The following is a 57671-nucleotide window of genomic DNA, read 5'->3' as shown; positions in this document are numbered from 1 at the left end:
TCAGTCGGCAGCGTCAGCGCCGGCAAGTGGCCCAACTGCACCGCGCGAGTAGCAAAGCGCCGCTGCAGATAATCCGCGATGACATAGGCCAGGGTGTCGGTGGAGTCGACATGCCGATCGACCTTGCCGTCGCGATAACGCAAACCATCGCGGAACACCTCGATCCTGCCGCTCAGGGTGGTCTTGAATTGTGCAGGCAGCACCAGATGAAAATCGCCCGCCAGCTTGTTCGGTGGCACAGGTTGCAGGTTCAGGTGCAGGGTGTAGCCATGGCTCAGCCGACGCGCCTCGGGCAGTTCCTGCTCCGGCAGCAACCAGCTCACTTCGATTTCCGGCAGCGGGCCCTGGTCGCCTGGCAACACATCGAGGCGCAAGGCACCAGTCACGGGCTGCGGCAGGCGGATGACCAGTTCGCGACGAGCAAAAAAATCCTGGCCTTCGCGCAGGCTGAGTACGCTGCCGAGCAACTCGCCCTGCTGCGGCACAAAAGGCTGGCCATGCAACTCGCCGTGCAACTCGATGGCCAATTCCGCCGGGGCCTGCACGTCTGGCTTGAGCCACTGCATACTCAACAACGCATGCAGACGCTGCGAATCCTGGCTGGCTAGCAGGGTCAAGCCGACGATCAGCGGGATAAACCCCAGGGCGCTGAGGCCCAGCGCCTGACGCGCACTGCGCCAGTGACGCAGCACATACAGCAGCGTAAACGGCGGCAGCAGACTCGCCCAGCCCCAGAGCAGCCCCGTGCCGAAGGCGCGCATCACCAGCCAGACCAGGCCGGCCAGAATCAGCAGCAAGCCACCGAGGATCAGCAACGCGTCCATTCAAGTTCCTTAACTAGAGATACCGAGCAGGTCCGTTAGGCGTGGCGGACTCAAGGCTCGTCGACCTTGAAGTGCGCCCGTGCCGTGGCAATAGGCTCGGTTTGATTGGTTTGCCAGGCCGTAATTGCCACGTTGGCGACGCGACGACCTTGTCGCCACACCTGGCACTGGGCATAGGTGTCACGATAATGACCGGCGCGCAGGTAATCTATCGAGAAGTCGATGATTTTCGGCAAATGTGGAATACCCATGAACATCAGCAGATGGAGCATGGCGGCATGTTCCATGAAGCCGGCGATCACCCCGCCGTGCAACGCCGGCAGGAGCGGGTTGCCGATGTTGTCCTGGTTGGCCGGCAAGCGGAAAACCATGTCTTCGCCCAGCCGCAGGCATTGCATGCCGAGCAATTTGGCATAAGGCATCAGGCTGATCAGCGCGTCGTAATCGCCGTTTTCATGGGCCTGGGATACCCGCTGATTGAGTTTCAAGTCACTCATGCGCCAGCCCCTTGAATGTCACGCTTGAGTTGTTTGTCGCCCGTCACGCCTTTGCCCATGCGCATGAAAGTCCCGACTACGTGGGCAATCGGCTGCGCCGGGTCGTCCTGATAGGCATAACCGCGGGTGAAGATGATATTCGGCGTAACCCGGTAGCATTCGGCAAAACCGAACACGTCCTTGTTCGGCTCGGCCGGGTGCATGTAGTCGATGCGCAGGTCGAGGGTTGGGCAAACCTCGAACTCAGCCAGCGCGCAGACGGTTGAAATACCACAGGTGGTATCCATCAGGGTGGTTATCGCACCACCGTGAATCACCCCGGACTCCGGATCACCCACTATCTGCCTGCTATAGGGCAAACGCAGGGTCAATCCCAGGGGGCTGGCGTCATGCACCTGGAGTCCGAGCACCTGGCAATGACGCAGCGCCGCCAAGAAGCGCTGCGTCTGCTCGAGAATGAGGGTATTGCTCATCGATTCAGTCCCACCACAACGGCACAAAGGGCGCGAATGATAGCGCCTCACCGGGCCACGGCACATTGTCATGATGCTGGAGGAGAACACTGATCAAACAATTGACGGGGAACTTAGTCGAACGGGCTATGCTCGAATGGGCTATGCCTGGGGCAACTCAGCCATCTGCCATCCTAAATGTCCACAAGGAGTACTGACCGTGCAAAAGCCATTTACCTATACCCTGCTTCTCGCTGCTGTCCTGGCGCTGGCCGCTTGCGAAAAAACGCCGGAAGACAAGATGGAGTCGGCCAAGGAGTCCGTCTCGGAAGCGGCTGAATCCGTGGGTGACGCGGCCGAAGATACCGGTGAAGCGGTCAAGCAGAAAACAGAAGAAGTGATGGAAGACTAAGCCGATCACCGGCAAAAATCGCAGATGATCGCGGATCACGCCATCTGAGATGCCGGTGACCCACTCAAACGCCAAGGCCCGCGTTATGCGGGCCTTGGCGTTTCTGCTGTTATTACAGGGCGGGAGTCAGCATCAGCAATAGACTGCACAGCAAGCCTACCCCCCACACCAGGCTGCGCTGCCAGTGCATATCCGCCCAATAGAACAGCAGATACAGCACCCGCGCGACCACGAACGTCAGTGCCAGCACATCCACCAGCAGCCCATGGGTCTGGGTGACATGGGCCATCAGCACGCCCACGGCAAACAACGGGAAGGCCTCGAAACTGTTCAGGTGGGCCGCCAACGCCCGCGCGCCGAAACCAGTCAGCCGGGCTTGCTGGCTGCGCGGGTGATGATTGTCATACACCCCGCTCTCCTGCTGCATGGCCCTGGCCACTGGCGCCTTGGCCAGAAAGATCAGCAGCGCGCTGATAAAAATGCACCAAAATGACAAACTCATTCGCCCTTCTCCTTGGCCGGTTCAACCATTGCAGTCTGGGTATAGACCATCACTTCAAGCACATCGGAATGGAACTCGCGGCGGTAGAGTACCAACACCACGCCAGTGGTCACCGCAATGAAGAACCAGGGATTGATAAACCAGGACAACGTCGCCATGCCAAAGTAATAGGCACGCAAACCGTAGTTGAACTGGTTGGCCGCCATCGAGATCACCCGCGCGGTGCGCTCGGAAAACGACTTGCGCTCCTGCTCGGTAACATGCCGCTCGCCCAGCATCGGCGCCGAACCGACCAACACGGCAGCGAAATTGTACTGGCGCATGCACCAGCTGAAGGTAAAGAAGGCATACACGAATACCACCCCCAGACACAGCAACTTGACCTCCGACATCTCGCGACTGGCCGCCTGCACGAAGGGCAGGTCGGCCAGCAACGACACCGCGCGATCGGAGGCACCCAGCACGGTGAGGATACCGGCAAGAATGATCAGGGTGCTGGAGGCGAAGAACGAGGCATTGCGCTCCAGGTTGCCGATCACGTTGGCATCGGCGATGCGGTTTTCGCGCAACAGCATGCGGCGCATCCAGTCCTCGCGGTAGAGATGCAGGACACTGGCCAGGCAAGGCGTGGTGCGACCCTTGAACAGCGCATAGCGGCTGTAGCCGCCCCAGCACAGCAGAAACCAGGCAATAGCCACTAGCTGCTGCCAGAGATTGTTTTCGAGAATGTTCATGAGTCCCCCCAGTCTAGGGCGCGATTATAGCGAGCCGAACGCGGCTGTACCGCTACCTTGTTCGCGCGCCGCAGCACTGGTTGCCACGCGCCGCAGGACCGACTTGCATGCGCCAAAAAATAAACCGCGGCGGGCAGTTGCGAAGTGCCAGCACCTGAACAACACTGCAACAGCAAACGCACCATGACGGTGCCAAACTCAACCCGTGTTCGAGTCCAGTCATTGCGCTAGAAACCTGCATGCTTTGATGAGACAGGAAGTCCCACAATACCGCCAAGGAGAGCCGGCATGTCCGTGCAGCGCCTTTTTTCCCTGATTTTCGCCGCCATCATCTTCTGCACCGTCCTGGTTTCAGCCTTGGTCATGCTGATGCTCGCCAACCAGGACCACCTGAGCGTGAGCCAGGAAAATCGTTATCGCTCCTACCTGCTGGCGGACGAACTGAGGCAAAGCTCCGACGACCTCACACGCCTGGCACGTACCTTCGCCGTCACCGGCGACTCGCACTATGAAGAGCAATATTGGCAGGTGCTCGATATCCGCAACGGCAAACGCGCCCGACCACAGCAGTATGAGCGCTTGTATTGGGATTTCCTGGCCGCCGGCCTACCCGCCCCCAGAGCCAACGGGGAATCCGCGCCGCTGCTCGAGCTGATGCAGCGCCAGGGTTTCAGCCAGGCGGAACTGAACAAGCTGGCCGAGGCCCAGGCCAATTCCAATGCCTTGGTACAGATCGAGACCGAGGCGATGAACCTGGCCAAAGGCCTGCTAGCCGATGGCCAGGGCGGCTTCACCAGACAAGGAACGCCCGACCGGATACTGGCCAGCCAACTGATGCACAGCCCGGAATACCATCGGGAAAAAGCCAAGATCATGCAGCCAGTGGATGACTTCTATGCCTTGCTCGACCGACGGACCGCAGAAGACGTTACCCACTACGCCCGGATAGGCGAGCGCTACATGGTCGCCGTGACGCTGATGGTCGTGATCCTGATCCTGATTGCGGCCGTCGGCATATTCACGATTCGTCGCAAGGTTTCCGGCGCATTGCTGCGTTTGAGCGACGAAGCACGCCGGGTCGCCGAAGGCGAGCTGGGCACACACCTCGCCGCGCAAAGCGGTGGTGAGTTTGGCGTGCTATCGCACTCATTCGGCCAGATGGTGAGCAAACTGCGCGAAATCGTCAGCAACGTGATGCACTCAAGCAGCCAGCTGAGCGTTTCCGCGTCGCAGCTGACCAGCACCACCACATCGACCCAGCACAACCTCAAGCAGCAGGAACTGCACACTACGGAAGTGGCGGCAGCCATGACCGAGATGGCGGCCACGGTGCAAGAAGTCGCGCGTCATTCCACGCAAACAGCCGAAGCGGCGCAGCGCGCCGACCAGGCCGCCAACGCCGGCCACCTGCTGGTCGGACAGATGGTCGAATCGATCGACGCCCTGGCCCATGAAATCGGCAATGCCGCGACTGTGGTGCAGACCCTGGCACAGGACACGGCCGATATCGGTAGCATCCTCAATGTGATTCGCAGCATCGCCGACCAGACCAACCTGCTGGCTCTTAACGCGGCCATCGAAGCAGCCCGCGCCGGTGAACAGGGCCGCGGCTTTGCCGTGGTCGCCGATGAAGTACGTTCGCTGGCCAAGCGCACTCAGGACTCCACCCGGGAAATCCAGGAGATGATCGAGCGCCTGCAAGCCGGCGCCAACAAAGCAGCTGGGGTGATGGGCCAAAGCCGTACACAGGCGGAATCGGGCGCCAGCCAGGCGATTGAGGCCAGGCAGGCGTTGGAAGTCATCACTGGCGCCAACCGAGAGATCAGTGACATGGCCGTCCAGATCGCCAGCGCGGCCGAGCAGCAGGCCGCGGTGGCCCAGGACATCAGCCAGCGGATCGAGATGATCCGCGACTTGGCCAGCGGCAATGCCGAAGGCTCCAATGAGGTCACCGAAGCCAGCCACGACCTCGCCGAACTGGCCGAGCGGTTGCACGCCCAGGTCCGGCATTTCAACCTCGGCGGCAATTCCGCCTGAACAACCTGGGGATTGCCATCACGGACTCAAACAGCCAGGGCCATGGACGTCCGACACCGTGATCCTGGCTGCCTGCACACGCCCTTAAGCGAAGCATCAGGCCAATGCTCCCTGCGTCTTTCCCCGCAGACGGTCGAGCAGCGATGCCAACAACAAGGTGACCAGCACCGGCAGCAACCAGCCGAGGCTCTCGCCAGCCAGTGGCAACTCGCTGAACAATGACGGCAGCAACTGACTGAAGCCCGCGGCGGCGAAGCCATCGATCAGGCCGAAGACCAGTGTCACCGACATCACCGGGACGAATACCCGACGGGACGACAGCCACAGGTTATCCAGCAGGCTCAATGCAACCAGCACGATAGCCAGCGGATAGAGCCCCACCAGCACCGGTACCGAAATGCTGATCAACTGGGTCAAGCCCTGATTGGCCACCAGCAGACTGAACAAACCGAACACCACCACTACCACCCGGTAGGACACCGGCAGCAGGCTGCTGAAAAACTCGCCGCAGGCCGTCAGCAAACCCACTGCCGTGGTCAGACAAGCCAGGGTGATCACCACTGCCAGCAGCAGGCTGCCAGCGGTACCGAAGGTGTACTGGACATAGGCGGTGAGGATTTGCACGCCATTCTGCGCTTCACCGGCAATACCCTGGCTGGTCGCCCCCAGGTAGAACAATGCCAGGTACACCAAGGACAACCCAACGGCCGCAATCAGTCCGGCAATCACCGAATAGCGCGTGATCAACGCGCCATCGGTCACCCCCCGGTCGCGGATGGCCGTGGCAATCACGATGCCGAACACCAGCGCGCCAAGGGTATCCATGGTCAGGTAGCCCTGCAGGAAGCCCTGGACGAAGGGCGCCGCCTGATAGTCCGCGGCAACCTGGCCAATCTCGCCGGCAGGCATCAGCAATGCAGCGCCCCCCAGAACCAGGAGCGCCGCCAAGAGCACCGGCGCAATGAATTTACCGATGCGATCGACCAGTTGCCCCGGGTTGAGCGACAGGAACAGCACCGCCGCGAAATACGCCAGGCTGTAGATCAGCAGTGGTGTAGCCGAATTGCCGGTGAACGGCGCCACCGCCATCTCGAAAGACACCACCGCAGTACGCGGCGTGGCGAACAGCGGGCCGATGGCCAGGTACACCGCCACCGCAAACAGCATCCCGGCGCGCTTGCCCAGCGGTGCGGTGAGCAGTGCCATACCGCCGCCGACCCGGGCCAGGGCGACAATGGTGAGCAGCGGCAAGCCGACACCGGTGAGCAGGAAACCCAGGGCCGCCAGGCCAATATTCTCGCCCGCCGCCATACCGGCACTGGGCGGGAAGATGATGTTGCCGGCGCCGAGAAACAGGGCAAAAGTCATGAAGCCGAGGGCCAGGAGATCCGAGCCTTGCAAACGAGTCATAGAGGGCAATACCACAGGCAGAAAAATATGAATTCCGAGGGTTTCCCGAAGGATCGGGGGAAACGTCGCCCTGCCGGTTGGGCTGAGCCGCTGCTGCACCGCTACCCGCTTGTGGCGGCCAAGGCGCGAATAGTTGCCAGCCTAACGAATTTGCCATTTGCGCGGCACTGACACAGGTCAGACTGTCGAACCAAGATAAAAAGCTGTCGCATCGACAACAGTTCGCCCGGCCGAGCCCAGACACTCATCACACGGCAGGAGCCAGGGGGACGCCTGGTCTTCGCTGGGGATTCGTTGCGGCCTGCGCTCAAGCCCAGCGCCGTCAAATCGGCATCTTGCTGGGCTAACGCCCGCCCTTAGGCTATCTCAACAGGCCATTGAGACATGGCTAACAAAAAAGGCCACCCGAAGGTGGCCTCTTTACAGTCAGCAACGCTTAGGCGTTTTTGACTTCCCAACCGGTCAGCTCGGCCAGGGCCTTGCCGATGTCAGCCAGGGAACGCACGGTTTTCACACCAGCGTCTTGCAGCGCAGCGAACTTCTCGTCCGCAGTGCCCTTGCCGCCGGAGATGATGGCGCCAGCATGGCCCATGCGCTTGCCCGCAGGGGCAGTCACACCAGCGATGTAGGACACCACCGGCTTGGTCACGTGGGCCTTGATGTAGGCAGCCGCTTCTTCTTCAGCCGAACCGCCGATCTCGCCGATCATCACGATCGCTTCGGTCTTCGGGTCTTCCTGGAACAATTTCAGGATGTCGATGAAGTTGGAGCCCGGGATCGGGTCACCGCCGATGCCCACGCAAGTGGACTGGCCGAAGCCGGCGTCGGTGGTCTGCTTCACGGCTTCGTAAGTCAGGGTGCCGGAACGCGACACGATGCCTACTTTGCCTGGCAGGTGGATGTGGCCCGGCATGATGCCGATCTTGCACTCGCCCGGTGTGATCACGCCTGGGCAGTTCGGGCCGATCAGGACCACGCCCAGTTCGTCGCACTTGACCTTGGCTTCGAGCATGTCGATGGTCGCGATGCCTTCGGTGATGCAGACGATCAGCTTGATGCCGCCGAAGGCCGCTTCCAGGATCGAGTCCTTGCAGAAAGGAGCCGGCACGTAGATCACGCTGGCAGTAGCGCCAGTGGCGGCTACGGCTTCTTTCACGGTGTTGAACACCGGCAGGTTCAGGTGCGTGCTGCCGCCTTTACCCGGGGTCACGCCGCCAACCATCTTGGTGCCGTAGGCGATGGCTTGTTCGGAGTGGAAAGTGCCTTGCGAGCCGGTGAAGCCCTGGCAGATTACTTTGGTGTCTTTATTGATCAGGACGCTCATTACTTGCCCTCCGCAGCTTTGACGACTTGCTGAGCAGCGTCGGTCAGGCTGGTTGCCGCGATGATGTTCAAGCCACTTTCAGCCAGTACTTTTGCGCCCAGGTCGGCGTTGTTGCCTTCCAGACGAACCACGACCGGAATCTTCACGCCGACTTCCTTGACTGCGCCGATGATGCCTTCGGCAATCATGTCGCAACGCACGATGCCGCCGAAGATGTTCACCAGAACAGCTTTGACGTTGTCGTCGGAGAGGATGATCTTGAACGCTTCGGTCACGCGCTCTTTGGTCGCGCCGCCACCCACGTCGAGGAAGTTGGCTGGCTGACCGCCGTGCAGGTTGACGATGTCCATGGTACCCATGGCCAGGCCGGCACCGTTGACCATGCAACCGATGTTGCCTTCAAGGGCCACATAGTTCAGTTCGAACTTGGCCGCATGAGCTTCGCGCGGATCGTCCTGGGACGGATCGTGCATGGCCCGCAGCTTCGGCTGACGGTACATGGCGTTGCTGTCGATGTTGATCTTGGCGTCGAGGCAATGCAGGTTGCCATCGGCCTTGATTACCAGCGGGTTCACTTCCAGCAGAGCCAGGTCGTAGTCCTGGAACAGCTTGGCCAGGCCCACGAAGATGTGGGTGAACTGCTTGACCTGATCGCCTTCCAGACCCAGCTGGAAAGCCAGTTCGCGGCCCTGGAACGGCTGTGCGCCGACCAGCGGATCGATAGTGGCTTTGAGAATTTTCTCAGGAGTATCGTGAGCAATCTTCTCGATGTCCACGCCACCTTCGGTGGATGCCATGAACACGATGCGGCGGCTGGAGCGATCGACTACCGCACCCAGATACAGCTCTTTGGCGATGTCGGTGCAGGACTCAACCAGAATCTGGTTGACCGGCTGACCGGTGGCGTCGGTCTGGTAGGTCACCAGACGCTTGCCCAGCCAGTTGGCGGCGAAGGCCTTGGCGTCTTCCTTGCTCTTGACCAGCTTCACGCCGCCCGCTTTACCGCGGCCACCGGCATGCACCTGAGCCTTGACGACCCATTCGGTGCCGCCAATTTTTTCGCAGGCTGCTGCGGCTTCTTCCGGAGTGCTTACGGCGAAACCCTTGGATACGGGCAGGCCGTATTCAGCGAACAGCTGCTTACCCTGATACTCGTGGAGATTCATGCTTGTCTACCGTCTTCGTTAGGTATTGCGCATTCGGTGCTGCACTTGGGATGCCGCACCACCTGTGACTGCTTCTGCGAGCAGTCCGGCGGCGTTCCGCGCTTGAGCCAGGCTCAAGCGCGGGCAGACCGCCGTGGTTCTTCTTGTAACCTCGCCAGCACCGGTGAGCTGCAAGCAGCAGCCGGTGCAGCGGCTTACAAACGACTACTTAGCGCTTCTTGCGGTTAACGACGTGGATGGCATGGCCATTCACGGCCAGGGCCGCTTCATGCAGCGCTTCGGACAACGTCGGGTGGGAGAAGACCATCATTCCCAGGTCCTCGGCGCTGGTGCCGAACTCCATACCGATTGCGCCCTGCTGGACCAGCTCGGCGGCGCTCGGGCCGATCACGTGAACACCCAATACGCGATCGGTGTTGGCGTCGGCAATCACCTTGACCATGCCGCCGGTATCATTGGCAGCCATGGCGCGGCCACTGGCGGCGAACGGGAAGGTGCCGACGTTGACGGCAACGCCCTCGCCCTTCAACTGCTGCTCGGTCTTGCCAACCCAGGCGATTTCCGGATGGGTATAGATGACCGAAGGGATCAGGTCGTAGTTCATCTGGGCTTTGTGCCCGGCGATGCGCTCGGCAACCATCACGCCCTCTTCCGAGGCCTTGTGCGCCAGCATGGCGCCGCGGACCACGTCACCCACGGCGTAAACGCCCGGTACGCTGGTGGCGCACTGGTCGTCGACGTAGATGAAGCCACGCTCGTCCAGATCGACGCCGCTATCGGTGGCCAGCAGATCGGTGGTCACCGGACGACGGCCGACCGCTACGATCAGCTTGTCGAAGGTCAGCTGCTGCTCGCCTTCGGCATCGGTGAAGCTCACGGTGACCTGCTTCTTCTTCACTTCGGAAGCGGTCAGACGCGCGCCCAGGCGAATCTTCAAGCCTTGCTTGGTAAAGGTTTTCAGGGCTTCCTTGGCGATCTGCTCATCGGCAGCCGGAAGGAATTTGTCCTGCGCTTCGATCACGGTGACGTCGGCACCCAGGCGCGCCCATACCGAACCCAGTTCCAGACCGATCACGCCAGCACCGATGACGCCCAGAGTCTTGGGCACGCTCTGGAATTCCAGGGCGCCGGTAGAGTCGACGATGGTGTCGTGGTTGACCGGGGCCGGCGGAATGTCGATCGGCTTGGAGCCGGAAGCGATAATCACGTTCTCGGCCTGAACCACCTGAGTGGTGCCGTCCAGCGCAGTGACTTCCACCTGCTTGCCGGCCAGCAACTTGCCGTGACCTTCGAGCAGGGTCACGCCGTTGGCCTTGAACAGGGTGCTGACACCACCGGTGAGGTTCTTGACGATGTTGCTCTTGCGCGCAACCATCGCCGGCACGTCGATGCTGACGCCCTTGGCCTCGATACCGTGGATGGCAAAGCCTACTTTGGCTTCGTGATATTTCCAGGAGCTGTCCAGCAGCGCCTTGGACGGAATGCAACCGACGTTCAGGCAGGTACCACCGAGCGCGATCTTGCCCTCATTGTCCTGGTACTTTTCGATGCATGCGGTCTTCAGACCGAGCTGAGCAGCCTTGATCGCGGCTACATAGCCGCCAGGGCCGGCACCGATGACTACCACGTCAAATTTCTGGGTCATACATGATTCCTTCTCGAATAAACCGGACGGCCCCTTGTGGGGGCCACCTTGGGAGAGACTGGCTTAGATATCCAGCAGCAGACGAGCCGGATCTTCCAGCAGGTTCTTGATGGTCACCAGGAAGCTCACCGCTTCCTTGCCGTCGATCAGGCGGTGATCGTAAGACAGCGCCAGGTACATCATCGGCCGGATAACAACCTGACCGTTGATGGCCATCGGGCGCTGCAGGATGTTGTGCATCCCCAGGATGGCGGCTTGCGGCGGGTTGACGATCGGCGTCGACATCATCGAACCGAAGGTACCACCGTTGGTGATGGTGAACGTGCCACCGGTCATGTCGTCGATCGACAGCTTGCCTTCTTTGGCCTTCTTGCCGAAGGTCGCGATGCCACCTTCGATTTCGGCCAGGCTCATCAGCTCGGCATTGCGCAATACCGGCACCACCAGGCCGCGGTCGCTCGATACGGCAACACCGATGTCGGAGTAGCCGTGGTAGACGATATCGGTGCCGTCGATCGAGGCGTTAACCGCCGGGAAACGCTTCAGCGCTTCGGTGGTGGCCTTGACGAAGAACGACATGAAGCCCAGGCGCACGCCGTTGTGGGACTTCTCGAACAGGTCCTTGTACTTCGAACGCAGGGCCATGACTTCGGTCATGTCGACTTCGTTGAAGGTGGTCAGCATGGCCATGGTGGACTGGGCTTCGACCAGGCGCTCGGCCACCTTGGCACGCAGGCGGGTCATAGGTACGCGCTTCTCGACCCGATCACCGACGGCCAATACCGGCGCGGCAGCTGCCGGGGCAGCAGGCTTGGCAACTGGCGCAGGGGCCGGGGCGTTTTTCTTGGCGGAGGCGGCAGCGACCACGTCTTCCTTGGTCACCCGACCACCCTTGCCGGTGCCGGCAATGCTGTTCGGGTCGATGCCATTCTCTTCAGCCAGCTTGCGTGCGGCCGGCGAGAGGATTTGATCATCAGCCGCAATACCGGGAGCCGCGGCAGCAACAGGCGCAGCAGCCTGGGCGGCGGCGGGTGCAGGAGCAGCAGCACCACCTTCGCTCAAGGTACCCAGCAGTTCATTGCTGAGCACGGTGTCGCCTTCGTTCTTGACGATTTCAGCGAGGACACCGTCGGCCTCGGCCAGCACTTCGATCACTACTTTATCGGTTTCGATGTCGACGATCAGTTCGTCGCGCTTGACCGCATCGCCCGGCTTCTTGTGCCACGTGGCCACGGTGCCGTCGGCAACCGATTCCGGGAAAGTAGGGGCTTTGATCTCGATAGCCATTCTGTGTGGTTCCTTAAATTCGGTTTGTTCGACGAGGCGGCCTCATCAGGCCGCCTCTTGCGCAAAGGCGTTAAACGGTGAAGGCGTCTTGCAGCAGTTTTTCCTGCTGTTCGGCGTGCATCGAAGCGTAACCACAGGCCGGTGCAGCAGAGCCTTCGCGGCCGGCGTACTCGAGGAACAGTGTCTTCTTGTACGCGGTGGCAACGCGACGCATGTGATGCTGACTGCAATACCAGGCACCCTGGTTCATCGGCTCTTCCTGACACCAGACGATGTGCTTGAGGTGCTTGTACGCCGCGAGAACTTCGGCCAGGTCTTCTTCCGGGAACGGATAGAGCTGCTCGATACGCACGATGGCGATATCTTCGCGAGCCTCGGCACGGCGCTTCTCCAGCAGGTCGTAGTAAACCTTGCCGCTGCACAGGATCATGCGCTCGACCTTCTTCGGATCGATGGCATCGATCTCTGCAATCACGGTCTGGAACGAGCCATCGGCCAGATCTTCCAGAGTCGAGATGGCCAACTTGTGGCGCAGCAGCGACTTCGGCGTCAGGGCGATAAGCGGCTTGCGCAGTGGACGGATCACCTGGCGCCGCAACATGTGGTAGACCTGCGCCGGCGTAGTCGGCACACACACCTGGATGTTGTGCTCGGCGCTCAGTTGCAGGAAACGCTCGAGGCGCGCGGAGGAGTGCTCCGGGCCCTGCCCTTCATAACCGTGTGGCAACAGCATGGTCAGACCACACAGGCGGCCCCACTTGTGCTCGCCGCTGGTGATGAACTGATCGATCACCACCTGGGCACCGTTGGCGAAGTCGCCGAACTGGGCTTCCCAAATGACCAATGCATCCGGCTTGGTGGTGGCGTAACCATATTCGAATGCCAGCGCAGCCTCTTCCGACAGCAGCGAGTCGTACAGGTCGAAACGCGGCTGGCCGCTGTACAGGTGCTTGAGCGGTACGTGGGTACCCGGCTCCTTCTGGTTGTGCAGCACCGCATGACGGTGCGAGAAGGTGCCACGGCCAATGTCCTGGCCGGTCATGCGGATCGGGTGACCTTCGAACAACAGGGTGGCGTAGGCCATGGTTTCGGCGTAGCCCCAGTTGATCGGCAGCGCACCGGCGCCCATCTTCTGACGGTCTTCGAGAATCTTCGCGACCTGGCGCTGAACCACGAAACCTTCCGGGATTTCCAGCAGCTTGGCGGACAGATCCTGCAGGGTCTTGAGTTCGAAACGGGTGTCGTGACGGGCGGTCCAGGTATGGTCCAGGTACGGACGCCAGTCGACGAACAACTCCTTGTTCGGTTCCTTGACCAGGCTCTTGACCACATGCTGGCCATTGTCCAGTGCGGTGCGGTAATCGTCGATCTTGCTCTGCACATCATCGGCAGAGTGGCGCACGGCCGCAGTCAGCACCTCGGCATACAGCTCACGGGTGGTGCGCTGCTTGCTGATCTGCTGGTACATCATCGGCTGGGTGCCGCTTGGTTCATCGGCCTCGTTGTGACCGCGGCGGCGGTAACAAACCAGATCGATCACCACATCGCGCTTGAACTGCATGCGATAGTCGACGGCCAGCTGGGTGACGAACAGCACCGCTTCCGGGTCATCGCCATTCACGTGCAGGATCGGCGCCTGGATCATCTTCGCCACGTCGGTACAGTACTCGGTGGAGCGCGAGTCTTCCGGGTTGCTGATGGTGAAACCGACCTGGTTGTTGATCACGACGTGGATGGTGCCACCCGTCTTGAAACCACGGGTCTGCGACATCTGGAAGGTCTCCATCACCACACCCTGACCGGCGAACGCCGCGTCACCGTGCAGCGAAACCGGGAGCACCTTGTCGCCGGTACTGTCGTTGCGGCGATCCTGACGAGCGCGCACCGACCCCTCGACCACCGGCGAAACGATCTCCAGGTGCGAAGGGTTGAAGGCCATGGCCAGGTGGACTTCGCCACCGGCAGTCATGACGTTGGAGGAGAACCCCTGGTGATACTTGACGTCGCCGGAACCGAGGGCGGCCTGCTTCTTGCCCTCGAACTCGTCGAACAGATCACGCGGGTTCTTGCCGAAGGTATTGACCAGCACGTTGAGGCGGCCACGGTGGGCCATGCCGATGACGATTTCCTTGGTGCCGTAGGAGCCGGCGCGCTGGATCATTTCATCGAGCAGCGGAATCAGGCTCTCGCCGCCTTCCAGACCGAAACGCTTGGTACCCGGGTATTTGGTGCCCAGGTATTTTTCCAGACCCTCGGCGGCAGTCAGACGCTCGAGCAGGTGGCTCTGCACTTCGGTGGAAATGCTCGGACGCCCACGCACGCTTTCCAGACGCTGGGCAAACCAGTTGCGCTGCTCGGAATCGACGATATGGGTGAACTCGGCACCGATGGTGCGGCAATATGTCTGCTGCAACGCATCGTGAATTTCACGCAGAGTAGCCTCTTCCTTGCCAATGAACAGACCACCGGTACGGAAGGTGGTGTCCAGGTCGGAATTGGTCAGGCCATAGTGATTGATCGACAGATCAGCCGGTGCATGCCGTTGCCACAGACCCAGCGGATCGAGCTGGGCAGCCTGATGGCCACGCATGCGGAATGCCTGGATCATGCGCAGGACTTCGACCTGCTTCTTTTCGTGCTCACTGCTCACGCTGCCGGCGGATACCGGCTGGGCGCGGCGCTGGTTTTTCGCCAGCAACACGAAGTGATCGCGAACCGTGGAATGCGATACATCAGTAGCAGCGTTGCCATCTGTCGGCAACTTCTGAAAGTAGGTGCGCCACTCTTCGGGCACAGCGTTGGGATCGTGCAGGTAAAGCTCATAGAGCTCTTCCACATAGGCAGCGTTACCACCGGATAGGTGGGCACTGTTCCACATGCGCTGCATCACGCTTTCTTGCATGCTTGGTCACCCTCGGTAAGGGGACACCACCGGCGAAGAAACCGTTCAGGCTTCCGAAGTCTTGAAGCAGCGACTTCGGTAAAGCCACCACGGATCCCGCAGATAGTCCGGGCACCAGCCCGGATGCCCCTGCTGGTCGTCATATTTTTCAAAGTTAGAGCCACTGCTTTGTGAGCTGCAGCCCTGGCTAGACTGCGACGCTGGCTTCAAGCCAGGCGTCGCAGGTGTCACAGGTAAAGCTTTGAATCAGATACCGCTCTGCAACAGCATGTTGCGTACGTGGCCGATCGCCTTGGTCGGATTGAGACCTTTAGGGCAAACATTCACGCAGTTCATGATGCCGCGGCAACGGAACACGCTGAACGGGTCGTCCAATGCAGCCAGACGCTCTTCGGTCTTGGTGTCGCGGCTGTCGGCCAGGAAACGATAGGCCTGCAGCAACGCAGCGGGACCGAGGAACTTGTCCGGATTCCACCAGAACGATGGGCAACTGGTCGAACAGCAAGCACACAGGATGCACTCGTAGAGGCCATCCAGCTTCTCGCGCTCTTCCGGCGTTTGCAGACGTTCGATGGCCGGAGCCGGCGTATCGTTCTGCAGGTACGGCTGCACCTTTTCGTATTGCTTGTAGAAGATGCTCATATCGACGACCAGGTCACGAATGACCGGCAATCCCGGCAAAGGACGAATCACCAGCTTGCCGCCCTTCACCACCGCCGACAGCGGGGTGATGCAGGCCAGGCCATTCTTGCCGTTGATATTCATGCCGTCGGAACCACACACGCCTTCACGGCAGGAGCGACGGTAGGAGAAGCCCTCATCCTGTTCCTTGATCAAGGCCAGCACGTCGAGGACCATGATGTCCTTGCCGCCGGTATCGACCTGGAAGTCCTGCATGAACGGCGCAGCATCCTGCTCCGGGTTGTAGCGATAAACACTGACTTGCAACATATCAGCCATCCTTAATAAGTCCGAACCATGGGTTCAAACGTCGGAACTGTCTTCGGCGAGAAGTTGACTGCACGTTTGGTCACACGCTTTTCACCCGGGAAGTACAGGGAATGGCACAACCAGTTCTCGTCATCGCGATCCTCGAAGTCTTCGCGGGCATGGGCACCACGGGATTCTTTACGAACCTCGGCGGCGATAGCGGTGGCTTCCGCCACTTCGAGAAGGTTTTGCAGTTCCAGCGCTTCGATACGCGCCGTGTTGAACGCCTGGCTCTTGTCGGCGATCTTGACGGTCGCGATCCGCTCACGCAGGCCGGCCAGTTGCTCGATGCCCTTCTGCATGTATTCGCCGGTACGGAACACGCCGAAGTAGTTCTGCATGCAGGTTTGCAGCTCTTTACGCAGCGGCGCTACGTCTTCGCCGGTGGTGCGTTCGTTGACCCCGGACAGCCGCTTGAGCGACTGCTCGATATCGGTTTCGCTGGCACCACGGACTTCCACGCCTTCTTTCAGCGCTTTTTCCAGGTGGATGCCGGCCGCACGGCCGAACACCACCAGGTCGAGCAGCGAGTTGCCGCCCAGACGGTTGGCACCGTGCACCGACACGCAGGCCACTTCACCGACGGCAAACAGCCCATCGATGATCTTGTCGTTGCCGTTGGCGTCCTGGGTGATGGCCTGGCCATGGATGTTGGTCGGCACGCCGCCCATCATGTAGTGGCAGGTCGGTACGACCGGAACCGGCGCAACCACCGGATCGACATGCGCGAAGGTCTTGGACAGCTCACAGATGCCCGGCAGACGGCTGTGCAGCACGTCTTCGCCAAGGTGGTCGAGCTTGAGCATGACGTGATCGCCATCCGGACCACAGCCGTTGCCGGCGATGATTTCCTTGACCATGGAGCGCGCAACCACGTCGCGGCCAGCCAGGTCTTTGGCGTTCGGCGCATAGCGTTCCATGAAACGTTCGCCATGCTTGTTGATCAGATAGCCACCTTCACCACGGCAACCCTCGGTCACCAGTACACCGGCTCCGGCGATGCCGGTTGGGTGGAACTGCCACATTTCGATGTCTTGCACCGGTACGCCGGCACGCAGGGCCATGCCGATGCCGTCACCGGTGTTGATCAGCGCGTTGGTGGTGGAGGCGTAGATGCGACCGGCACCGCCAGTAGCCAGAACCACGGCCTTGGAACGGATATACACGGTCTCGCCGTTTTCCAGACAGATCGCGATCACGCCGACGATGGCGCCATCCTGGTTCTTCACCAGATCGACCGCGTACCACTCGTTGAGAAACGAGGTGCCAGCCTTGAGGTTGGCCTGATACAGGGTGTGCAGCAGGGCGTGACCGGTACGGTCGGCGGCGGCACAGGTACGAGCGGCCTGGCCACCCTTACCGAAGTCCTTGGACTGACCGCCGAACGGACGCTGATAGATGCGGCCTTGCTCGGTACGGGAAAATGGCAGCCCCATGTGTTCCAGCTCGAACACAGCTTCCGGACCTACGGAACACATGTACTCGATAGCGTCCTGGTCACCGATATAGTCGGAACCCTTGACGGTGTCGTACATGTGCCAGCGCCAATCGTCGTTTGGATCGGCCGAAGCGATGGCGCAAGTAATGCCACCCTGGGCGGAAACAGTGTGCGAACGGGTCGGAAACACCTTGGTGACTACAGCGGTCTTGTGGCCGCCTTGAGCCAACTGCAGCGCAGCACGCATACCCGCGCCGCCGCCACCAACGATGATGGCGTCATAAGAAAGAGTACGAATAGTCATGAATCAGTTACCCCAAAAAATCTGCACGCCCCAGACGAAGAACGTGAACATGGCAATGCCACACGCGGCCTGGAACAGGAAACGCACGCCAGTCGCCCACTTACCCAGCGCCATCGGCGTCAGGTAGTCGGTGGAAATCGTCCACATACCGACCCAGGCGTGAGCGCTGAGCGCCACCAGAGTCAGCAGGCTGAAAATGCGCATTGCGTTATTGGAGAACAGAGCATGCCATTCGGCATAACCCATGCCGGGATTAGCAACTATATAACCCAGCAAAAACACTACATAAGCCGCGAGAACGACTGCCGACACACGCTGTGCCATCCAGTCATAAAGACCTGAACGCGAGAAGTTCGTGACGTTGGTTACCATATCCACACCCCCACCAATACGATCACGACCGCCGAAACGACGAGAACGATTTGCGAGCCCAGCTTGCCGCCTTCCAGCGTCTCACCGATGCCCATGTCCATGATCAAGTGGCGTACTCCGGCCACCAAGTGGTAAAGCAGAGCGGACAGCAATCCCCAGATCACGAATTTGGCCAGCGGGCTGGTCAGGCATTCTTTCACCTCGGCGAAGCCTTCCTCTGATGCCAGCGACTTGTCGAGCCCATAAAGCAGCACGGCAATGCCGACGAAGAGAATGACACCGGAGATACGGTGAAGAATGGACGTGTAAGCGGTGACTGGGAGTTTGATAGTCCTAAGGTCGAGGTTTACAGGTCGTTGGCTATTCACGGCTTTTTTATCACACTGAGAGCCCTAACTATCAGGGCAAAGTTGTCGGGAAGTGCACTGGTCAGGTACCCATCACCCAAGGAGTGACAACCACCAGAATGAGGGCTCAGAGCCCTTGGTGGCCGGGCGCAGAGTATAGACAGTTAGGTCGCTAATGACAACGAAATAGGTCGCTATTGACAACGCAAAGGCCTGCACCTAAAGGCTCATTGCACACCTAATACAAATGGCGTAAACAGCGCCATTTTTTGCAAAAAACAGCCCGCAAACCCTTCTGCCGCCTGGGTTTTCCCAAATTGACTTTCAAATTTATCTCACTATAGTGATGCGGGCCCTGCGTGGGGGGCCGTCAGATGATTTCAAGCATAACTAGGAGGCCACACATGGCTGACAAAAAAGCGCAGTTGATCATCGAGGGCGCAGCCCCCGTCGAGCTGCCCATTTTAACCGGCACCGTTGGTCCCGATGTAATTGACGTGCGGGGCTTAACCGCCACGGGCCGTTTCACTTTTGATCCTGGCTTTATGTCCACGGCTTCGTGCGAGTCGAAGATCACCTATATTGATGGTGACCAGGGCATTCTGCTGCACCGTGGCTACCCCATCGAGCAGCTGGCAGAGCAATCGGATTACCTGGAAACCTGCTACCTGCTGCTCAACGGCGAATTGCCTAATGCAGAAGAAAAGGCCAAGTTCGTCAGCACCATCAAGAACCACACCATGGTTCATGAGCAACTGAAGACCTTTTTCAACGGCTTCCGCCGCGATGCCCACCCGATGGCCATCATGTGCGGCGTGGTTGGCGCTCTTTCCGCCTTCTATCACGACTCCCTGGACATCAAGAACCCGCATCACCGCGAAGTATCGGCCATGCGCCTGGTCGCCAAGATGCCGACCATCGCCGCCATGACCTACAAGTACTCCATGGGTCAGCCGATGATGTACCCGCGTAACGACCTGAACTACGCGGAAAACTTCCTGCACATGATGTTCAACACCCCGTGCGAGATCAAACCGATCAGCCCGGTGCTGGCCAAGGCGATGGACAAGATCTTCATCCTCCACGCCGACCACGAGCAGAACGCCTCGACATCGACCGTCCGTCTGGCCGGTTCCTCGGGCGCCAACCCGTTCGCCTGCATCGCCGCCGGTATCGCCGCACTCTGGGGCCCGGCCCACGGTGGCGCCAACGAAGCAGTACTGGCGATGCTGGATGAGATCGGCGACGTGTCGAACATCGACGTCTTTATCGCCAAGGCGAAGGACAAGGACGACCCGTTCAAGCTGATGGGCTTTGGTCACCGCGTCTATAAAAACCGCGATCCGCGCGCCACCGTAATGAAGCAGACCTGCGATGAAGTCCTGAAAGAACTGGGCATCACCGATGATCCGCAGCTGGAACTGGCCATGCGCCTGGAAGAGATTGCCCTGACCGATCCGTACTTCATCGAGCGCTCGCTGTACCCGAACGTCGATTTCTATTCGGGCATCATCCTCAAGGCGATCGGCATTCCGACCAGCATGTTCACCGTGATCTTCGCCCTGGCGCGGACCGTCGGCTGGATCTCGCACTGGAAAGAAATGCTCTCCAGCCCGTACAAGATTGGCCGCCCGCGCCAGCTGTACACCGGCTACACGCAGCGTGACCTGAAGAAATAAGCTTCGGGCTTCATCGATGCACTAAAAAAGGCTGCCACTGGCAGCCTTTTTTACATCCGAGTCATTCACCGGGTGAATGACTCGCCGCCGCAGCGCTTCGAGCGTGTTGTAAGGCGCATCCACTACAAAACTACCGGCCAGCCAGGACGGCACACTGCCTCCCGGCTCGCTATGCATCTGGTAAATCACCTCGACCTCACCCGCCGCTTTCGGGATAAACGCCCAATAACCTTCGACCTTGCTCACCCGCACCCAGCCCTTCTGCTCCGGGAGGTAAGCGGCGACCCCGCTGAGGATACGGGTGACACTGCCATCGGCACCTTGCCGGGTGGTCACCCGCAATACTGCATCGCGCGGCCTGACCGGCCACGGCATAGTGAAGCGGCTATAGATCCAGCTCTGCGCACCCTCGTGCTTGAGCAGCTTTTGCTCTTGGCACGCATAGATCCAGGCGCAGGACCCGCCGACATCCTCCTGCAACGCCAACAAGGTCGGCATATCCGTCTGCAGCCTGACGACGCCGCGATACGCCTGGTACTTTGAACCCGGCACCTTGCTCAGGAACACCTGGATCCCCGCCTGGTCCTTGACCAGGCGCCAGTCCTCGGCCTGCAAGGGACCGACCGCCGCCAGCAACGCGCCGGCGCATAAAAGCATGCCCGTCAACGACTTCACCATTGCCAGCCTCTCGCCTCGACCGCTCACTCAGCTCGCCAGAGAGGTCTGCTGCTCCAGCCAGCCTAGCAGCTGGATCGCCTCTTCATTGCTAGCACCGCAGACATCCGGCTCCGGCATAAACGCCGAGCACACCGCCGGTCGCTCCGGCTTACCGAACAGGCCACAATAATTATCCGCGGACAGCTGCATGCAGCGCTCGCCCGCCGCCTTGCCGTGCGGCATACCGGGGATAGGAGAGCTGATCGAAGGAGCAATACAACAGGCACCACATCCAGCACGGCATTGCATGACGGCACAACCTCGAAATAATCGGAACAGCGGGACGCTCCAGCGATTTTACCCGGACCGGCGCCCGCCGGGCATCCCAGCCCAACACTCGACATCACCAGGCTGGACATGGCCAAGTACGTCGGCGTCTTGCAGGTCGAAGCTGGTCAAGGCTTGCTCGGCACCTTCAGACGGGCAATCAGGCTGGACGTATCCCAGCGCGCGCCGCCCATGGCCTGGACATCGGCATAGAACTGATCGACCAGCGCCGTGACCGGCAGTTGCGCGCCGTTGTGCCGCGCCTCTTCGAGCAGGATCGACAGATCCTTGCGCATCCAGTCGACGGCAAAACCGAAATCGAACTCACCGGCCAACATGGCCTGGTGGCGGTTTTCCAATTGCCAGGATTGCGCGGCGCCCTTGCTGATCACCTCCATCGCCCCTTGCGCGTCCAGGCCCGCGCACTGAGCGAAATGCAGTGCCTCGGACAACCCCTGGACCAGGCCGGCGATGCAGATCTGGTTGACCATCTTGGTCAGTTGCCCGCTGCCGGCCGCCCCCATCAAGCGCACCATGCGGGCGTAAGCCTGGATCACCGGTTCGGCACGCGCATACACATCCGCTGCGCCGCCCACCATCACCGTCAGCGCACCATTTTGCGCGCCGGCCTGACCGCCGGATACCGGCGCATCGAGGAAACCCAGTTGCAACTCGTCGGCCCTGGCCGCCAACTCACGGGCGACATCGGCCGAGGCGGTGGTGTGATCGACCAGTACAGCACCCGGCGCCATGCCGGCAAACGCGCCATCTTCGCCCAGCACCACGCCGCGCAAGTCATTGTCATTACCCACGCAGACCATCACCAGCTCGGCACCCTGGGCCGCCTCACGCGGGGTAGGCGCGCTGCTGCCGGCAAACTCGGCCAACCACTGCGCCGCCTTGGCCGGTGTACGGTTATAGACACACACCTGATGTCCGCTGCGAGCCAGGTGTCCCGCCATCGGATAACCCATTACGCCCAGCCCGATAAAGGCTACCTTCGCCATACACACCTCCGAATTCAGGGATACTCAGCCTAACATGCGCTCTAGGAGACTGTCCGAGAATGGCCATCGACTGCAAAGTGTAGGCTGGGCCGGGCCGCGTAGACTGAGGAATGCAGCCCGACCTTGTATCCCGGCCAGGCCGCTAGCGAGCCAGAAAAGCTTCACACACCGATCTATCGAGACAACGGAGGACTTATGGGACATTGGTTGGTAGTCGACCTGGAAGCCACCACCGAAGAAGGTGGATGGCCACTGGAAGAAATGGAAATCATCGAGATCGGCGCCAGCCTGGTCAGCGCCGCCGGTCATGAGGTGGATCACTTCCAGCGCTTCGTGCGTCCAGCACGGCGACCTCACTTGACCAGTTTCTGCCGCGAACTCACCCATATCAGCCAGGCCGATGTCGATGCCGCGGCGCCGCTGACCAGCGTCTGGCCGCAGTTCGAGCACTGGCTGCTGAATCATCAGCCGCAGCTGGTCGGCTGGGCCAGCTGGGGCGAGTACGATCGCCGTCAATTCGAGCAAGACTGGCAGCAATGCCAGTTGGTCAGCTGCCTGAGCCAGATCCCCCACCTCAACCTCAAGCGCCGCTTTGCCGAAGCCCGCCAATTACCCCGTTCGGTCGGTCTCACTACCGCCCTGCAACTGGCCGGCCTGCAATTCAGCGGCGAGCAACACCGGGCGCTGACCGATGCACGCAACACCGCCCGGCTGCTGCCCTTGGTGCTACCGCTCTAACGCCCCGCAAAGCAGATGACGCACCGCCGCGGCTTGGGCATACTTGCCGGCCTTTTCAGCACAAGCTCTCAACCCCTTGCGAGGAATTGCACATGTTCAAGGTCAATGAATACTTCGGCGGCACCGTCAAATCCATCGCCTTCGGCATGGCTGAAGGCCCCGCCACCATTGGCGTGATGGCCGCCGGCGAATACGAGTTCGGCACCGACAAACTGGAAATCATGCACGTGGTCGCCGGTGCCCTGACCGTCAAACTGCCAGGCAGCGACAGCTGGGAAACCTTCGCCAGCGGCAGCCACTTCACGGTCCCGGCCAACAGCAAATTCCAGCTCAAGGTGGCAGTCGACACCGCCTACCTGTGCGAATACCGCTAAGGTAATTAGCGCCTGAAAAACCGGCCCTGATGGCCGGTTTTTTTGTTTATGCCCCTCAACATCGTGGAACAACCAAATGCCGCGCTCCTCGCACTTCGCCCTGGTGATTCTGCCGATCATGCTGTTGCTGATCGCCATGACCTCGATCCAGAGCGGCGCCTCCCTGGCCAAAGGCCTGTTCCCGCTGATCGGCGCCACCGGCACCACCGCGCTGCGCCTGGGTTTGGGCGCCTTGATCCTGTGCGTACTGATGCGCCCCTGGCAGGCACGCCTGAACCTGCGCTCCTGCCGCTCGCTGCTGGCCTACGGCCTGGCCCTGGGCAGCATGAATCTGCTGTTCTACCTGTCGCTGCAGACCATCCCGCTGGGCATCGCCGTGGCCCTGGAATTCACCGGGCCACTGGGCCTGGCCCTGCTGTCTTCGCGACGCCTGCTGGATTTCGTCTGGATCGCCCTGGCGGTCTTTGGCCTCTGGTTGCTGCTGCCCAGCGCGCAAGCCGATGTGCAACTCGACCCGGTGGGCATGGCCCTGGCATTGGCTGCTGGTCTGTGCTGGGCGCTGTACATCATCTTCGGCCAGAAAGCCGGGGCCGAACACGGCCGGCAAACCGTCGCGCTGGGCACCATAGTCGCCGCCTTGCTGGTATTCCCGATCGGTGTGTGGCACGCGGGCAGCAGCATGTTCTCGCTCGACCTGCTGCCCATTGCCCTTGGCGTCGCGATACTCTCATCGGCGCTGCCGTACAGCCTGGAAATGGTCGCCCTGACCCGCCTGCCCGCCCGCACCTTCAGCATCCTGATGAGCATGGAACCGGCCATCGCCGCCCTCTCCGGCCTGCTGTTCCTCAGCGAGCGCCTGACGTTGAACCAGTGGCTGGCGATCAGCGCGATTATCCTGGCCTCGGCCGGCGCGGCGGCGACCATCAGACCGAAAGGCAAACCGCTCTAGATCGCCGACTCCACCTCTTCATTGCTGAACTGCAGCTCGGCCAGCCGCGCATACAGCGGGCTGCTGGCGACCAGCTCGGCGTGCTTGCCGATGGCCACCAGCTTGCCCTGCTCGATCACCGCGATGCGGTCGGCGCTTTTCACCGTGGCCAGGCGGTGGGCGATCACCAGGGTGGTGCGCCCCTGCATCAAGCGCGGCAATGCCTGCTGGATCAGGTGTTCGCTTTCCGCATCCAGCGCGCTGGTGGCTTCATCGAGCAGCAGGATAGGCGCATCCACCAGCAGCGCACGGGCGATGGCCAGGCGCTGACGCTGGCCACCGGACAAACCCAGACCGGCATCGCCCAGGTGGGTCTGATAGCCCTCGGGCAGCTTCATGATGAACTCGTGGGCATGCGCGACTTTGGCCGCGGCTTCGACCTCGGCATGGCTGGCATCGGTTCGGCCATAGCGAATGTTGTCCTCCACCGAGCCGAAGAACAGCGCCGGATTCTGCGACACCAGGGCGAAGCAGCGGCGTAACTCATGGGGATCGAGGCGTTCGATGGGCTGGCCGTCGACCAGGATGCGGCCCTGCTGCGGATCGAAGAAGCGCAGCAGCAGATCGAACAGGGTGGATTTCCCTGCCCCCGACGGCCCGACCAGGGCCAGGGTTTCGCCCGGCGCGACCTCGAGGTCGATGCCATCGACGGCAAAACTGCCGGGCCGCGACGGATAGGCGAAGCGCAGCGCCTGCAACTCGATGCGCCCTTGCAGCGGTTGCGCCAGTTGCAGAGCATCGGCAAGCGGCGGGGTGATTTCATTGCGCGCCTGCAACAGCTCGGCAATCCGCTCGGCCGCACCGGCGGCGCGCTGCAGCTCGCCGATCACCTCGCTGAGGGTGCCGAATGAGCCACCGACGATCAGGCTGTAGAAAACGAAAGCCGCCAGTTCGCCGCCGGAAATACGCCCGGCGATCACGTCCATGCCGCCGACCCAGAGCATCACCCCCACCGCGCCGAGCACCAGCACGATGACCACGGTAATCAGCCAGGCGCGCTGGGCGATGCGTTTGCGCGCGATATCGAAAGCCGCCTCGGCAGACAGGCCGAAGCGCCGTTTGTCTTCACGCTGGTGGTTGTAGGCCTGCACCGTCTTGATCTGCCCGAGCACCTCGCCGACGTAGCTGCCGACATCGGCCACCCGGTCCTGGCTCAGGCGCGACAGCGCGCGCACCCGCCGGCCGAAGATCAGGATGGGCGCGACCACCAGCGGCAGCGCCAGCAGCACGATGCCGCTGAGCTTGGGGTTGGTCACCACCAGCAGCACGCTGCCGCCGATCAGCATGATCAGATTGCGCAACGCCATCGACAGCGAGGAACCGATCACCGACTGCAACAGCGTGGTGTCGGCGGTCAGGCGCGACTGGATCTCCGAGCTGCGGTTGCTTTCATAGAAGCCCGGATGCAGATCGATCAGGTGGTTGAACACCCGCTTGCGGATATCGGCGACGAAGCGCTCGCCGATCCACGACACCAGGTAGAAACGGGTATAGGTGCCGACAGCCAGGGCCAGCACCAGTACGAAAAACAGCCCGATCGACTGCTGCAACGCCTGCGGCGACTGGGTGGCCAGCCCCTGATCGACCAGCAACTTGATGCCCTGCCCCATGGACAGGGTGATCGCCGCGGTAAACATCAGCGCCAGCAAGGCACCGACCACGCGCCAGCGATAGGGCGCGATGAAACGCCAGGCCATGCGCAGGGCATTGCGCTGGCGGGAAGACAGGATCGAAAGCATGGGCACTCGCTACGGGGCGTGTCAGCCCTGAGATTATAGGAGGTGTCGCATAGGCCGCCGCGAAAGCGCGCGCGCTCCGGCTAGATGGGGGCGAAGCAGGCGCAGATCAAGCAGGTCGACGCTGATGAGCTTGCTCGCCCCTTTCAATCATGCAGAAAACGCCGGGCATGGTCGGCGCTCGGCAGCAGGCAGCTGTCATAGCGACCGAACAGCCGGTAGCGGTTGAGTGCGATACGGTCGTAACACCAGTCGCGCACTGGCCGTGGCAGCACTCGCAACAGTGCCAGCAACCGCCAAGGCCCGGGCAGTTGGGCGACTATGCGCAGCAGCGCATCCGAGCGCACCAACAGCTGGCCATCCTCTATATAGGCCATGGTGTCAAAACGCTCGGAGGGCAAACCGGACCAGGCCAGCAGCGCCTGGCCCTGGACCGACTGCACCGAGGCCAGTCTAAAGCGCTGCTGCGGGTCATGCCGGATCAGGAACTTGACCCAGCCGTTACACAGCTTGCACAGCCCGTCGAACAGCACCACGCGTTCGCCGGCTTGGGTAACGGGAGGAAGCGATTGATCCGTCATGCCCAACTCCTGCACCTGGATAGGTCGATGCTACTCCGTCAGGCTGCGGGAATACGCTATTGCCGCTGAACAAGAGGTCTTCAGCCCGCCTTGCCCGCCTGCAGGAGCCTGGCCATCACTTGCCCACGGGATAGAGCAGCTCCTCTTTATAACCCGCCCACACTCGCACCACGTCGGGGAAGGCATCGTCCAACTGCACGTCGCCGCTGTCGACCAGCAAGGGCCGGCCTTCCAGGGTGCCGAGCTTGCGTTTGGTCGCCACCACTCGCAGATGCTCCAGGCCCACGGCGCGCAGCACACGCGGACTGATCTGCTGGTTGCCGCGGCCAATGATATGGCCCTGACCACCGATGGCGGTCACCAGCAGCCGCGCCGGATGCCCGGCCACCAACTCGAACAGCTGCGCCTCGGTGACATCGAGGGCGATCACCTGGCCGTTCTCGATCACATCGACGCCGAGCAAAGTGGTTGTCAGGCCGAGATTATGCGCCAGGCCATGCAGGGTCGAGCCGGGACCGAAGATGTAGCGCACATCGGCTTCCCAACTGTCCTGCAGCCAGTCGGCCAGGTCGCTGAGCACCAGTTCTTCGGACTCCACCCCGCCCTGCTTGACCTGCTGCATATAGCCGCCCTCCTGCGGCACAGTCAGCTCGCCATACCAGCGCGCCGTTACCCTGCCTGCGCGCAAGGCGCTTTCGTCGATATCACGCACCTCGCCACTGGTCAGACGCACCAGGCCGCCCTCGATCAGCCGCGCGGTCAGCTCGCCGGCGGCGCGCGGGCTGACGGCATAGACCCCGGACTGGATCTTCACCCCGGCCGGAATGCCCAGCACCGGCTGCCCCTCGCGCACGGCGGCGCAGATATCCCGCGCCGTGCCGTCGCCACCGGCAAACAGAATCAGCGCAACGCCAGCATCCTGCAGCTGTTCGACCGCCTCGCGGGTATCCGCCGCGCTGCTCAGCCGATCATGCAACTCACCGAGCACCCGATAACTGAAGCCCATCTCGGCCAGCAGATCGGCGCCCATCGGCCCGGGAAAGGTCAGAAAGTCCAGGCGTTCCTGCACCACTCGCAGACACTCCAGCGCCGTGCGCGTACGCGCTGCCGCCAGCGGTTGACTGCCCAGGGCCAAGGCCTGTTCGGCCACGCCATCACTGCCCTTGAGCCCCGCCGGACCGCCAAGACCTGCCAGGGGATTGATGATCAAACCCAGGTGGAAGCGCGCCATAAGCACCTCATTGAACCCCGACTGTCTCGCGGGGCTTTTCAACCGCCAAGTTTTTTTGGCACAGTGACAACAGAGTCACTTGTGAACTGTATTTTTGACGGAATTCCGTCGTTCGAGACTGTCATAGCCCGTTCATCCGACTCTTTTAGACTGCGCACACCATCTGATGAGGAGACAGTTCATGAGCCCGCACCGCCAGACGCCCGCCCCCCGCGTTGCCCCCAAGCAGTCGCAACAGCCGGTAGGCGGCGCCATCATCGACGAACAAGGCCGGGAAATCCCGATCACCGAGAACATGATCCAGCGCGCCTGCCGGGAGCTGGAAAAAAGCCTGGTTGCCCCAGGCACGAAAAACTCCTGATCCGCCCGCTTTAGCCAAACCCAGGCAATGCCTGGGTTTTTCTTGGGCCATGTAGCCATTACCTGTTGAGGATAAACCTAGGGTAGACCGGGCGGCGACCCGCGTCAGCCCACCCGGCCCGCTGAACGCTGCACGCGCCCTTTGGCCTTATGCATCAGCGCAACGTCGCACCCAGCGCCTTGATCATCTGCGCCAGCTGCGGCGCATCGCCTTGCAGTTGCACGCTCAGTCCATCGATCTCGCGGCGCATCGGGTAATGCTTGCGCAATGCATCAAAGGCCGCCCGCTGGTTCGCCGTGTCGCCCCGCAGGCTGCGGCGGAAATCCGCATCGTCGCGCCGCGGGTCATAGACCGCGCGACACACAGTCGCCAGCGCCCAGGCCGGATCGGCAGCGGCCTCCAGACTCAACTCGGTAAGCCAGGGCGCCGGCATCAGCTCGTCGAGGCTGACCGTCGGCGTGCAGCCGAGATGCGCGCAAACCGCCGAATAGATCTGCGCCGTGCCGCGCAGCTTGCCATCCAGGCTGTAGCCGGCGATATGCGGGGTGGCGAGGCGGCACAGGCCGGCCAGCGCGACATCGACCTGTGGCTCGCCTTCCCAGACATCCAGCACCACCTGCAGATCGCCACGCTGCTCGAGCAACTCGCGCAGCGCCGAATTATCCACCACGGCACCGCGGCTGGCATTGATCAGCCAGGCGCCGGGCTTGAGCCGGGCCAGGCGTCGCGCATCGAACAGATGATGAGTCGGCTGCGCGCCAGCGCGTTCGAGCGGGGTGTGCAGGCTGAGCACATCGCACTCGGCGAGCACCTGCTCCAGGCTGACGAAATCGCCGCCCTCGGCGAGCTGGCGCGGCGGGTCGCAGACCAATACCCGCCAGCCCAGGCCGCGCAAGACGTCAACCAGACGCCCACCCACCTCGCCGGCACCGACCACCCCGTAGGTGCGTGTAGCCAGCTCGACTCCCTGTTGCTCGGCCAACAGCAGCAGGCTGCCGAGCACATAATCGACCACCCCGCGCGCATTGCAGCCCGGCGCGCTGGCCCAACCGATGCCGGCCCGGGCGAAGTAATCGAGATCGAGATGATCGGTACCGATGGTGCAGGTGCCGACAAAACGCACCGAGCTGCCGTCGAGCAGCGCGCGGTCGACCCGGGTCACCGAACGCACCAGCAGCAGTTCGGCATCGGCCACGGCCGCCGCATCGATAGCGCGACCGGGCAAACGACGAATCTCGCCGAATCCGGCGAAAAACTCGTCGAGCAGGGGAATGTTCTCGTCGGCGACTATTTGCATGATCGGCTCCATACGTCAGGCCGCCATTCTAAGACAGCTTGCACCTGTCGTCGCCCTCGCCCTGCGCCGCGGCGAAACGAGTTTCCTGACCGAATCGTCAACGCGTAGACTACCCGGTTTTCCCGGAGAGCCAGCGGATGACCTCTATGCCTGCCGTATCGCGCCCGCAGCGTGTGCGCACCGAGTTGCGCACCCTGATGATTCTGGCCACGCCGATCATCATTGCCCAACTGGCGCATACCGCCATGGGCTTCGTCGATACGCTGATGGCCGGGCGGGTCAGCCCCCACGACCTGGCGGCGGTGGCGCTCGGCAACTCGATCTGGGTGCCGGTATTTCTGCTGATGACCGGCGTCCTGCTGGCGACCACGCCCAAGGTCGCGCAGCGCTTCGGTGCCGGCCAGCAGGCCGAAATCGGCCCGCTGGTGCGCCAGGCGCTATGGTTGGCGCTGACGGTCGGTGGCGCTGCCGCGATCCTGCTGTGGAACGCCGAGATCGTCCTGCGCCTGATGGATGTCGAGCCGAGCCTGATCGAGCCCTCCATGGGCTATCTGCGTGCGGTGGCCTGCGGCTTCCCGGCGGTGGCGCTGTACCACGTATTGCGCTGCTTCAGCGACGGCCTCGGCCATACCCGGCCGAGCATGGTGCTGGGGCTATGCGGACTGCTGCTGAATATCCCCGCCAACTACATCTTCATCTACGGCAAGTTCGGCCTGCCGGCCATGGGCGGGGTCGGCTGTGGCTGGGCCACCGCGCTGGTGATGAGTTTCATGCTGCTGGGCATGCTCTGGTGGGTGAAATGGGCGCCGTTCTACAAGCCGAGTCTGCTGTTCAGCCGCTTCGACTGGCCACAGTGGCCGGTGATCCAGCGCCTGCTGGCCATTGGCTTGCCGATCGGCATCGCGGTATTTGCCGAATCGAGCATCTTCGCGGTGATCGCCCTGCTGATCGGCGGCCTGGGCGCCAGCGTGGTCGCCGGCCACCAGATCGCGCTGAACTTCAGCTCGTTGGTGTTCATGATTCCCTACTCCCTGGGCATGGCCGCCACCGTGCGCGTCGGCCAGATGCTCGGGCGCGGCCAACCACGTGAGGCTCGTTTCGCCGCCGGGGTGAGCATGGCGACGGCGCTGGGCTATGCCTGCCTGTCGGCCAGTTTGATGCTGCTGTTGCGTGAGCAGATCGCACAGATCTACACCGCCGACCCGACGGTGATCGCCCTGGCGTCCGGCTTGATCATGTATGCCGCGCTGTTCCAGTTCTCCGATGCCATCCAGGTCACGGCCGCCGGCGCCCTGCGCGGCTACCAGGACACCCGCATCACCATGTTGCTGACCCTGTTCGCCTACTGGGGCATCGGCCTGCCGGTGGGGTACGCCCTCGGCTTGTCCAGTCTGTTCGGCGAGCCGAGCGGCCCGAGCGGCCTCTGGCAAGGCTTGATCGTCGGCCTGACCTGCGCCGCCATCATGCTGACGATTCGTCTCGCCGGCAGCGCGCGCAAGCGCATTCGAGCCGTTAAGATGACGCGATGATCGCCAGAACCCTTAGCCTGCTCGTCCTGTTCAGCCTGTCGGCGTGCCAACCGGCCGATGACGGCCTGGCCTTGCAGGCGGACTACCTGCAGCGCCTGAACAATGCCGTCGAGGGCGATGCCGTCGTGGTCTTCGACAAGATGGAGCTGACCCGTTACCGCTTGCCGCCGCGCCGCGAGCGCGTCGTGGACATCCCCGAGGTACGCATCGGCCTGCTCGACCTGCTGATCGATGCACGCCGCTGCCCCGCCCTGCAGCAGCAGATCAGCCAGCGCAACAGCAGCCTGGGCAAGCAGCTGGTGCCCAGTAGCCGCCTGGGCTATGAAGGCGATCTGTTGCGCGCCATCGATGCCTGCTTGCCGCACTTGGCCGCTGGGCAAGGCCAGAACCTGCACGTCACCCTCAGCCGTCTGGCCCTGGAGAAGCGCGCCCAACTGCCCAGCGTGTTCTGGAATGCCCTCAACGCCAGCCAGGAAGTCGAGCGCTACCTGCGCTTTGCCGATCAGGCGCTGCCGACCACCCCCGGCGAGGACGATGCCGCCCTCGATGCCCTGGCGCAACTGGCCGCCATGGCCAATGCCCTGCCGCAAACCCTGCCACCGTCAACCGCCGAGCTTGACCCGCTGTTCTTCGCCCTGCATGCCAGCGCCCAGGGTGGTCAGTTGATCAGCAGCCTGGTCAGCCTGACCCACACGCTCAATGAAGGCAGTCGCCTGCTCGAAGCGCGCCAGCAGCAACGGCCCATTTGCCCGCAGGGGCAGGCGACGTCGCGCGGGCGCATCCTGCAGAACATCTTCGTCAAGTATTACGCCGGCGGCTTGCAGCCCTATCTGGCCCAGGTGCACCAACGCGGTCAAACCTGGAGCAGCAGCCTGCGCCAGCTCAGCGCCGCCGCCGAGGTGCCGGCGGCCACGCGCAACTACCTGCTGAACCTGGCGGGTCCCGAGCAATCCCTGTGGGTTGATTTTCAAGCCGCCACAGCGCGACATGTGCGCGTCTGGCAAGACAGCCTGAACAGCTGTGGCCTGGCGCCGGGTCAGTCTGGGTGGAATGGCGAGGGCGCCAACGCCGAGCAGTAGGCGTCGCACAGGCACTCGTGGCCTTGTCCAGCGCCAGCGCTTTTGCAGGATCTGCAGTCAGTCGGCTTTTTTGCGGATCAGGTAGAGGTAAACCCCGCCTTCTTCGCTCTGCTCGAGCAGTTCATGGCCGAGAAACACGCAGAATTTGGGAATGTCGCGGCGGGTCGAGGGGTCGGTGGCGATCACCTTGAGCAAGCCCCCTGCCGGCAGGTCGCGCACCTTGTTGTGCAGCAGCATCACCGGCTCCGGACAGTTCAGGCCGCTGGCGTCGAGGGTGTCATCGAGAATGGCGTCGGATTGCAGGGACATCGGTGGGCTCCAGAAACAGGCGGCCATTGTCGCGCAAAGCGGCCCCTCAGGCCACCCGCCCGCTCATGCTCTGGGCGAGCCCGAACTGTCGCGGGCAGCAGGCGCCGGTGGCAGCGCCGAGCTAGCCTTTAACGGGTAGCCCCGCACGCGACGGAGGTTGCGAGCATGTCCACATCCAGCCAACCGCAAAACTGGTGTCTGGTGCGCCGGGACGACAATGGCAACGAGTTCGTCGTGCGCGCCGACCTGACCCGCGCCGCCGCCGAAGCCCTGGCGCGGCAGTTCGAGGCCCACGGGCACAAACAGAGCTATTGGGTCAGGCAGCAGCCCTGTAGCCCGGATGAAATCCGCGAAGATCGTTGATACGGCCCGTGGACTTCACACGGCCCGCACCTACAACCGGCGCAAATGACAGGTCACTTCCTCGCGGTCGTGATAGAGCTGTTTGCAGGCGATCGACACCTTGATCTTGCGTTCGGCAAAGCCGTCCTCGAGACGCTGCAGCAGGCGACGCACCTCGGCGTAGCGTTGCTTCATCGGCAGTTTCAGATTGACCACCGCCTCGCGGCACAGGCCTTCGCCGATCCAGGTTTCCAGCAAGGCGGCGCTGCGCGCGGGTTTCTCGACGATGTCGCAGACCATCCAGTCCACCGGCTGACGGGGCTTGTAGGTGAAACCATCGACCATCAGGTGCTGTACCAGGCCGGTGTCCATCAGGTTTTCGGCCATGGGGCCGTTGTCGATGGCGGTCACCAGCATGCCGCGCTTGACCAGTTGGTAGGTCCAGCCGCCCGGCGCGGCGCCGAGGTCGACGCCGGTCATCTCGTCCGACAGGCGCTCGTCCCACTGATCGCGTGGGATGAAGGTGTGCCAGGCCTCCTCCAGCTTGAGGGTCGAACGGCTCGGCGCCTCGCGGGGGAATTTCAGGCGCGGGATTCCCATGGGCCAGATTGCCGAATTATTCGTCTCGGCCAGACCGACGAACACCTCGCGACCGCTCTTGAAGGTCAGCAGCAGGCGCGGCTTCTGCGGATCCTCCACCAGCTTGCCGGCCTTGCTCAGGGCATTGCGCAGCGGCGCCTCGAACTTCTTGCAGAAATTCGACAGCTCCTTGCCATCGTTGGTGTCGAGTACCTCCAGCCACAGGCTGCCGAAGGTCGGCAAATCGGCCAGATGGGCCAGCAGCACGCTGATGCGATCCAGCTCCGGCAGATTGATGAACACGCCACGCGCCCATTGCCGCGGGAAAATCAGCCGATTGAAACGCACGCCGCGCATCAGGCGCTCGGCGCCCTCTGGCTCGGTGCAGATAAATTCGGCGCAAGCCGTGCTCGGCTTGGCCTTGGCGTAACCGGCCACGTCCAGGCGCGCGGCATGCTCGGCGATCTCCGCGCACACCTCGTTCTCGAAACCGGGGCGGCAGTGCAGTAACAAAGTATTCATCGGTGATCTCCTCAAGGCGCGCATCATAACGGAGTCGGGAACCCGGGACGTAATCGACCTGTCCAGACAATGGAGTGCCTGGTTTCGCCGGTTGCCGCTTTTGCGCCATGTTCGCCGGACGCCACAGCCTCACGACCCAGGCCCCGGCGTTTTGGCTCGCCTGCCGACAGTACGGGCACCCCACATCGCTGAAAACAAAGCATCGCCCCGGGTCGGGCCTCCTACAGGTTCGTGCGATGTCCAGCGATGGGGCAATGGCTGAGTGAGCAAATGCCGCGCAGCCACAAGACCTATGACATGGCGAGCCTCGCCAAGCAGAGCTAGCGTGAAGACTCTGCTGCAAACAATCGGCTTGCACCGTGCAAGTCACAGGAGACGCGCAATGCCTTCCTTAGATAGCCTGAACAGCCGCCGCAGCCTCGACGTTGGCGACCAGACCTACCACTACTTCAGCCTGCCGGACGCGGCCAAGACCCTCGGCAATATCGATCGACTGCCGATGTCACTGAAAGTCCTGCTGGAGAACCTGCTGCGCTGGGAAGACGGCAAGACCGTCACCGGCACCGATCTGCAGGCCATGGCCGATTGGCTGCAGAGCCGCAGCTCCGAACGGGAAATCCAGTACCGCCCGGCCCGGGTGCTGATGCAGGACTTCACCGGCGTACCGGCGGTGGTCGACCTGGCCGCCATGCGCGAGGCCATGGCCAAGGCCGGTGGTGACCCGCAGAAGATCAACCCGCTGTCACCGGTGGACCTGGTGATCGACCACTCGGTAATGGTCGACAAATTCGCCAGCCACGCCGCCTTCGGCGAAAACGTCGCCATCGAGATGCAGCGCAACGGCGAACGCTACGCCTTCCTGCGCTGGGGCCAGCATGCCTTCGACAACTTCAGCGTGGTGCCGCCGGGCACCGGCATCTGCCATCAGGTCAACCTGGAATACCTCGGCCGCACCGTCTGGACCAAGGAGGAAGACGGCCAGACCTTCGCCTTCCCCGACACCCTGGTCGGTACCGACTCGCACACCACCATGATCAACGGCCTCGGCATCCTCGGCTGGGGCGTCGGCGGCATCGAGGCGGAAGCGGCGATGCTCGGCCAGCCGGTGTCGATGCTGATCCCCGAGGTGATCGGCTTCAAGCTCAGCGGCAAGCTCAAGGAAGGCATCACCGCCACCGACCTGGTGCTCACCGTCACCCAGATGCTGCGCAGCAAGGGCGTGGTCGGCAAATTCGTCGAGTTCTATGGCGACGGCCTGGCCGACCTGCCCCTGGCCGATCGCGCCACCATCGCCAACATGGCCCCGGAATACGGCGCCACCTGCGGCTTCTTTCCGGTCGACGCGATCACCCTGGGTTATCTGCGCCTGTCCGGGCGCCCGGAACAGGCCGTCAAACTGGTCGAGGCCTACTGCAAGGCCCAAGGCCTGTGGCGCGAACAAGGCCAGGAACCGCTGTTCAGCGACAGCCTGGAGCTGGACATGGGCAGCGTCGAGGCCTGCCTGGCCGGGCCGAAACGGCCACAGGACCGGGTCGCCCTGCCCCAGGTCAAACAAGCCTTCGACGACTTTACCGGGCTGCAGGTAAAACCCGCCGCCGGCGAGGAAGCCCGCCTGCTCAACGAAGGCGGCGGTGGCGCCGCGGTCGGTAGCGCGGCGATGATCGGTGAGGCCGACTACGAACATCAGGGGCGAACCTACCGCCTGAAAAACGGCGCCGTGGTGATCGCCGCCATCACCTCCTGCACCAACACCTCCAACCCCAGCGTGATGATGGCCGCCGGCCTGCTGGCGAAGAAAGCCGTGGAAAAAGGCCTGCAGCGCAAACCCTGGGTCAAGAGTTCGCTGGCGCCCGGCTCCAAGGTGGTGACCGAGTACTTCAACGCCGCCGGCCTGACCCACTACCTGGACGAACTGGGCTTCGACCTGGTCGGTTACGGCTGCACCACCTGCATCGGCAATTCGGGGCCGCTGCTCGAGCCGATCGAGCAGGCCATCCAGCAGCACGACCTGACGGTGGCCTCGGTGCTGTCCGGCAACCGCAACTTCGAGGGCCGTGTGCATCCGCTGGTGAAAACCAACTGGCTGGCCTCGCCACCGCTGGTGGTGGCCTACGCCCTGGCCGGCAGCGTGCGCCTGGATATCACTCGCGATCCGCTGGGCCAGGACCAGCGCGGCCAGCCGGTCTACCTCAAGGACATCTGGCCGAGCCAGCAGGAAATCGCCGAGGCGATCATGCAGGTTGACACCGCGATGTTCCACAAGGAATACGCCGAGGTGTTCGCCGGCGACGCGCAATGGCAGGCGATCGAAGTGCCGCAAGCCGCCACCTACGCCTGGCAGGCCGACTCGACCTATATCCAGCATCCACCGTTCTTCGCGGACATCGCCGATGCACCGCCGCATATCGGCGACATCCACCAGGCGCGCATCCTCGCCCTGCTCGGCGACTCGGTGACCACCGACCACATCTCCCCGGCCGGCAACATCAAGGCCGACAGCCCGGCCGGCCGCTACCTGCGCGAACAGGGCGTCGAACCGGTCGACTTCAACTCCTACGGCTCGCGCCGCGGCAACCATGAAGTGATGATGCGCGGCACCTTCGCCAATATCCGCATCCGCAACGAAATGCTCGGCAGCGAAGAGGGCGGCAACACCCTGCACGTGCCAAGCGGCGAGAAGCTGGCGATCTACGACGCGGCCATGCGCTACCAGGAAGCCGGCACCCCGCTGGTGGTGATCGCCGGCAAGGAATACGGCACCGGATCAAGCCGCGACTGGGCGGCCAAGGGCACCAACCTGCTCGGGGTCAAGGCGGTGATCGCCGAAAGCTTCGAGCGCATCCACCGCTCCAACCTGGTCGGCATGGGCGTGCTGCCCTTGCAGTTCATGCCCGGCCAGAATCGCCAGAGCCTGCACCTGACCGGCAAGGAAACCCTCGGCATCCATGGCCTGGATGGCGTCGAACTGCATCCGCTGATGAAGCTGATGGTCGAAGTGAATCGCGAGGACGGCACGCGGGAAAGCGTCGAAGTGCTGTGTCGCATCGACACCCTCAACGAGGTGGAGTACTTCAAGGCCGGTGGCATCCTGCACTATGTATTGCGCCAGCTGATCGCAGGCTAGTGGTAATGCCCGGCCTGCCGACTCGCAGTGGCAAGCCGGGCTAAAGCGCCCGCGCAATCCGGGATGCGATCCTGGATTGCGCGGGCGTTTATTGGGCTACGAAAGCACGGCGCTCATGCCGCGCAATCTCAACGACACCCGCTTGCAGAGCGCCGCTGCCAGCGGCGCTTTTTATCCCAAACACGCATACCAAACACGACCTGTCTCTCGCCGCCTTGTCGCCCGCAGAAATGTGAAGCCGTTCAATATCCAGTTACACTGCGCGGCAAATTTCCCGCTCAACTTCAGCCCTGCCTGGCCGATGACAAGGCATAACCCCTAGGGACAAGCTCCTCATGCGCAATAATCAGCCCATCACCCAACGCGAACGCACCTTTGCGGCCCAGCAGCGCTTGATCTCCACCACCGATGCCAAAGGCCAGATCACCTATTGCAACGAAGCGTTCGTCGAAATCAGTGGCTTCAGCCACGACGAGTTGATGGGCGCACCACACAACCTGGTGCGTCACCCGGATGTGCCTGCGGCCGTGTTCGCCCACATGTGGAACACCCTGAAACAGGGCCGCCCCTGGATGGGTATCGTCAAGAACCGCAGCAAGAATGGCGATCACTACTGGGTCAATGCCTACGTCACCCCGGTACTGGAAAAAAACCAGGTGGTTGGCTACGAATCGGTGCGGATCAAGCCGACCGCCGAACAAGTGCGCCGCGCCGAAGCCCTGTACAAGCGAATCAACAGCGGCAAGTCCGCCATACCCAGCCGCGACCAGTGGCTGCCGACCCTGCAGAACTGGCTGCCCTTTATCCTGGTCAGCCAGATCGGTTTCCTTATCGGTACCTGGCTCGACACCAGCTGGGGCTTCGCCGTCGCCGCCCTGCTCTCGATACCGCTCGGGCTGGCTGGTCTCAACTGGCAGCAGCGCGGGATGAAACGCCTGCTGCAATTGGCCGATCAAACCACCTCCGACCCACTGATCGCGCAGATGTACACCGACAGCCGGGGCGCCCAGGGCCGCCTGGAAATGTCCATCCTCGGTCAAGACGCACGCCTGAAGACCTGCCTGACGCGCCTACAGGACAGCGCCGAGAACCTGGCCAAACAGGCCAAACAGGCCGAGACCCTGGCCCACAGCAGCTCGGCCGGCCTGGATCGCCAACGCCAGGAAACCGAACAGGTCGCCACCGCGGTCAACCAAATGGCCGCCACCACCCTGGAAGTCGCCAGCAACGTCGCCCGCACCGCCATCGCCACCCAGGAAGCCAATCGCCTGACCAGCGAAGGCCGCACCATCACCGCGGAAACCCGCGCTGCTATCCAGCGCCTCTCGCAGTCGGTCGGTGACACCGGCGAAACCGTCACCCGTCTGGCCCAGGACAGCAACGAAATCGGCGGCGTGGTCGATGTGATCAAAGGCATCGCCGACCAGACCAACCTGCTCGCCCTCAACGCCGCCATCGAAGCTGCCCGCGCCGGTGAAATGGGCCGCGGTTTCGCCGTTGTCGCCGACGAAGTCCGCTCGCTGGCACAACGCACCACCGAATCCACCGGGCAGATTCACCAACTGATCGCCAAGCTGCAGCGCACCGCCGAAGAAGCCGTGATGACCATGGAAATCGGCCGCAAGCAAGCCGATGAAGGTGTCGAGCGCGTACAACAAGCCGACCTGGCCCTCGCCGGGATCAGCGACGCGGTGTCCAATATCGCCGACATGGCTGACCAGATCGCCGCCGCTGCCGAAGAACAAAGCTCGGTCGCCGACGAAATCAACCGCAACATCACCAACATCGCCCAACTGTCCGACCAGACCTCCAGCGAAGCGCAAAGCTCCGCGGTGCTCAGCGAAGCACTTACCGCAACGGCGCAAGGGCAGTACTCGCTGGTCGAACGCTTCAACCGCTAAACGCATAAAGGGCGCCCGAGCAGACTCGGCGCGCCCGGCAGAAGCCAGCTTGTGACTCATATGGATGTGGGAAAGGCAGTAAACGGTAGGCGCCTCCATGGATAGGGAGGTAGTAAAAATGCCGGGAGCATTTTCGGGAACGGCTACTGCCTGGCGATCCCGCAACCCCGTCGCGCCCCCTTGATCGCAAGGACGCCGATACGCAACAAGCCGGCCGTCATAGTCACCTGGCATCCAGGTAGCCCGTGGGTTCAGCCCTACAACACTTGGCGCGACTGCCAGTTGTCATCATCTATGAGCAATGGTGTATAACATCTTCGCAGCGTAACCACCCACCATATATATAAACGCGTTATTACAGCAGTTGACGCCCTGTTTATTACAGTACAACTTTTCCATCCAGCGCCGATGCCACCCTTGAAAGCAACTTACCGAGGATAACGCATTTGGCAAACCGGGCATCTCTCATCAGTCTAACCCGGCGCACTTGGACTCTTCCTACAAGTAGCACTGCGGCCCTTCAATCGTGGCCTGATAATAATTTAACCCTACGGGTGGCGCAAATAACTCAAGGCGCTAACTTTGTCTTTGGCCAGCACATCAGGCAAACGCCACGACCCAGGAAGTATCAGGGTTGGTTCTACTTTGCTCCTTGCAAGAAAGAATCCAACCGGATCCTTTCTTGCGATTGTGCTTTCGCACTAGATGTTTCATATCTTACGGAGCAGGTTCTGCAACCACATTCTGCTGCAACGTAACTGCCGTATGCGCTAACAGCCTGCCGTTAACCGTCGTGCCGGTCTTGATGGTAATACCTTTTGCAGCGAGTATGACGCCTTCGAAGTGAGCATTCGTTCCGAGGGCTACGCTAGTACCACCACCGACCTGCCAGTAGATATTCTTGGCCTGTGCACCACCGGCCAAGACAATACGACTGCTGTCAGCCTGGGTAAGATCGCCCGCTATCTGGAATATCCAGACATCATTCGGACCACCCGACAGGGTGACATCAGTGGAGATCAATACATTCGAACTCCACTTGTAAAGGCCAGGGTACAGTGTCTTGCCGCTGATATCGCCGGCGTGCAGTTCAGTATGATCGGGCAATGTTCTGCCAGCGGCATCTGCGTAGGCGGTTCCCATGTCCAGTACTGCGTTGGCTACCCGTGTATTGTCAGGTGCTGTACCAGCAAAGCAGGTGACATCGCCGCTGCCTATATAGGCAGCATCAGCGCCGTAGATCGTGCCTGTTATTTCTGCACAGCTAACATTACCCATCGCCGCAGCCGTAATTGGGCTAGCACCTATGTTGCCGGTGATATTGGAGGCTGGGACATTGGTAATTCCTGTCTTTGACAGAATTACCAAATCCCCAGCGCTTCTCAGGTCCACTGCGGCGGGTCCAGAGGCAACGGCGGCGCCTGTGGTAAAGGTCCAGACATAGTCGTCTGCCAGTGCATTTGCAGGAACCGCGAGATCGCTAACAGCGGTTTTCAGCGTGGCCGTATAGACAGTATTGGCTGCAAGATTGTCTGTCGGTTTGAAGGTTACTGTTGAACCGCCGTAGATCACAGCGCCTGCAACGGGCGTTGTGCCATCGGTCAGCGTAAAGCTGGTGGGGTTGACGGTGACGGGGTCCAGCGTCTCATTAAACTCAGCGCTGATGCTGCCGTTGCGCGCAAAGCCTTTGACACTACTCACCGGATTTGTGGAACTTACAATCGGCGCGTCAGTGTCTATAGCCGCGGCGCTGGTAAAGGACCAGGCATGCGCGCTTGCCAGTGCCACACCCGATGTGTTTTTTGCAGCAGTGGTCACTGTGGCGGTGTATAGGGTGTTGGATCCGAAATGACTGCTCGGCTTGAAAATTGCCGTGCGGCTTGCGCGATCAAGACTTACAGCGCCGATTACCGCGGCCTCTCCAGGGGCGGTCACCGTGAAGCTGTACCCGTTGATTGTTGAAACGTCCATCGCCTCACTGAAAGTAGCGGTGAGCTTGTGGTTGATTGGCAGCGGGGTGACAGTGCCGCCAGGGTACGTTGATCTTGCAGTGGGCGCCCCGCCACTTGCCTCAGCGTGGCATGCTGCCGCATAGGTGCCCAACAGGAATATAGCAACCCATAACGATTGACTGGAGGTCTTGTTACTTGCATTCATTTGTTTGGCCCATTAATTTTTTTGATTGCAGATAATTATGACGTGCAATCATTAGCTGACCAGCGATGCATACTGGCCAATGGATTTTCTTTTATACATACCGCAGCTCAATACACCAAACGTATCACCACAGGATAAATCAGCTGTATATCGCGATGCCCACGCTTCAGTCGGGGGCGATTATGCGCTCAAATACTGTAAATAGGTGTGGCCCATGCAGCCTCATTTCCACCTGCCTCATCGCGAGGGCTTGCATGATCGCCTATGCAAAAATACGCATGGACGGAATATCCATCTTTCATGACCTGAAGAGGAATCGACTCTTCAGGACAGACAGAGGATGAATCGGTGATTGCACAAGGCCATGTAACGCGGCAAAGCCCGTTGCATATTCAGAGCGCTATCGAAAGCAGCTACTGAAAAAGCAGCGTTTAATTTTCAAATAAAAACCTCAACCCTGACCCACTCACCCTATCTGAGTCTATCTCTTATCCTCGTTTATTATTTAAGACTGTGCAAATGAAGAGTTTTTGGCATAAGTAAAGTACGTATGGGTTTCTCAGCTCTCAACGCGACCTCATTCATGATTTCTTGATCAAGCAGCCTTGCTGCGCACCTGCAAGAAGCGTTCACAGCCCTCTCGCCAGCATTAATCAGGCCACCTGAATTCAGGGCTACGTGCCGCCCCTGATGCCTATACTGTCAGCATGCATGCTGGCAACAACACAGAGGCATGGAGTCCGGTTATTGGCCATATGCTCATGATGGCGGTAACGCTGCCAATTGATGACCTTAGTGCTATTCCAGCGGGGAGGAACGGCAGGTGCAATGCCATGCAAACTCTCGACCGGGCTCTGCTCAACGATATCCTTCCCGCCAAAGCGTTCCAGAGAATGTCCGCATTCGGCGCCCTCTCGGACGAATTCGTCGACCACGTGCTGGCGGAGGGTGAGTTGCTCGGATTGACGGAGGGCGAGCAGCTCTACCATCAAGGAGAACGCGCAGATTGCTTCTATGTCGTCCTGAAGGGATGCCTGGAGGTTTATCAGGACACCGCGACGGGCCGGGAGGTCATCCACACGACCTGCGAGGGGGAAAGCATCGGTTTTGCCGCGATGCTGGCGATGCGCCCCAGGCTGTTCAGCAGCGTTGCGACCGGCGAATGCATAGTGCTGAAAATTCCCTGTCAGGTCTTGGCCAGCCTGCCGGAACTGGATGGCGAACAGTTCGGGATCTTTTTCATCAACCTGTCCCGGGACATGAGTCGCTTTATGGGTGATTGCATTCAGCGACTGCCTGCTGCCAACACCTAGCGACAACCGGGAAAGCCCTGCTACTTACAATTAAATCTATATATTTTTCAACTGCTTAGTCCTATACCTTGCAGCAGCCAGGCCGTAGTCCAGCCGGGACCAACAACCCTGACGCAAATCCGCAACGAGCTGGAACCGATCAAATTTCAGGCACAAAAAAGGGCGACCGCAGTCGCCCTTTTTCTGGATTAACCGAACTTAGTTCTGTTTTTCCATTTGTGCACGGAGCAGATCACCAATGGTGGTCGGACCGGAAGCTTCAACTTCCTGCTTGCGCATTTCCTTGATGGCTTCTTTCTCGTCTTCAACGTCTTTCGACTTGACCGACAAGCTGATTACGCGGCTCTTGCGATCAACGCTGATGATCTTGGCTTCTACTTCTTCGCCTTCTTTCAGCACGTTACGCGCATCTTCAACGCGGTCACGGCTGATTTCGGAGGCTTTCAGTGTGGCTTCGATACCATCGGCCAGGGTGATGATCGCGCCCTTGGCGTCAACTTCTTTAACGATGCCGCGCACGATGGTGCCTTTATCGTTAACAGCAACGTAGTCGGAGAACGGATCTTCTTCCAGCTGCTTGATGCCGAGGGAAATGCGCTCACGCTCCGGATCAACGGAGAGGATAACGGTTTCCAGCTCGTCGCCCTTCTTGAAGCGGCGTACAGCTTCTTCGCCCACTTCGTTCCAGGAGATGTCGGACAGGTGAACGAGGCCGTCGATGCCGCCATCCAGACCAATGAAGATACCGAAATCGGTGATCGACTTGATGGTGCCGGAGATCTTGTCGCCCTTGTTGAACTGACCGGAGAAATCTTCCCATGGGTTAGTTTTGCACTGCTTGATACCCAGGGAGATACGACGACGCTCTTCGTCGATATCCAGAACCTGAACTTCCACTTCGTCGCCAACCTGTACGACTTTGGACGGGTGGATGTTCTTGTTGGTCCAATCCATTTCGGATACGTGCACCAGGCCTTCCACGCCCTCTTCCAGCTCTGCGAAGCAGCCGTAGTCGGTCAGGTTGGTTACGCGTGCATTGACGCGGGTGCCTTCCGGGTAACGAGCCTTGATAGCAACCCATGGGTCTTCGCCCAGCTGCTTCAGGCCCAGGGAAACGCGGTTACGCTCGCGATCGTACTTGAGTACCTTGACATCGATCTCGTCGCCAACGTTGACGATCTCGGACGGGTGCTTGATACGCTTCCAGGCCATGTCGGTGATGTGCAGCAGGCCATCGACGCCGCCCAGATCGACGAATGCGCCGTAATCCGTGAGGTTCTTGACGATACCCTTGACTTGCTGACCTTCCTGCAGGGATTCCAGCAGAGCTTCGCGCTCGGCGCTGTTCTCGGCTTCCAGCACGCTGCGGCGGGAAACGACAACGTTGTTGCGCTTCTGGTCCAGCTTGATGACTTTGAATTCGAGTTCTTTGCCTTCCAGGTGAGTGGTATCACGCACCGGACGGACATCGACCAAGGAACCTGGGAGGAACGCACGGATGCCGTTAACGTCGACAGTGAAGCCGCCTTTAACCTTACCGTTGATAACGCCCTTGACCACTTCCTCAGCGGCGAAAGCTGCTTCCAGAACAATCCAGCACTCGGCACGCTTGGCTTTTTCGCGGGACAGCTTGGTTTCACCAAAGCCATCTTCAACCGCGTCCAGCGCAACGTGAACTTCGTCACCGACCTTGATGGTCAGCTCGCCAGCGTCGTTGTGGAACTGCTCCAGCGGGATGAGGCCTTCCGACTTCAAACCAGCGTGAACGGTTACCCAACCAGCTTGGTAATCGATGTCGACGATGATAGCGGTGATGATTGAGCCAGCCTGAAGGTTCAGGGTTTTTAGGCTTTCTTCAAACAGTTCAGCAAAGCTTTCGCTCATTTTAATTCCTGTTGATTCAGGGCGGGGAATCCGCCCAAACCACATTCCAGACAATGTGGGTACGTTCATATAAAAAGAGGCCTACGGGTCTAGGACTGGATTCCCGCACGCCTCCTTGTGAGCTAACCGACTTAAGCAGCCGGGGCTCTTGTTATCCGGCGAGATCGCGATTGGCGACCTCACTCAGAATACGTTCCATTACCTGCTCGATGGAGAGTTCGGTGGAATCCAGCTGGATCGCATCGGCTGCCGGTTTGAGCGGAGCCACTGCACGCTGGGTATCGCGTTCATCACGCGCCCGAATCTCGTCGAGAAGACTCGCGAGATTAACATCATCGCCCTTGGCCTTCAACTGCAAGTAACGTCGCCGAGCACGTTCCTCGGCGCTGGCGGTCAGAAAAATCTTCAGCGGTGCGTCAGGAAACACCACGGTGCCCATATCGCGACCATCGGCAACCAACCCGGGCATTTCCTGAAATGCCCGCTGACGCTGGAGCAAGGCCTCGCGCACCGCGGGCAACGATGCCACCTGCGAGGCACCGGCACCAATCCCCTCATTGCGGATGGCATCGGTGACCTCCTCGCCCTCGAGAATGATCCGCTGACCCTGCCCCTGAGCGCCGGCGAGGAACTGCACATCCAGGTGCGCGGCCAGCACCTTCATGGCCTCTTCATTGGTCAGATCGACACCATGATTGCGCGCGGCAAAGGCCAGCAAACGATACAGGGCGCCGGAATCCAGCAGATTCCAGCCCAGTTTCTGCGCCAACAAGCCGGCGATCGTGCCCTTGCCCGAACCGCTTGGGCCATCGATCGCGACTATCGGTGCCAGAGCGGTCATGACTTGGCCTCCTCAGTCACGCGGATACCGACCTGCGCCGCCAGGGCCAGGAAGTTCGGGAACGAGGTCGCAACGTTGGCGCAATCATGAATCCGGATCGGTGCCGTAGCGCGCAGCGATGCCACGCTGAAGGCCATGGCGATACGGTGATCACCATGACTCCAGACCTCGCCACCACCCATGCTACCGCCATCGATGATGATGCCGTCCGGCGTCGGCTCTACCTTGACGCCCAGTGCCAGCAGACCATCGGCCATGACCTGGATGCGGTCGGATTCCTTGACCCGCAGCTCCTCGGCACCGCGCAGCACGGTACGCCCTGCGGCACACGCAGCCGCCACGAACAGCACGGGAAATTCATCGATGGCCAATGGCACCAAATGTTCCGGAATGTCGATGCCGTGCAGTTTAGCGCTGCGCACGCGAATGTCCGCCACCGGCTCGCCGCCCACGACACGCTGATTCTCCAGGCTGATATCGCCGCCCATCAGCTTGAGGATGTCGATCACCCCGGTGCGCGTCGGGTTGATGCCGACGTGTTCGAGCAGCAGCTCGGAATCTTCGGCAATGCTGGCGGCGACCAGGAAGAAAGCCGCCGAGGAAATATCCGCCGGGACCTCGATGTGGCTAGCCGTCAATTTGTGGCCCGACTCTACGCTGGCCGTGCTGCCGTCGACCGCCACCGGATAACCGAAGCCGCGCAACATGCGCTCGGTATGGTCGCGAGTCGGTGCCGGCTCGGTCACCGAGGTCTGCCCCGTCGCATACAAGCCGGCCAGCAGCAGGCAGGATTTCACCTGGGCACTGGCCATCGGCATTTCATAATGCATCCCGCTCAAACGCTGTTCGCCACGAATGGTCAACGGTGGCCGCCCTTCCGGGCCGGTTTCAATCACCGCACCCATCTCGCGCAGCGGTTTGGCCACCCGATTCATCGGCCGCTTGGACAACGACGCATCGCCGGTCAGGGTAGTGTCGAACGATTGCCCGGCCAGCAAGCCGGCGAGCAGACGCATGGAAGTGCCCGAATTGCCCAGGTAGATAGGCCCGGGGGGCGCCTGCAAACCGTGCAGGCCAACCCCATGAATGGTCACCCGGCCATGGTGCGGGCCTTCGATGACCACACCCATGTCGCGGAAGGCCTGCAGGGTTGCCAAGGCATCCTCACCCTCGAGAAAACCTTCGACCTCGGTAGTACCTTCGGCCAGCGAACCCAGCATTATCGAGCGGTGCGAGATGGACTTGTCGCCCGGCACGCGAATCCGCCCAGACAGTTTGCCACCGGGGTTAGCCAGAAAAATCAGATCATTCGAGTGCATAGCGTCCACATAGGCCCGTCGGGCTAGAATTTTGCTGAAATGTTCGCGGGCCACACGAGCGCGGGTAAACACCCCCAGCAACTGATGGCCATCCCCAGCGTCGACCGCATCGCGCAAGGCGTCGAGGTCGCCGCGAAATAGATCCAGGGTATGCAACACGGCCTCGCGATTGGCGAGAAAGATGTCGTGCCACATCACCGGGTCACTGCCGGCAATCCGCGTGAAATCGCGAAACCCGCCAGCGGCATAACGGAAAATCTCCAGATTCTCGCTGCGCTTGGCCAGCGAGTCGACCAGACCAAACGCCAGTAAATGGGGCAGATGGCTGGTCGCGGCGAGCACCTGATCATGGTGTTCGACCTGCATATGCTCGACCTTGGCCCCCAGCTCGCGCCAGAGCCGGTCGACCAGCTGCAGCGCCTGCGGATCGGTTTGCGCAAGCGGCGTCAGGATCACCTTATGCCGGCAGAACAGCTCGGCATTGGCTGCCTCCACCCCGCTCTGCTCGGAACCGGCAATCGGGTGCCCCGGCACAAAACGCGCAGGCATCTCGCCGAAGGCCAGATGCGCGGCGCGCACCACATTGCCCTTGGCGCTGCCGACATCGGTGAGTACCGCATCGCCCAGGTCGAGCTTGGCCAGCTCCACCAGCAGTTTCTCCATAGCCAGGATCGGCACCGCCAGCTGGATCACCTCGGCCCCCTGACAGGCGGCAGCCAACTGCTCTTCGCAGCGATCGACCACCCCCAACTCGACGGCCAGGCGGCGCGACTGCGGATCGAGATCGACCCCCACCACTTCCCGGCACAGGCCGCGCTCACGCAAACCCTTGGCGAACGAACCACCGATCAAACCGAGACCGATCACCACCAGGCGGCCGATCATAGGCTTGCCGGGTTGCGCCTTGGTGACAGCGCGTTTCGCTTCGCTCACGCGCCCAGCACCCTGGCCAGTGCCTCGAGGAAACGCTCATTCTCTTCGGGCAAACCGATGGAGACTCGCAGGTAGGTCGGCATGCCGTAATTGGCCACCGGCCGCACGATCACGCCTTCGCGCAGTAGCGCCTGATAAAGCGGCATGGAATCGCGACCGAGGTCGACGGCAATGAAGTTGCCCTTGGACGGGATCCAGGCCAACCCCAGCGCCAGAAACCCCGCTTCCAGCTGCGCCATACCGACAGCGTTGACCCGACGACTTTGCGCCAGGTACTCGGCATCATCAAACGCCGCACAGGCGGCGGCCAAGGCCAGGCTATTGACGTTGAAGGGCTGACGCACGCGGTTGAGCACATCGGCAATCTGCGCCGAACTGATGGCGTAACCGACGCGCAACGCCGCCAGACCATAGGCCTTGGAGAAGGTGCGCGAGACCAGCAGATTCTCATGTTTGGCCAGATATTCCAGGCCATCCGGCAGCTCATCGCCTTCGGCGTACTCGATGTAGGCTTCGTCGAGCACCACCAGCACATTTTCCGGCACACGGGCGAGGAAATCGCTCAACGCCTGCGGACCGAACCAGGTGCCGGTCGGGTTGTTCGGATTGGCGATGAACACCACCCGGGTATTGGCGTCGATGGCGGCCAGCATGGCCTGCAGATCGTGGCCATGGTCTTTGGCTGGCACCACCCTGCCTTGCGCACCGACCGCCTGAGTGGCGATCGGGTAGACGGCAAAGGCATGCTCGCTGAACACCGAATTCAGACCGGGCGCCAGATAGGCCCGCGCCACCAGCTCAAGAATATCGTTGGAGCCGTTACCCAGGGTGACCTGGCCGGGCTGAACGCCGCAGCGCTCGGCCAGCAGGCTTTTCAGGGCGAAGCCGTTGCCATCGGGGTAACGGGTCAGCTCGGCCAGCCCACCGCGAATCGCCTCCAGCGCCTTGGGGCTGGGACCCAGCGGATTCTCGTTGCTGGCCAGTTTGACGATGGTGGCTGGATCCAGATCCAGCTCGCGGGCCAACTCATCCACCGGTTTACCCGGCACATAGGGCGACAGTTTCTGCACCCCTGGCTGGGCCAGGGCAAGGAAATCGGTCATACATAAACCTCAAGCTTCACGCGGCAAGCTGCAAGAAAAAGCCGAGCGGATCCGCGAGTGGCTTGAGGCTTGAAACTTGCCGCTGCTATTTAAAGTACCGCCTTCGGATACGACCCCAATACTTTCAGCGCCACGGCTTCCTGATTGATCTTCTCCAGCACATCCTTGATCAACGGATCGCGATGATGGCCGACGAAGTCGATGAAGAACACATAGGTCCACTTGCCGCTGCGCGAGGGGCGGGTTTCGATGCGGGTCAGGTCGATGCCGTTGTTATGGAACGGCACCAGCAACTCATGCAGGGCGCCCGGCTTGTTGCGCATGGAGACGATGATCGAGGTCTTGTCGTCGCCGGTCGGCGGCACTTCCTGGCTGCCGATGATCAAGAACCGCGTGGAGTTGTCCGGGCGGTCCTCGATCTTTTCCGCCAGCTTGGTCAAGCCATACAGACTGGCCGCCATGTCGCCGGCAATCGCCGCACTGTTCCACTCGCTCTTCACTCGTTTGGCCGCATCGGCATTGCTCGACACCGCCACCCGCTCGACGTTCGGGTAATGCGCATCCAGCCACTTGCGGCACTGGGCCAGGGACTGGGCATGGGAGTAGATGCGAGTGATCTTGTCGACCTTGGTGGTTTCACCGACCAGCAGATGATGGTGGATGCGCAGCTCGACTTCGCCGCAGATCACCATGTCGTGCTCGAGGAAACTGTCCAGGGTGTGGTTGATCGCGCCTTCGGTGGAGTTCTCCACCGGCACCACACCGAAGTTGACCGCACCGGCGGCTACCTCGCGGAACACTTCGTCGATGGCGGCCATGGGCACGCTGATCACCGCGTGACCGAAATGCTTCATCGCCGCGGCTTGGGAGAAGGTGCCTTCCGGACCGAGGTAAGCGACCTTCAGCGGGTTCTCCAGAGCCAGGCAGGACGACATGATCTCGCGGAACAAGCGCGCCATTTCCTCATTGCCCAGCGGCCCCTGGTTACGCTCCATGATGCGCTTGAGCACCTGGGCTTCGCGCTCGGGGCGGTAGAACACCGGCTTCTCGCCCACCGGCAGGGCCTTCATCTTGACCCGCGCCACCTCTTCGGCGCAGCGCGCACGGTCGCTGATCAGCTCGAGGATTTTCTCGTCCAGGCTGTCGATGCGCAGGCGCAGGGCTTGCAGTTCTTGTTCGGACATCTGCTCAGACATCAGCCGTGTTCCTTCTCGAATTCCGCCATGTAAGCGACCAGCGCCTCAACGGCATCCAGACCCACGGCGTTATAGATGGAGGCACGCATGCCGCCGACCGAACGATGCCCCTTCAGATTGAGCAGGCTGCGGGCCTCTGCACCGGCGAGGAACGGCTTGTCCAGACGCTCATCCGCCAGGCGGAAGGGCACGTTCATCCAGGAGCGGGCGCTGAGCGCAATCGGGTTGCTGTACAGCTCGCTGCTGTCGATGGCGCCGTAGAGCAGTTCTTTCTTGGCGCGGTTGCGCTGCTCCATGGCCGCGACACCGCCCTGCTCCTTCAACCACTCGAACACCAGGCCGGAGAGGTACCAGGAAAAGGTCGCCGGGGTGTTGTACATCGAGCCGTTGTCGGCAGCGACCTTGTAGTTGAGCATGGTCGGGCAGACGCTACGGGCGCGGCCGAGCAGGTCTTCACGGACGATGACGACAACCAGACCGGAGGGACCGATATTCTTCTGCGCGCCGGCGTAGATCAGACCGAATTTCGACACGTCGATGGGCCGCGAGAGAATGTCCGAGGACATGTCCGCCACCAGCGGTACATCGCCCACGTCGGGAATCCAGTCGAACTCCAGGCCGCCGATGGTCTCGTTCGGCGTGTAGTGCAGGTAGGCGGCGTCTTTCGACAGTTGCCAGTCGTTCTGCCCGGGAATGGCGAAGTAGTCGTAAGGCTTGGCGCTGGCGGCGACGTTGATGGTGCCGTAGCGACTGGCCTCCTCGATGCTCTTCTTCGACCAGATACCGGTGTCGATATAGTCGGCGACACCGTCTTCCGGCAACAGATTAAGCGGAATCTCGGCGAACTGCTGGCTGGCACCGCCCTGCAGGAACAGCACTTTATAGTCGGAGGAAATGCCGAGCAGGTCGCGCAGGTCCTGCTCGGCCTTTGCCGCAAGGGCCATGTAGTCATCGCTGCGGTGGCTCATCTCCATCACCGACAGGCCTTTACCCTGCCAGTCGAGGAGTTCCGCCTGGGCGCGTTGCAGAACAGCTTCAGGAAGCGCGGCCGGGCCGGCGCAGAAGTTATAGGCTCGCTTGCTCACATCCACTCTCGCTCAAATGTTGGACGACTGACCACTGCCGGCCAGTCGTCGAATCCAACGCTGCAATGAGCGAGGCTCAGCCTCGCTCACACAGATCACTCTTCGCTGGCTGGACTCTCGTCAGCGGCAGCATCCGAAGCTTCGACAGCATCGTCACCCAGCACTTCGTCACCTTCAAGCAGTTCGTCGCCCTCCTCTTCGGATGGCTCCTGCACACGCTCGAGACCGACCAGCTTCTCATCCTTGGCCAACTTGATCAGGGTCACGCCCTGGGTATTGCGGCCGAGACTGGAGACTTCGCCAACGCGGGTACGCACCAGGGTCCCCTGGTCGGAAATCAGCATGATTTCCTCGCCGTCGAGCACCTGCACAGCGCCAACCAGCTTGCCGTTACGCTCGTTGCTGACCATGGCGATCACGCCCTGGCCACCGCGCTTGTACTCGGGGAACTCGTCGATTGCGGTGCGTTTGCCGAAGCCACGCTCGGAGGCAGTCAGAATCTCACTGCCCTCTTCCGGGATCAGCATGGAAATCAGCTTCTGCCCTTCCGGCAGACGCATGCCGCGCACACCGCGGGCGGTACGGCCCATGGCACGCACGTCGGTTTCCTTGAAGCGGGTGACCTTGCCACCATCGGAGAACAGCATGACTTCGCGGCTGCCATCGGTGACGGCGGCGGAAATCAGGGTATCGCCCTCGTCGAGGCCCAGGGCGATCAAGCCGACACTGCGCGGACGGCTGAACTGGGTCAGCGGGGTTTTCTTCACGGTACCGTTGGCGGTGGCCATGAAAATGAACGGCCCCTTGGCTTCCGGTGTGCCTTCGACATCATCGAGCACGCCTTCGATATCGTCTGCATCGTCCTGCTTGCCTTTGGCGGCAATTTCAACCGGCAACATGGTGGTGATGTATTCACCCTCACTCAACGGCAACAGGTTGACCAGCGGACGACCACGGGCCGCGCGCGAAGCTTCCGGAATTTCATAGGTTTTCAGCCAGTACACCTTGCCCTTGCTGGAGAACAGCAGCAGCGTGGTGTGGCTGTTGGCGACCAGCAGGTGAGCGATGTAGTCCTCATCCTTGATGCCGGTGGCCGACTTGCCTTTACCGCCGCGGCGCTGGGCCTGATAAGCGCTCAACGGCTGCGATTTGGCGTAACCGGTGTGGGAGATGGTCACCACCCGCTCTTCTTCGGTGATCAAGTCACCCAGGGTCAGATCCAGGCGGGCATCGAGAATCTCGGTGCGCCGGGCATCGCCGAACTCGGCCTTGATCGCTTCCAGCTCTTCGCGAATCACTTCCATCAGGCGCACGGCGCTGGTGAGGATGCGGATCAGCTCGCCGATCTGGGTGAGAATTTCCTGGTATTCGGCCAGCAGCTTCTCGTGCTCCAGACCGGTCAGGCGGTGCAGGCGCAACTCCAGGATGGCCTGGGCCTGTTCCGGCGACAGATAGTACTTGCCGTCACGCAGCCCGTACTGCGGTTCGAGGGTTTCCGGACGGCAGGAATCGGCGCCGGCGCGCTCGACCATGGCTTCCACCGCAGTCGATTCCCAGGCGGTGGAAATCAGCGCTTCCTTGGCTTCGGCCGGGGTAGGCGAAGCCTTGATCAGGGCGATCACCGGATCGATGTTGGACAGCGCAACCGCCTGACCCTCGAGGATGTGCCCACGCTCACGCGCCTTGCGCAGTTCGAACACGGTGCGCCGGGTGACCACTTCACGCCGATGGAGGACGAAGGCTTCGAGCATGTCCTTGAGATTGAGGACTTTCGGCTGGCCGTCGATCAGTGCCACGACGTTGATGCCGAACACGCTCTGCATCTGGGTCTGGGCGTAGAGGTTGTTGAGCACCACTTCCGGTACTTCGCCGCGGCGCAACTCGATGACGATGCGCATGCCGTCCTTGTCGGACTCGTCACGCAGCTCGGTGATGCCTTCGAGCTTCTTCTCTTTAACCAGCTCGGCGATCTTCTCGATCAGCCGCGCCTTGTTCAGCTGGTACGGCAGCTCGCTGACGATGATCTGCTGGCGACCGCCGACCTTGTCGATGTCTTCGATGATCGCCCGTGCGCGCATATAAATGCGCCCACGGCCGGTGCGATAGGCCTCGATGATGCCGGCACGGCCGTTGATGATCGCCGCTGTCGGGAAGTCCGGCCCCGGGATGTACTGCATCAGTTCATCGACCGTCAGCTCGGGGTTGTCGATCAGCGCCAGGCAGCCGTTGATCACTTCCGTGAGGTTGTGCGGCGGAATGTTGGTGGCCATGCCCACGGCGATACCGCTGGAACCGTTGACCAACAGGTTGGGCACCTTGGTCGGCATCACCGCCGGAATCATCTCGGTGCCGTCGTAGTTCGGCACCCAGTCGACGGTTTCCTTGTGCAAATCGGCCAGCAGCTCATGGGCCAGCTTGGTCATGCGTACTTCGGTGTATCGCATGGCGGCGGCGTTGTCGCCGTCCACCGAACCGAAGTTGCCCTGACCGTCGACCAGCAAGTAGCGCAGGGAGAATGGCTGAGCCATACGGACGATGGTGTCGTACACCGCGGTATCACCATGCGGGTGGTACTTACCGATCACGTCACCGACCACACGGGCGGACTTCTTGTATGCCTTGTTCCAGTCGTTGCCCAACTCACTCATTGCAAAGAGCACCCGACGGTGCACGGGCTTCAAGCCATCGCGCGCATCCGGCAGGGCACGCCCGACGATTACGCTCATCGCGTAGTCGAGGTAGGACTGCTTCAGTTCGTCTTCGATATTGACCGGGAGGATTTCTTTGGCCAGTTCGCCCATGAGTAGCCTGGTTCCTTTTTCTGGTGATACTCCGCGTCATTCATCCCGAACGAGGCGAAGCGTGCCGCGCGGCCCTAGGCCAGCAGCGACTCACGACAAATCAATGAGTTATGCCATGTATCTGCGCAGTTAAGGCGACCGTTGCCAGCGCCCCTGAAAACGGCCGGATATTACCACAACCGGCGCCCCACACCTATCCCCAGCCAGCCGCCGCCACAACACCCACCAAGCAGCTGCGACAAGTTCAATGCAGACGCTTGCGGCACATCAGCTTGGTCATTTTCGCCAGGTCCGGCCGCTCGACCACGCCCTTCTCGGTCACGATGAAATCGATCAGGTCGGCCGGCGTCACATCGAACACCGGATTGAGTGCATCCACCCCCGCCGCCACTCGCTGCCCATTGACCTCGAGCAACTCACTGGCATCACGCTCCTCGAGCGGGATGTCATCGCCACTCTCCAGCGCCATGTCGATGGTCGAACTCGGCGCCACCACCATGAAGCGCACGCCGTGGTGCATGGCATTGACCGCCAACTGGTAAGTGCCGATCTTGTTCGCTACATCGCCATTGGCGGCAATCCGGTCGGCACCGACGATGACCCAGGTGATACCGCGGGTCTTCATCAGGTGCGCGGCGGCCGAATCGACATTCAGGCAAACCGGGACGCCTTCGCCGGCCAACTCCCAGGCGGTCAGGCGCGAGCCTTGCAACCAAGGCCGGGTCTCGTCGACATACACGCGCTCGACCAACCCCTCCAGATAGGCCGCGCGAATCACCCCCAGCGCCGTACCGAAGCCGCCAGTGGCCAAGGCACCGGCATTGCAGTGGGTCAGCAGATTCTGCTGATTGCCCTGATGCTTGCGAATCAGGTCGACACCGAGCTGCGCCATGGTCAGATTGGCTTCACGATCGCTCAGATGGATGCCCAGCGCCTCGCTCTCCAGCAGCGCCACCGGATCGTCACCTTCCTTAATACGCGCCACGCGCTCGCGCATTCGATTGAGCGCCCAGAACAGATTGACGGCGGTCGGTCGCGAGTCGGCCAGCGCTTTAAAGTCCGCCTCCAGGGCCACACGCCAGTCGCCACCCTCGGCCACCCGCGCGCGCGCGCCGAGCACCACGCCATAGGCCGCACTGATACCGATGGCCGGCGCCCCGCGCACTATCATCAGGCGAATCGCCTCGGCCACGGCCACGGCCGAATGACAGGCATGCCAGGTCTCCTCGAACGGCAACACACGCTGATCGAGCAGGTGCAGAGCGCCATCGCGCCAAGCAATGGCCTGAACCTTCTCTGCCGCTAGCAATTGCTCGCGCATGACACACCCCACCCCCGGAAAAGCCGATCATTATACCCAGAGAAGCAGGCGGCAAGCTGCAAGCGAATCAGCGCCCCCCCCCCCGGAACGGGCCAGCTCACTCACAGCCTGAAACTTATGGCATGGCGCTACGCCGCTTCAAGCGCACGACGAACCCCTATAAACTCGGGGCTCTCAGATACCCGCAGGAAGTCCCAGGCATGCCGGCAACCCCTCTCGACCTTCTCCTACTCCCAACCTGGCTGGTGCCGATCGAGCCGGCGGGAGTGGTGCTGCACGAGCATGGCCTGGGCATCCGCGACGGACGCATCGCCCTGATCGCGCCGCGCGCCGAAGCGCTCAAGCACAAGGCACTGGAAGTCCGTGAACTGCCCGGCCGACTGCTGACACCGGGACTGGTCAATGCCCATGGCCATGCCGCCATGAGCCTGTTTCGCGGCATGGCCGATGAGCTGCCGCTGAACAACTGGCTGGAACAGCATATCTGGCCAGCCGAGGCCAAGTGGGTTGATGAGCATTTCGTCCTGGACGGCACCGAACTGGCCATCGCCGAACAACTCAAGGGCGGCATCACCTGCTTTTCGGACATGTACTTCTTTCCCGAAGTGGCCAGCGAGATAGTGCACAAGAGCGGCATTCGCGCCCAGATAACCATTCCGGTACTGGATTTTCCCATTCCCGGCGCCCGCGATGCCGACGAAGCATTACGCAAAGGGCTGGCCCTGTTCGATGACCTCAAGCATCACCCGCGCCTGAGCGTTGCCTTCGGCCCCCACGCTCCCTATACGGTGAGCGACGACAAGCTGGAAAACATCCGCATACTCGCCGAGGAACTGGACGCCGGCATCCATATGCATGTGCATGAAACCGCCTTCGAGGTGCAGCAGAGTCTGCAACAGCATGGCGAACGACCGCTGGCGCGATTGGCGCGGCTCGGCCTGCTCGGCCCGCGCTTCCAGGCCGTGCACATGACCCAGATCGATGATGACGATCTGGTCCTGCTGGTGGCCAGCAACAGCAGCGTGATCCATTGCCCGGAGTCCAATCTCAAGCTGGCCTGCGGCTTCTGTCCGGTAGAAAAGCTCTGGCAAGCCGGAGTCAATGTGGCCATCGGCACCGACGGCGCCGCCAGCAACAACGACCTGGATCTACTCGGCGAAACCCGCACGGCCGCCTTGCTGGCCAAAGCCGTGGCCGGCTCGGCCAGCGCCCTGGATGCACATCGCGCACTGCGCATGGCAACCCTGAATGGCGCGCGCGCCCTCGGCCTGGACGCCCAGATCGGTTCGCTGGAGCCGGGCAAGGCCGCCGATCTGGTGGTATTCAACCTGAACGGCCTGGCCCAGCAGCCGATCTACGACCCGGTTTCGCAACTGATCTATACCTGTAACCGCGACTGCGTCGAGGATGTCTGGGTCGGCGGCAAGCACCTGCTCGACAGCGGCCGGCTGATGCGCCTGGACGAACAGCGGATCATTGCCAACGCCCGCGCCTGGGGAACGAAGATCGCCCGGCGATAACATGCGCAACACCGGCCGGAAGGGCTTGCGGGAGAGGATTTAGCCGCGACTGGTCAAATGAGATGCCAGCTCATCGCGGCTAAAGCCCCTCCCACCAACACCAACAGTGCGACAAACTGACATATATCGGGTGGTCGATAGACACCCACTCCAGGCTACGAAACTGGCAACATGGACACATTCAACCCAGGCTTGCCATTTACAGCTTCACCCAGGGATATCTATGAGCAACGTCGATCACGCCGAAATCGCCAAATTCGAAGCCCTCGCCCACCGCTGGTGGGATCGCGAAAGCGAATTCAAACCCCTGCACGACATCAATCCACTGCGGGTCAACTGGATTGAAGAGCGCGTCAGCCTGGCCGGCAAGAAGGTGCTCGACATCGGCTGCGGCGGCGGCATTCTCAGCGAAGCCATGGCCCAGCGCGGTGCAGAGGTAACCGGCATCGACATGGGCGAAGCGCCCCTGGCCGTGGCCCAGTTGCACCAACTGGAATCCGGCGTCTCGGTGGAGTATCGGCAGATCACCGCCGAAGCCCTGGCCGCGGAAATGCCCGAGCAGTTCGACGTGGTCACCTGCCTGGAAATGCTCGAACACGTCCCCGACCCGGCCTCGGTGATCCGCGCCTGCCACACCCTGGTCAAACCCGGCGGCCAGGTGTTCTTCTCCACCATCAACCGCAACCCCAAGGCTTATATGTTCGCGGTGATTGGCGCGGAATACCTGTTGCGCCTGCTGCCGCGCGGCACCCATGACTTCAAGAAGTTCATCCGCCCCTCGGAACTGGGCGCCTGGAGCCGCGACGCCGGCCTGCAGGTCAAGGACATCATCGGCCTGACCTACAACCCGCTGACCAAACACTACAAACTGCAAGCGGATGTCGACGTCAACTACATGATCCAGACGCTCAAGGAGGCCTGATGCGTTTGCGCGCAGTTCTTTTCGATATGGATGGCACTCTGCTCGACAGTGCCCCGGACTTTATTGCCATCTGCCAGGCGATGCGCGCCGAACGCGGCTTGGCGGCCGTGGATGACAAGCTGATCCGCGATCAGATTTCCGGCGGCGCCCGCGCCATGGTTGCCGCAAGCTTCGCCATGGATCCGCTGGCCGAGCAGTTCGAGGCGCTGCGCCTGGAGTTTCTCGAACGCTATCAGGACCACTGCGCAGTGCTGACCCGCCCTTTCGACGGC

At 61.5% G+C, this 57671-nt stretch carries 49 protein-coding genes and 1 pseudogene (2 of these 50 running past the window's edge); 17 read left to right on the top strand and 33 right to left on the bottom strand.

Features of this window, described 5'->3' with window-relative positions; translation table 11 throughout:
- The 3 genes in view from G9C89_RS06240 to G9C89_RS06230 are tightly spaced (at most 50 nt apart) and all read right to left on the bottom strand, a layout consistent with a single transcriptional unit that may run on beyond the window.
- Window positions 1-824: the 5' portion of an MFS transporter gene (locus G9C89_RS06240; RefSeq protein ID WP_172146227.1), read on the bottom strand. Its footprint begins 433 nt before the window's first position; the window shows 824 of its 1257 coding nt (coding positions 1-824); it begins with the start codon at window positions 822-824; the stop codon falls past the left edge of the window.
- Window positions 825-874: 50 nt separating this feature from the next.
- The gene (locus G9C89_RS06235; RefSeq protein WP_172146224.1) at window positions 875-1321 is read right to left on the bottom strand and encodes a PaaI family thioesterase; all 447 of its coding nucleotides are present in this window, start codon (window positions 1319-1321) and stop codon (window positions 875-877) included.
- A complete protein-coding gene (locus tag G9C89_RS06230; RefSeq protein WP_172146221.1) occupies window positions 1318-1794 on the bottom strand; it encodes a PaaI family thioesterase in 477 nt (158 codons plus the stop codon). The genes G9C89_RS06235 and G9C89_RS06230 overlap by 4 nt, the downstream gene beginning before the upstream one ends.
- Window positions 1795-1993: 199 nt before the next feature.
- Here G9C89_RS06230 and G9C89_RS06225 point away from each other — a divergent pair, with 199 nt between their 5' ends.
- Window positions 1994-2185 (top strand): hypothetical protein, encoded by a 192-nt coding sequence (locus G9C89_RS06225; RefSeq protein ID WP_172144894.1) that lies wholly within the window; start codon window positions 1994-1996, stop codon window positions 2183-2185.
- A gap of 112 nt (window positions 2186-2297) precedes the next feature.
- Here G9C89_RS06225 and G9C89_RS06220 read toward each other — a convergent pair whose 3' ends face one another.
- On the bottom strand, window positions 2298-2687 hold the full coding sequence (locus G9C89_RS06220; protein ID WP_172146218.1) for an MAPEG family protein: 390 nt from the start codon (window positions 2685-2687) through the stop codon (window positions 2298-2300).
- Window positions 2684-3421 carry a DUF599 domain-containing protein gene (locus G9C89_RS06215; protein WP_172146215.1) on the bottom strand — a complete coding sequence of 246 codons (738 nt, stop codon included), beginning with the start codon at window positions 3419-3421 and terminating at the stop codon, window positions 2684-2686. Before G9C89_RS06215 ends, G9C89_RS06220 begins: the two co-directional genes overlap by 4 nt.
- Before the next feature lie 288 nt (window positions 3422-3709).
- Here G9C89_RS06215 and G9C89_RS25475 point away from each other — a divergent pair.
- Both G9C89_RS25475 and G9C89_RS25470 read left to right on the top strand, forming a co-directional pair.
- Window positions 3710-4588: pseudogene (locus tag G9C89_RS25475) on the top strand (HAMP domain-containing protein); the annotation flags it as partial.
- Window positions 4580-5458 carry a methyl-accepting chemotaxis protein gene (locus G9C89_RS25470; protein ID WP_390623776.1) on the top strand — a complete coding sequence of 293 codons (879 nt, stop codon included), beginning with the start codon at window positions 4580-4582 and terminating at the stop codon, window positions 5456-5458. The pseudogene G9C89_RS25475 and the gene G9C89_RS25470, both read left to right, overlap by 9 nt.
- Window positions 5459-5554: 96 nt before the next feature.
- Here the strand turns inward: G9C89_RS25470 and brnQ are convergent, their stop codons facing one another.
- From brnQ to sdhC, 10 genes are all read right to left on the bottom strand, one after another.
- Window positions 5555-6868, bottom strand: coding sequence for a branched-chain amino acid transport system II carrier protein (gene brnQ / locus G9C89_RS06205; protein WP_172146209.1), 1314 nt, complete (start codon window positions 6866-6868; stop codon window positions 5555-5557).
- A 436-nt stretch (window positions 6869-7304) separates the two neighbouring features.
- A complete protein-coding gene (sucD, locus tag G9C89_RS06200) occupies window positions 7305-8192 on the bottom strand; it encodes a succinate--CoA ligase subunit alpha (RefSeq protein WP_172146206.1) in 888 nt (295 codons plus the stop codon).
- A complete protein-coding gene (gene sucC / locus G9C89_RS06195) occupies window positions 8192-9358 on the bottom strand; it encodes an ADP-forming succinate--CoA ligase subunit beta (protein ID WP_172146203.1) in 1167 nt (388 codons plus the stop codon). Before sucC ends, sucD begins: the two co-directional genes overlap by 1 nt.
- A gap of 208 nt (window positions 9359-9566) precedes the next feature.
- On the bottom strand, window positions 9567-11003 hold the full coding sequence (lpdA, locus tag G9C89_RS06190; RefSeq protein WP_172146200.1) for a dihydrolipoyl dehydrogenase: 1437 nt from the start codon (window positions 11001-11003) through the stop codon (window positions 9567-9569).
- Between the two features lie 63 nt (window positions 11004-11066).
- Window positions 11067-12290, bottom strand: a complete 1224-nt coding sequence (gene odhB / locus G9C89_RS06185; protein WP_172146197.1) for a 2-oxoglutarate dehydrogenase complex dihydrolipoyllysine-residue succinyltransferase — start codon at window positions 12288-12290, stop codon at window positions 11067-11069.
- 70 nt (window positions 12291-12360) lie between these two features.
- Window positions 12361-15192: a 2-oxoglutarate dehydrogenase E1 component gene (locus G9C89_RS06180; RefSeq protein ID WP_172146194.1), complete on the bottom strand. Its 2832-nt coding sequence runs from the start codon at window positions 15190-15192 to the stop codon at window positions 12361-12363.
- A gap of 246 nt (window positions 15193-15438) precedes the next feature.
- Window positions 15439-16143, bottom strand: coding sequence for a succinate dehydrogenase iron-sulfur subunit (locus G9C89_RS06175; RefSeq protein WP_172146191.1), 705 nt, complete (start codon window positions 16141-16143; stop codon window positions 15439-15441).
- 11 nt (window positions 16144-16154) lie between these two features.
- Complete coding sequence (sdhA, locus tag G9C89_RS06170; RefSeq protein WP_172146187.1) at window positions 16155-17924, bottom strand: succinate dehydrogenase flavoprotein subunit; 1770 nt, start codon at window positions 17922-17924, stop codon at window positions 16155-16157.
- Window positions 17925-17927: 3 nt separating this feature from the next.
- A complete protein-coding gene (gene sdhD, locus G9C89_RS06165; RefSeq protein ID WP_172146184.1) occupies window positions 17928-18296 on the bottom strand; it encodes a succinate dehydrogenase, hydrophobic membrane anchor protein in 369 nt (122 codons plus the stop codon).
- Window positions 18290-18664, bottom strand: a complete 375-nt coding sequence (sdhC, locus tag G9C89_RS06160) for a succinate dehydrogenase, cytochrome b556 subunit (RefSeq protein WP_172146181.1) — start codon at window positions 18662-18664, stop codon at window positions 18290-18292. The genes sdhD and sdhC overlap by 7 nt, the downstream gene beginning before the upstream one ends.
- Window positions 18665-19047: 383 nt before the next feature.
- Between sdhC and gltA the strand changes: the two genes are divergently transcribed.
- Complete coding sequence (gene gltA / locus G9C89_RS06155) at window positions 19048-20322, top strand: citrate synthase (protein ID WP_172146178.1); 1275 nt, start codon at window positions 19048-19050, stop codon at window positions 20320-20322.
- Window positions 20323-20343: 21 nt separating this feature from the next.
- Here gltA and G9C89_RS06150 read toward each other — a convergent pair whose 3' ends face one another.
- From G9C89_RS06150 to G9C89_RS06140, 3 genes are all read right to left on the bottom strand, one after another.
- Window positions 20344-20997 (bottom strand): START domain-containing protein, encoded by a 654-nt coding sequence (locus G9C89_RS06150; protein ID WP_390623775.1) that lies wholly within the window; start codon window positions 20995-20997, stop codon window positions 20344-20346.
- A gap of 30 nt (window positions 20998-21027) precedes the next feature.
- The gene (locus tag G9C89_RS06145; protein WP_172146160.1) at window positions 21028-21288 is read right to left on the bottom strand and encodes a YkgJ family cysteine cluster protein; all 261 of its coding nucleotides are present in this window, start codon (window positions 21286-21288) and stop codon (window positions 21028-21030) included.
- Between the two features lie 146 nt (window positions 21289-21434).
- Window positions 21435-22313 (bottom strand): NAD(P)-dependent oxidoreductase, encoded by an 879-nt coding sequence (locus G9C89_RS06140; protein WP_172146157.1) that lies wholly within the window; start codon window positions 22311-22313, stop codon window positions 21435-21437.
- A 195-nt stretch (window positions 22314-22508) separates the two neighbouring features.
- Here G9C89_RS06140 and G9C89_RS06135 point away from each other — a divergent pair, with 195 nt between their 5' ends.
- The 3 genes from G9C89_RS06135 to rhtA all read left to right on the top strand — a co-directional run bounded on the left by G9C89_RS06135 (window position 22509) and on the right by rhtA (window position 24374).
- On the top strand, window positions 22509-23051 hold the full coding sequence (locus G9C89_RS06135) for an exonuclease domain-containing protein (protein ID WP_172146154.1): 543 nt from the start codon (window positions 22509-22511) through the stop codon (window positions 23049-23051).
- 92 nt (window positions 23052-23143) lie between these two features.
- Window positions 23144-23425: a pyrimidine/purine nucleoside phosphorylase gene (gene ppnP, locus G9C89_RS06130; protein ID WP_172146151.1), complete on the top strand. Its 282-nt coding sequence runs from the start codon at window positions 23144-23146 to the stop codon at window positions 23423-23425.
- Between the two features lie 76 nt (window positions 23426-23501).
- A complete protein-coding gene (rhtA, locus tag G9C89_RS06125; protein ID WP_172146148.1) occupies window positions 23502-24374 on the top strand; it encodes a threonine/homoserine exporter RhtA in 873 nt (290 codons plus the stop codon).
- On the opposite strand, the gene G9C89_RS06120 is transcribed toward rhtA, so the two are convergent.
- The 3 genes from G9C89_RS06120 to G9C89_RS06110 form a co-directional block, all read right to left on the bottom strand.
- Window positions 24371-26152: an ABC transporter transmembrane domain-containing protein gene (locus G9C89_RS06120; RefSeq protein ID WP_172146145.1), complete on the bottom strand. Its 1782-nt coding sequence runs from the start codon at window positions 26150-26152 to the stop codon at window positions 24371-24373. The two genes, rhtA and G9C89_RS06120, sit on opposite strands and share 4 nt — an antisense overlap.
- Before the next feature lie 143 nt (window positions 26153-26295).
- Complete coding sequence (locus G9C89_RS06115; protein WP_172146130.1) at window positions 26296-26730, bottom strand: thiol-disulfide oxidoreductase DCC family protein; 435 nt, start codon at window positions 26728-26730, stop codon at window positions 26296-26298.
- Between the two features lie 115 nt (window positions 26731-26845).
- Window positions 26846-27961 (bottom strand): ATP-NAD kinase family protein, encoded by a 1116-nt coding sequence (locus tag G9C89_RS06110; RefSeq protein ID WP_172146128.1) that lies wholly within the window; start codon window positions 27959-27961, stop codon window positions 26846-26848.
- Between the two features lie 181 nt (window positions 27962-28142).
- Here G9C89_RS06110 and G9C89_RS06105 point away from each other — a divergent pair, with 181 nt between their 5' ends.
- Entirely contained in the window at window positions 28143-28322 is a 180-nt protein-coding gene (locus tag G9C89_RS06105) for a PA1571 family protein (RefSeq protein ID WP_172146126.1), read from the top strand.
- Window positions 28323-28476: 154 nt separating this feature from the next.
- Here the strand turns inward: G9C89_RS06105 and pdxB are convergent, their stop codons facing one another.
- Window positions 28477-29619, bottom strand: a complete 1143-nt coding sequence (gene pdxB / locus G9C89_RS06100) for a 4-phosphoerythronate dehydrogenase PdxB (protein ID WP_172146124.1) — start codon at window positions 29617-29619, stop codon at window positions 28477-28479.
- 146 nt (window positions 29620-29765) lie between these two features.
- Here pdxB and G9C89_RS06095 point away from each other — a divergent pair, with 146 nt between their 5' ends.
- Together G9C89_RS06095 and G9C89_RS06090 are read left to right on the top strand one after the other, a co-directional pair.
- Window positions 29766-31148, top strand: a complete 1383-nt coding sequence (locus G9C89_RS06095; RefSeq protein WP_390623772.1) for an MATE family efflux transporter — start codon at window positions 29766-29768, stop codon at window positions 31146-31148.
- The gene (locus tag G9C89_RS06090) at window positions 31145-32227 is read left to right on the top strand and encodes a DUF3080 family protein (protein ID WP_172146120.1); all 1083 of its coding nucleotides are present in this window, start codon (window positions 31145-31147) and stop codon (window positions 32225-32227) included. The genes G9C89_RS06095 and G9C89_RS06090 overlap by 4 nt, the downstream gene beginning before the upstream one ends.
- Before the next feature lie 57 nt (window positions 32228-32284).
- Here the strand turns inward: G9C89_RS06090 and tusA are convergent, their stop codons facing one another.
- Window positions 32285-32536 (bottom strand): sulfurtransferase TusA, encoded by a 252-nt coding sequence (gene tusA, locus G9C89_RS06085; protein WP_172146117.1) that lies wholly within the window; start codon window positions 32534-32536, stop codon window positions 32285-32287.
- 165 nt (window positions 32537-32701) lie between these two features.
- Between tusA and G9C89_RS06080 the strand changes: the two genes are divergently transcribed.
- The gene (locus G9C89_RS06080) at window positions 32702-32899 is read left to right on the top strand and encodes a hypothetical protein (RefSeq protein ID WP_172146114.1); all 198 of its coding nucleotides are present in this window, start codon (window positions 32702-32704) and stop codon (window positions 32897-32899) included.
- Between the two features lie 30 nt (window positions 32900-32929).
- Here G9C89_RS06080 and rlmM read toward each other — a convergent pair whose 3' ends face one another.
- Window positions 32930-33979, bottom strand: coding sequence for a 23S rRNA (cytidine(2498)-2'-O)-methyltransferase RlmM (gene rlmM / locus G9C89_RS06075; RefSeq protein ID WP_172146111.1), 1050 nt, complete (start codon window positions 33977-33979; stop codon window positions 32930-32932).
- A gap of 382 nt (window positions 33980-34361) precedes the next feature.
- Here rlmM and acnA point away from each other — a divergent pair, with 382 nt between their 5' ends.
- Both acnA and G9C89_RS06065 read left to right on the top strand, forming a co-directional pair.
- Window positions 34362-37103, top strand: coding sequence for an aconitate hydratase AcnA (gene acnA, locus G9C89_RS06070; protein ID WP_172146108.1), 2742 nt, complete (start codon window positions 34362-34364; stop codon window positions 37101-37103).
- A 335-nt stretch (window positions 37104-37438) separates the two neighbouring features.
- Window positions 37439-39004, top strand: a complete 1566-nt coding sequence (locus G9C89_RS06065; RefSeq protein ID WP_172146105.1) for a methyl-accepting chemotaxis protein — start codon at window positions 37439-37441, stop codon at window positions 39002-39004.
- 717 nt (window positions 39005-39721) lie between these two features.
- Here G9C89_RS06065 and G9C89_RS06060 read toward each other — a convergent pair.
- A complete protein-coding gene (locus G9C89_RS06060) occupies window positions 39722-41161 on the bottom strand; it encodes an ice-binding family protein (protein WP_172146102.1) in 1440 nt (479 codons plus the stop codon).
- 833 nt (window positions 41162-41994) lie between these two features.
- On the opposite strand from G9C89_RS06060, the gene G9C89_RS06055 reads away from it, so the two are divergent.
- Window positions 41995-42474 (top strand): cyclic nucleotide-binding domain-containing protein, encoded by a 480-nt coding sequence (locus G9C89_RS06055; RefSeq protein ID WP_172146099.1) that lies wholly within the window; start codon window positions 41995-41997, stop codon window positions 42472-42474.
- A 198-nt stretch (window positions 42475-42672) separates the two neighbouring features.
- Here G9C89_RS06055 and rpsA read toward each other — a convergent pair whose 3' ends face one another.
- The 8 genes from rpsA to mtnA all read right to left on the bottom strand — a co-directional run bounded on the left by rpsA (window position 42673) and on the right by mtnA (window position 54957).
- Window positions 42673-44358 (bottom strand): 30S ribosomal protein S1, encoded by a 1686-nt coding sequence (gene rpsA, locus G9C89_RS06050; RefSeq protein WP_172146096.1) that lies wholly within the window; start codon window positions 44356-44358, stop codon window positions 42673-42675.
- Window positions 44359-44509: 151 nt separating this feature from the next.
- A complete protein-coding gene (gene cmk / locus G9C89_RS06045; protein ID WP_172146093.1) occupies window positions 44510-45199 on the bottom strand; it encodes a (d)CMP kinase in 690 nt (229 codons plus the stop codon).
- Window positions 45196-47403 (bottom strand): bifunctional prephenate dehydrogenase/3-phosphoshikimate 1-carboxyvinyltransferase, encoded by a 2208-nt coding sequence (locus G9C89_RS06040; protein ID WP_172146433.1) that lies wholly within the window; start codon window positions 47401-47403, stop codon window positions 45196-45198. Before G9C89_RS06040 ends, cmk begins: the two co-directional genes overlap by 4 nt.
- 44 nt (window positions 47404-47447) lie before the next feature.
- Entirely contained in the window at window positions 47448-48554 is a 1107-nt protein-coding gene (gene hisC, locus G9C89_RS06035; RefSeq protein WP_172146091.1) for a histidinol-phosphate transaminase, read from the bottom strand.
- 89 nt (window positions 48555-48643) lie between these two features.
- On the bottom strand, window positions 48644-49738 hold the full coding sequence (gene pheA / locus G9C89_RS06030; RefSeq protein WP_172146431.1) for a prephenate dehydratase: 1095 nt from the start codon (window positions 49736-49738) through the stop codon (window positions 48644-48646).
- Between the two features lie 11 nt (window positions 49739-49749).
- A complete protein-coding gene (gene serC, locus G9C89_RS06025) occupies window positions 49750-50835 on the bottom strand; it encodes a 3-phosphoserine/phosphohydroxythreonine transaminase (protein ID WP_172146089.1) in 1086 nt (361 codons plus the stop codon).
- 95 nt (window positions 50836-50930) lie between these two features.
- Entirely contained in the window at window positions 50931-53636 is a 2706-nt protein-coding gene (gyrA, locus tag G9C89_RS06020) for a DNA gyrase subunit A (RefSeq protein WP_172146087.1), read from the bottom strand.
- Window positions 53637-53880: 244 nt separating this feature from the next.
- Complete coding sequence (mtnA, locus tag G9C89_RS06015) at window positions 53881-54957, bottom strand: S-methyl-5-thioribose-1-phosphate isomerase (RefSeq protein WP_172146086.1); 1077 nt, start codon at window positions 54955-54957, stop codon at window positions 53881-53883.
- A 200-nt stretch (window positions 54958-55157) separates the two neighbouring features.
- Here mtnA and G9C89_RS06010 point away from each other — a divergent pair, with 200 nt between their 5' ends.
- The 3 genes from G9C89_RS06010 to mupP form a co-directional block, all read left to right on the top strand.
- The gene (locus G9C89_RS06010) at window positions 55158-56477 is read left to right on the top strand and encodes a TRZ/ATZ family hydrolase (RefSeq protein WP_172146085.1); all 1320 of its coding nucleotides are present in this window, start codon (window positions 55158-55160) and stop codon (window positions 56475-56477) included.
- A 223-nt stretch (window positions 56478-56700) separates the two neighbouring features.
- Window positions 56701-57399, top strand: coding sequence for a bifunctional 2-polyprenyl-6-hydroxyphenol methylase/3-demethylubiquinol 3-O-methyltransferase UbiG (gene ubiG / locus G9C89_RS06005; protein ID WP_172146084.1), 699 nt, complete (start codon window positions 56701-56703; stop codon window positions 57397-57399).
- Window positions 57399-57671 carry the beginning of an N-acetylmuramic acid 6-phosphate phosphatase MupP gene (gene mupP / locus G9C89_RS06000; RefSeq protein WP_172146083.1) on the top strand. The gene runs 399 nt beyond the window's last position, so only the first 273 of its 672 coding nucleotides appear in the window; the start codon lies at window positions 57399-57401; its stop codon lies off the right edge, out of view. Before ubiG ends, mupP begins: the two co-directional genes overlap by 1 nt.

This window comes from Pseudomonas tumuqii (assembly GCF_013184545.1).
GTDB lineage: Bacteria > Pseudomonadota > Gammaproteobacteria > Pseudomonadales > Pseudomonadaceae > Aquipseudomonas > Aquipseudomonas tumuqii.
This window is presented reverse-complemented; position numbering and strand designations above follow the sequence as displayed.

Bases quoted from the DNA above. Each gene is read 5' to 3' on its own strand.
- G9C89_RS06235 (WP_172146224.1), bottom strand. From the start codon at position 1,321: ATGAGTGACTTGAAACTCAATCAGCGGGTATCCCAGGCCCATGAAAAC.
- G9C89_RS06230 (WP_172146221.1), bottom strand. From the start codon at position 1,794: ATGAGCAATACCCTCATTCTCGAGCAGACGCAGCGCTTCTTGGCGGCG.
- G9C89_RS06220 (WP_172146218.1), bottom strand. From the start codon at position 2,687: ATGAGTTTGTCATTTTGGTGCATTTTTATCAGCGCGCTGCTGATCTTT.
- G9C89_RS06215 (WP_172146215.1), bottom strand. From the start codon at position 3,421: ATGAACATTCTCGAAAACAATCTCTGGCAGCAGCTAGTGGCTATTGCC.
- G9C89_RS25470 (WP_390623776.1), top strand. From the start codon at position 4,580: ATGGTGAGCAAACTGCGCGAAATCGTCAGCAACGTGATGCACTCAAGC.
- brnQ (WP_172146209.1), bottom strand. From the start codon at position 6,868: ATGACTCGTTTGCAAGGCTCGGATCTCCTGGCCCTCGGCTTCATGACT.
- sucD (WP_172146206.1), bottom strand. From the start codon at position 8,192: ATGAGCGTCCTGATCAATAAAGACACCAAAGTAATCTGCCAGGGCTTC.
- sucC (WP_172146203.1), bottom strand. From the start codon at position 9,358: ATGAATCTCCACGAGTATCAGGGTAAGCAGCTGTTCGCTGAATACGGC.
- lpdA (WP_172146200.1), bottom strand. From the start codon at position 11,003: ATGACCCAGAAATTTGACGTGGTAGTCATCGGTGCCGGCCCTGGCGGC.
- odhB (WP_172146197.1), bottom strand. From the start codon at position 12,290: ATGGCTATCGAGATCAAAGCCCCTACTTTCCCGGAATCGGTTGCCGAC.
- G9C89_RS06180 (WP_172146194.1), bottom strand. From the start codon at position 15,192: ATGCAAGAAAGCGTGATGCAGCGCATGTGGAACAGTGCCCACCTATCC.
- G9C89_RS06175 (WP_172146191.1), bottom strand. From the start codon at position 16,143: ATGTTGCAAGTCAGTGTTTATCGCTACAACCCGGAGCAGGATGCTGCG.
- sdhA (WP_172146187.1), bottom strand. From the start codon at position 17,924: ATGACTATTCGTACTCTTTCTTATGACGCCATCATCGTTGGTGGCGGC.
- sdhD (WP_172146184.1), bottom strand. From the start codon at position 18,296: ATGGTAACCAACGTCACGAACTTCTCGCGTTCAGGTCTTTATGACTGG.
- gltA (WP_172146178.1), top strand. From the start codon at position 19,048: ATGGCTGACAAAAAAGCGCAGTTGATCATCGAGGGCGCAGCCCCCGTC.
- G9C89_RS06145 (WP_172146160.1), bottom strand. From the start codon at position 21,288: ATGCAATGCCGTGCTGGATGTGGTGCCTGTTGTATTGCTCCTTCGATC.
- G9C89_RS06140 (WP_172146157.1), bottom strand. From the start codon at position 22,313: ATGGCGAAGGTAGCCTTTATCGGGCTGGGCGTAATGGGTTATCCGATG.
- G9C89_RS06135 (WP_172146154.1), top strand. From the start codon at position 22,509: ATGGGACATTGGTTGGTAGTCGACCTGGAAGCCACCACCGAAGAAGGT.
- ppnP (WP_172146151.1), top strand. From the start codon at position 23,144: ATGTTCAAGGTCAATGAATACTTCGGCGGCACCGTCAAATCCATCGCC.
- rhtA (WP_172146148.1), top strand. From the start codon at position 23,502: ATGCCGCGCTCCTCGCACTTCGCCCTGGTGATTCTGCCGATCATGCTG.
- G9C89_RS06120 (WP_172146145.1), bottom strand. From the start codon at position 26,152: ATGCTTTCGATCCTGTCTTCCCGCCAGCGCAATGCCCTGCGCATGGCC.
- G9C89_RS06115 (WP_172146130.1), bottom strand. From the start codon at position 26,730: ATGACGGATCAATCGCTTCCTCCCGTTACCCAAGCCGGCGAACGCGTG.
- G9C89_RS06110 (WP_172146128.1), bottom strand. From the start codon at position 27,961: ATGGCGCGCTTCCACCTGGGTTTGATCATCAATCCCCTGGCAGGTCTT.
- G9C89_RS06105 (WP_172146126.1), top strand. From the start codon at position 28,143: ATGAGCCCGCACCGCCAGACGCCCGCCCCCCGCGTTGCCCCCAAGCAG.
- pdxB (WP_172146124.1), bottom strand. From the start codon at position 29,619: ATGCAAATAGTCGCCGACGAGAACATTCCCCTGCTCGACGAGTTTTTC.
- G9C89_RS06095 (WP_390623772.1), top strand. From the start codon at position 29,766: ATGCCTGCCGTATCGCGCCCGCAGCGTGTGCGCACCGAGTTGCGCACC.
- G9C89_RS06090 (WP_172146120.1), top strand. From the start codon at position 31,145: ATGATCGCCAGAACCCTTAGCCTGCTCGTCCTGTTCAGCCTGTCGGCG.
- tusA (WP_172146117.1), bottom strand. From the start codon at position 32,536: ATGTCCCTGCAATCCGACGCCATTCTCGATGACACCCTCGACGCCAGC.
- G9C89_RS06080 (WP_172146114.1), top strand. From the start codon at position 32,702: ATGTCCACATCCAGCCAACCGCAAAACTGGTGTCTGGTGCGCCGGGAC.
- rlmM (WP_172146111.1), bottom strand. From the start codon at position 33,979: ATGAATACTTTGTTACTGCACTGCCGCCCCGGTTTCGAGAACGAGGTG.
- acnA (WP_172146108.1), top strand. From the start codon at position 34,362: ATGCCTTCCTTAGATAGCCTGAACAGCCGCCGCAGCCTCGACGTTGGC.
- G9C89_RS06065 (WP_172146105.1), top strand. From the start codon at position 37,439: ATGCGCAATAATCAGCCCATCACCCAACGCGAACGCACCTTTGCGGCC.
- G9C89_RS06060 (WP_172146102.1), bottom strand. From the start codon at position 41,161: ATGAATGCAAGTAACAAGACCTCCAGTCAATCGTTATGGGTTGCTATA.
- G9C89_RS06055 (WP_172146099.1), top strand. From the start codon at position 41,995: ATGCAAACTCTCGACCGGGCTCTGCTCAACGATATCCTTCCCGCCAAA.
- rpsA (WP_172146096.1), bottom strand. From the start codon at position 44,358: ATGAGCGAAAGCTTTGCTGAACTGTTTGAAGAAAGCCTAAAAACCCTG.
- cmk (WP_172146093.1), bottom strand. From the start codon at position 45,199: ATGACCGCTCTGGCACCGATAGTCGCGATCGATGGCCCAAGCGGTTCG.
- G9C89_RS06040 (WP_172146433.1), bottom strand. From the start codon at position 47,403: ATGATCGGCCGCCTGGTGGTGATCGGTCTCGGTTTGATCGGTGGTTCG.
- hisC (WP_172146091.1), bottom strand. From the start codon at position 48,554: ATGACCGATTTCCTTGCCCTGGCCCAGCCAGGGGTGCAGAAACTGTCG.
- pheA (WP_172146431.1), bottom strand. From the start codon at position 49,738: ATGTCCGAACAAGAACTGCAAGCCCTGCGCCTGCGCATCGACAGCCTG.
- gyrA (WP_172146087.1), bottom strand. From the start codon at position 53,636: ATGGGCGAACTGGCCAAAGAAATCCTCCCGGTCAATATCGAAGACGAA.
- mtnA (WP_172146086.1), bottom strand. From the start codon at position 54,957: ATGCGCGAGCAATTGCTAGCGGCAGAGAAGGTTCAGGCCATTGCTTGG.
- G9C89_RS06010 (WP_172146085.1), top strand. From the start codon at position 55,158: ATGCCGGCAACCCCTCTCGACCTTCTCCTACTCCCAACCTGGCTGGTG.
- ubiG (WP_172146084.1), top strand. From the start codon at position 56,701: ATGAGCAACGTCGATCACGCCGAAATCGCCAAATTCGAAGCCCTCGCC.